Here is a 57,671-nt window from a genome sequence, read left to right as displayed (position 1 = left end):
TTTTTTAATTATATGCCAAAGCAAAATAAAAACAATTTTTTCTTTTTAGTATATTTAGCTGGGTTGAGTATTATTGGTTTCTTAGCTACAGACATGTACTTACCAGCCTTTGAAACAATGCGCGTTGATCTACAGACAACTAAAAGCAGTATTAGTTCTACCTTAAGTTTATTTTTAGCGGGTTATGCTATTGCTCAATTGATGTGGGGACCTATTTCGGATAAAATAGGCAAACCCAAAACAATTATCATTGGTCTGATGCTATTCACCCTATCTTCTTTGGTTATTTACTTTACGGAAAGCGTAACGGTATTTTTGATCTTGCGTTTAATTCAAGCCATCGGTGTTTGTGCTGCAGCAGTTAGCTGGCAAGCCTTAGTGATTGAGCGCTATCCCAAAGAGGAAACCAACCGCGTATTTGCTACGATTATGCCTTTAGTGGCGCTATCTCCTGCTCTAGCCCCTCTATTAGGCGTGTATTTACTAAATCATTTCGGATGGCGTTCGATCTTCATCACTTTAGCGATCATTGCGGTATTGTTAATCCTATACACCTTTACGCTTGGAGATAAAAAAACGGAAAAGAACGCGCAAACAGCAGCAACAACGCCCACACAATCTCTTTCGTATTGGACGATATTACAATCAAAAGTCTATGTAGGCAATGTGATGATTTACGCCTTTTGTTCGGCCGCTTTCTTTGCTTGGTTAACGGGATCACCCTTCTTTTTAAAAGAAATGGGATACAGTGAAGCAGAAATTGGATTTAGCTTCGTACCACAGACCATTGCCTTTCTCATCGGTGGTTTTGGCTATCGAACACTATCTTCCAAAATAGACGGTACCAAACTGACGGCTTACTTTGTGGTTTTATTTGCGGTAGCCATTCTAGCGACTGCTGCTTTAGCCATTTTTACCACACCTACCCTAACGAGTTTGCTAATTCCGTTTTGCTTTATGGCCTTAGCCAATGGAGCCTGTTACCCTATTGTTGTAGCGGAAGCGTTGAAGCTATTTCCAGAAAACTCTGGAAAAGCAGCAGCACTACAAAATACCATTCAGCTAGGCATGTGTTTTATTGCTAGCGCTATTGTGTCTTTATTTTCAAAAGACGCTTTGTTTTCAACAGCTTTGGTCATGGTTGCTACGATTCCATTTGCTTTTTGGGCGTTGACTTGGACCAAGAAAAAGATAGAGTAAGCAACAAAATTCACTTCTAACGACAAAAAAAGGACAAGGTTTGTAACCTTGTCCTTTTCTTATTTTATTCTTTGTGTCCAAATTGAGCTTGGAGCATCTAATTCTGTTATTCAATCAAAAATCGAATATCCTTATTAAACTTTTTGTCGACAACAACAACCGCATAGGGATATACAGCCTGTGCTAATTCTTGTTCTTCTTCTTCTACGCAATAGGTTAATTCAATAAAATCATCCTTTTCTTTCAAACTATTGATTGAAAAAGAGGTTTCTAGTTTACTTGGAAGTCCCACCAAAGCCAACACAAACGACTTTGAAAAGTCAACTTCTTCTCCTACTTGCTGTTTGTCTTTCTGATCAAATACACGATCAAAATGTGCTTTACTTGTAATCTTCACATGTTGAACGCCGTGATTTTGTTCGCTACTTTTTAATACGTAATTCTTATTGACAACAAAGGGTACATTCGTCACCTTGTATAATTTGATATGCTCCGTTTGTTCTACTGTATCTGTTTTGACGACTTCCTTCTTCTCTCCTGTACATTGTACAAGTAAGAAACTCAAGCCTAAAATCCAGCTGTAATTTTTCCTTTTCATCCCTTTCTTTTTAGCTATAACGCCCTAATGCAAATAAAACGTATATGCATTCCGTCTTTTTTAATTTTAATTAAATTTTAATCAAAACTGTTAACAAATATAAGGATAATTATTTTTAAATCACATTTCAACCATATCTTTTATCTAAATACATGATATATTGTTTAAAATATATTAAAATAATTTAAAAATAACAGGAATATAAAAAAAATCACTCTATTTTATATAGAAAAAAGAGATTTGATTGTTTTTGTATCTTTGACTCAGACTAAAAAAAGAAGCTATGTGTAGATATGGAATGACCACTTACAAACCCCATTATGTTTGTTTTGATTGTCAAAAAACGTTTAAAAGGCGTTTATGGCATGATATTAAGGGCGGCGCTAATGTGGAGTCGGATGCCAAATGCCCCCAATGTGGTAGTCTAATGGCCAATATGGGAAAAGATTTTGAAGCGCCCAAGAAAGGAAACAACAAAGCTTGGCAGCACATTAAAGATTTATATGAAGTGGGGATTACGTGGCATTCTTGCGGTTGTACCGGTCCAGGGTATATTCCGAAAGACAAAACAGCCCTACTCCTCTATTTTCAAGAAATCATTCAACAGTACGAAAAAGAGCTTACATTTTGGCGCTCTCGTATCGAACCCGAAACAAAACAAGACATTCACAAAGATGAACAGCGCAATTGGCAGAAGCTATCCGTCGTTAAATCCAATCGAAAAAAAGAAGTAATCACGAACCAAGAGGGAATTGATTATTGGATTGGAAAGATTAAGGAGATAGAATTACTGCTTAGAAAGATGGAGTAAGGGGATTCAAAAACGCTCAAACAATTTCCGTTTTAAAATAAAAAAAACTCGAAACTAAAAGTTTCGAGTTTTTATTTCTTTATGCATTGGATACATCTACTGTAGTTTCAGCAGCAATACGCTTGTACGTTCCATTTTCTAACTTTTCGCGAATTGCTTCATAAGCCGCTAAAGTTTCTTGGATATCTTCCATCGTATGTGTAGCTGTAGGAATCATTCTCAATAAGATAATTCCCTTAGGGATAACAGGATATACTACGATCGACAAGAAAATATTGTAGTTCTCACGTAAATCGTTCACCATCACCATCGCTTCTGGAATACTTCCTTCTAGGTAAACAGGTGTAACACAAGTATTGGTATCTCCAATGTTAAATCCTCTCTCTTTTAATCCGTTTTGAAGTGCATCTACATTCTCCCATAATTTTGCTTTTAAAGAAGGCTGTGTACGCAATAATTCTAAACGCTTTAATGCTCCTAGTGTGAAAATCATTGGCAATGATTTAGCAAACATTTGAGAGCGTAAATTGTATTTTAAATAATCAATAATATCTTTATCTGCAGCAACGAATGCTCCGATACTAGCCATTGACTTAGCAAAAGTAGAGAAATACACGTCAATTCCATCTTGACATCCTTGCTCTTCTCCAGCTCCAGCTCCAGTTGCACCTAACGTTCCAAAACCATGTGCATCGTCAACTAGCAATCTAAAGTTATATTTTTCTTTTAAAGCAACGATTTCTTTTAACTTTCCTTGTTGTCCACGCATTCCGAAGACTCCTTCTGTGATCACTAAAATACCTCCACCTGTTGTTTCAGCCATTTTAGTTGCACGTTCTAAGTTCTTTTCGAAACTTTCGATATCATTGTGCTTGTAGGTAAAGCGTTTTCCCATATGCAAGCGAACTCCATCAATAATACATGCATGTGAATCAACATCGTAAACAATGACGTCATTCTTTGTTACTAATGCATCAATAATAGACACCATCCCTTGGTAACCGAAGTTTAATAAATAAGCAGCTTCTTTTTGTACAAAAGCAGCTAACTCATCTTGAAGCTGTTCATGCACTGAAGTATGCCCAGACATCATACGAGCTCCCATTGGGTAAGCCGCACCATATGCTTCAGCTGCTTCAGCATCTACTTTTCTTACTTCTGGATGATTTGACAACCCTAAGTAATCATTGATACTCCAATTGATTACTTCTTTTCCATGAAACATCATACGATTTGATAAAGGTCCCTCAAGTTTAGGAAAAACATAATATCCTTCAGCTTGTGACGCCCATTTTCCTAATGGTCCTTTATTCTTCTGTATTCTGTCAAATAAATCATTTACCATAATATAACTATGTTTAAAAAAACAAATGCAAAATTACTCATATTTTGTATGCTTTCATAATAAATTAGAGAGAATTTCTCCATTTATGGATTATTTTCTACTCCTCTTTTTTCAAAAACAACTATAATCTAATAATATACAAATTAAAAAAATAGTTTCAACACACACAATTTATCAGATAAAATTATCAAATAAATAAAAACCCCTCATAATGAGAGGTTTTTACACTATTATTAATACAGTTTAGGAAATTTTACAGGATTTACTTCATGCATAATATCATAAACTTTTTCGTATACATCTTCTGTTGATGGTTTACTAAAGTAATCCCCATCTGTACTGTAGGCTGGTCTATGCTCTTTGGATGTTAAGGTTTGTGGATCGCTATCTAAATGACGGTATCCTTTTTGTACCTCAATAATTTGTTGCAACAGGTATGCAGACGCTCCTCCTGGTACATCTTCATCCACCACCAACAAGCGATTGGTCTTAGCCAAACTCTTCACCACATCGTGGTTTAAATCGAATGGCAATAGGGATTGCGCATCGATAATTTCAACGTCAATGCCAATTTCCATCAATTCTTTTGCCGCTTGTTCGATAATGCGCAACGTTGATCCATAAGACACAATCGTTAAGTCACTTCCTTCTTTGATTGTTTCTACTACTCCAATTGGCGTTTTGAACGCACCAATATTGTTTGGCCTCTTCTCTTTCAAGCGATAGCCGTTCAAACACTCAATTAACAAGGCTGGCTCATCACTTTCTAATAGCGTATTGTAGAACCCAGCTGCTTTTGTCATATCACGTGGTACTAACACATGCATGCCTCGAATCGCGTTGATGATCATCCCCATGGGCGAACCTGAATGCCAGATCCCCTCCAAACGGTGGCCACGGGTACGAACGATTAAAGGTGCTTTTTGGCGCCCTACCGTACGATACTGCAACGTAGCTAAATCATCACTCATGATTTGAATAGCGTACAATAAATAATCTAAATATTGAATTTCAGCAATCGGACGTAATCCACGCATCGCCATACCGATTCCTTGACCTAAGATCGTTGCCTCGCGAATCCCTGTATCTGTCACACGCGCTTCACCGTGTTTCTCTTGTAATCCTTCTAATCCTTGGTTTACGTCTCCGATATTACCTGAATCTTCTCCAAAAACTGTTACATTTTTGTGGTTCGCTAAGATATAATCGAAGTTATCGCGTAGGATCACACGTGCATCCACTTCTTCTGCATCAGCATCATAGGTTGGCGCTACTGCCTCAACATATTGGGCTTTATCTTTGGAAGTTGAATATAAGTGTGAGCTATATTTCGGTTGTACGTTTTCGTAGTATTTCTCAATGAATTGCACCACTAACGCTTTGCTGCTTTCTTGAATAAGCAAACGCAATACTTTGCGAGCAGCCACCAGTACATCACGGCGAATAGGTTCTTTTAACCCTTGTAAATCAGCGATATGTTTTTCAACAAATACTTTATTCGGACTTTGAGCAGCCACCTGTTGTAAAACAGCAACCAACTCGTCTCTTTCTGCAATAATGGGATCAAGGTATTTTTTCCAAGCCTCTTTTTTACCGTCAAGGACTTGTTTTTTCAAGTCTTTATCTAACGCATCTAGCTCTTCTGCAGTAGCGATATTGGCTTCAATCATCCAATTTCTCATTTGCAAGATACAATCTTGTTCTGCTTCCCAAGCTAAGCGCTCTTTACTCTTATAGCGTTCGTGAGATCCCGACGTTGAGTGCCCTTGGGGCTGTGTCAATTCTTGTACGTGAATTAAAACAGGTACATGCTCTTCTCTAGCGATTTGAGCTGCTTTTGCATACGCTTCAACTAAAGCAGGATAATCCCATCCTTTTACGCGTAAAATTTCATAGCCATTTCCGTGCTCATCGCGTTGAAACCCTTTTAATATTTCAGAGATATTTTCTTTTGTTGTTTGGTATTTGGCGTGTACCGAGATTCCATATTGATCATCCCAAACACTCATAACCATTGGCACTTGTAGTACACCTGCCGCATTAATTGTTTCAAAAAACAATCCTTCTGAAGTAGAAGCATTTCCAATTGTTCCCCAAGCTACCTCATTTCCACTGATCGAAAATTGTTGGTCTTTATCTGCTTCAGGGATCGCTCTATAGTATTTTGACGCTTGCGCAAGCCCAAGTAAACGAGGCATTTGCCCTGCCGTTGGAGAGATATCTCCACTTGAATTTTTTTGTTCAGTTAATTTCTTCCAGTTTCCATTTTCGTCCAAACTATGGGTAGCAAAATGCCCACCCATCTGACGTCCACCAGACATCGGATCATTTTCAATATTTGCATCACCGAATAAACCAGCGAAAAATTGCTGGATATTTAACTGACCAATTGCCATCATGAACGTTTGATCGCGGTAATACCCTGATCTAAAGTCTCCATTTTGAAAAGCCTTAGCCATCGCTAATTGTGGTACTTCCTTTCCATCTCCAAATATCCCAAATTTAGCTTTTCCTGTTAACACTTCACGACGACCTAGTAAACTACATTCTCTACTGATCTTTGCAATTGTGTAATCTTGAATAACTTCTTTCTTAAAATCTTCAAAAGAAAGTGCTGTATTTTTTTTATTTTGACTCATCGCGTAACCTAATATTTTACAGGATACGAATATAAAATAATCCAAACAAAAAAGCTAATTTAAACTGCAGGAATATTGTGAATTAGCACACTATTATTTTGTTTTTTCCATACAAAAAGAGAAAAAAAAGTACGAATTTAAAAATCATATCTTAAAAAAAAGCTTTTGATTAATAAATCCTCAATACAACAAAAGTAAAAAAGCCTTTGTTTATTCAAACAAAGGCTTTTTTTAATTTATTCTATAACAGTTAACATTGAGGCTAACGGGAATCTCACTTTTTTCATCGGCATAAGCCAATCATTTTCGTGATCTCTTTCTCCTAGTGCCAAAATGGTCACACTTTTTAATCCTTTTTTGTCTAGTCCTAAAAAGGCATCCAATTGATCATTGTAAAAACCCTCCATAGGAGAAGCGTCAATTTTCAATTCTGCTGCAGCAGCAATAGCCATTCCAAAAGCAATATACGCTTGTCTGGCTGCATGTTGAAATTGTTGCTCTGACGTTTGATTGGCAAAATTAGCTTTAATGCTATTTTTAAAATCATTCATCTCGCCTTTTGGCAAGGCTCTAACCGCTTCCATATTGTCGAATACCGCATCCAAACGTTGATCTGTGTATTCATCCCAAGCTGCAAATACCAAAACATGCGAGCATTCTTTGATTTGCATTTGGTTCATGACAAGGGGAAACAATTGTTCTTTTACCTCTTGATTTTTGATTAAAATCATCTCAAAAGGTTGTAATCCTGAAGATGTAGGTGCTAAACGAGCTGCCTCGACAATTTGCATTACCTTTTCATCTTCTAGCTTTACAGCGCTATTATAGCGCTTTGTAGCATAACGCCACTTTAAATTATCTAATAACATCATGTGAATTCACTTTTTAAATAGTAGCTAAAAAAGCCAATACATTTGTTTCTATTCGCTGGTTTATATCTTGGACATCCGCTTTTACGAAAGGTTCGCCTAAGATATGTTCGTACAACTCAATATAACGCGCTGAAATCGTTTGAATATACTCGTCTGACATTTCGGGTACTTGTTGTCCCTCTTTGCCTTGAAAGCCGTTGCCAATTAGCCATTGACGCACAAATTCTTTTGACAGTTGCTTTTGGGCTTCCCCTTTTGCTTGACGTGCTGCATACCCTTCGGCATAAAAGTAACGCGAAGAATCTGGCGTGTGAATTTCGTCAATTAAGACGATCTTCCCCTCTTTGGTTTTTCCAAACTCGTATTTGGTATCCACCAAGATCAAGCCTCGTTGTGCAGCAATCTCACTTCCTCTTTGATACAAAGCTCTTGTGTATTGCTCTAGAACAAGGTAATCCGCTTCTGACACAATGCCTCGAGCTAAGATATCCTCTCTCGAGATATCCTCATCGTGCAACCCGAGCGCTTCTTTTGTAGAAGGCGTAATAATCGGTTGTGGCAAGGCGTCGTTTTCATTCAACCCTTCAGGCAAGGTAACACCACACAATACTCGTTTTCCCGCTTTGTATTCTCTAGCAGCATGTCCAGCTAAATACCCGCGAATCACCATCTCCACTTTGAATGGCTCACAAATGTGCCCTACGGCAACATTGGGATCAGGACTCGCAATTAACCAGTTGGGAACAATATCTTCCGTCATCTGCATGAAACGCGTAGCAATTTGATTCAGTATTTGTCCTTTATACGGAATCCCCTTAGGCATAATCACGTCAAAAGCAGATAAGCGATCCGTTGCAACCATAACTAAAACCTGATCGGCAATGGTGTAAACTTCTCTCACTTTTCCGTGATACACGCTTTTTTGGTTTGGAAATTTAAAATTAGTCTGTGTGATTGTGTTACTCATATATTTCTGTTGTGTAGTTCTTTCTATTTAGTACGCTAATAGATCTAAAAGCGCGGCCTCAAATCTACCTTTTGGTAAATATTGATCCTCTAAAGCTTTCACAAATGGGATAGCTGTTTCAATACTCGCTACTCGTTTTACGGGAGCATCTAAGTATTCGAAGCAGTTTTCCATAATCATCGCTGATATATCACTTGCAATACCTCCAAACATGGTGTCTTCTTGCAAAATTATAACTTTATTTGTTTTCTTCACCGATTTGAAGATAGTTTCTTCATCTAAAGGTTGCAACGTACGCAAGTCAATTAAATCCGCTTGAATCTCCGGGTGTTTTTCTAACGTTTCCATTGCCCAATGTACTCCTGCACCAAAAGAGATAACCGTTACATCTGCTCCTTCTTTGATCAAAGCTGCTTGACCAAAAGGAATGGTGTAGTAGTTGCTTGGCACCTCTTGGTAAATACTGCGGTACAACTGTTTGTGTTCAAAGAAAATAACTGGGTTTGGATCGTTAATAGCGGTATTCATCAATCCTTTAGCATCCACTGGGAACGCTGGATAAACTACTTTTAATCCTGGTGTTTTTGTAAACCAAGCTTCATTGGTTTGCGAGTGGAACGGTCCTGCTTGTGTACCCCCACCACATGGCATACGCACCACTACATCCGCTTTTTCATTCCAACGGTAGTGTACTTTAGCCAAATAGTTGACAATCGGGTTAAATCCTGTTGATACGAAATCAGCAAACTGCATTTCCATAATTGCTTTTCCACCATTGATCGAATATCCCATGGCAGCAGAAACGATTGAACTCTCACAAATTGGTGTATTGCGGATGCGCCCTTTACCAAATTGTTCAACGAAACCATCCGTTACTTTAAAAGCACCTCCGTATTCTGCAATATCTTGTCCCATAATGATTAGCTCTGGGTGTTTTTCAAAGGATTGCTTCAACCCTTCTGATATGGCGTCAATTAAGCGTATATTTTTTGTTTCTGTTCCTTGTTCTACGTGTTCGTAGGTAAAAGGAGCATACATATCGTTTAGCTCTGTTTCGTAGCTAGCTTCAATTACTTCCTCTTCTTGTGTGCGCTTCCAATCCGTGTCAATTTCCTTTTTGAATGCCGCTCTGATTTCTTCGTCTATTGCATCTGTAAGCACACCGATTTCTTTCAGGTAAGCGCGGTAATTTTCAACTGGATCTTTTTTCTCCCACTCATCCATTAATTCTTGTGGAACGTATTTTGTACCACTCGCCTCTTCGTGTCCTCGTCTTCTAAAAGTCAAGAACTCAACAAGAATTGGACGTGGGTTTTCACGCATCGATTTCGCTAATGCATCGATTTTCGTATACACCTCCAAGATGTCATTTCCGTCGATAATATGGCTTTCCATTCCATATCCAATGCCGCGATCCGCTAAATTCTTACAACGGTATTGCTCATTCGTTGGTGTAGATAAACCATAGCCGTTATTCTCGATCACGAATAACACAGGAAGTTCCCATACAGAAGCTACGTTTAATGCTTCGTGGAAATCTCCTTCTGAAGTAGCTCCTTCTCCAGTAAATACAGCCGTGATTTTCTTTTGCTCGCGTAATTTATGTGCTAAAGCGATTCCGTCTGCCACACCTAATTGTGGACCTAAATGCGAAATCATCCCTACAATATTAAACTCTTGTGTCCCGAAGTGGAAAGAGCGATCTCTACCTTTTGTAAAACCATTTCCCTTACCTTGCCACTGAGAGAACAAACGGTACAACGGAATATCTCTAGACGTGAAAACACTTAAATTACGGTGCATAGGCAACACATATTCATCGCGATCTAAAGCAGCTACAATACCCACCGATATTGCTTCTTGCCCAATTCCAGAAAACCATTTCGACACTTTTCCTTGACGGATTAAAATAAGCATCTTCTCTTCAATCATTCTTGGTTTCAATAGCCTTTTATACAAATCAAGTAACGTTTGATCTGATAGGTCTTTTCGGTTATAATCTATATGTTTCATAATTGGTTTTAAAGGGCACTAAAATAAGGCTTAAATAGCAACTCTACAAACTAATTTACACAACATTTACACAGGAGAAAGAATTGCGTTTTTACAGCTGATGCTTTTACCTCAACTAGAGCGAAATCCCCCTGTGACCTCTTCTTTTCTCAACCGCTAAAAGAGCTGATTCTTACAATTTTATCTGCAAAAAATTTATTCTTAGCGTTAATATTCGTATCTTGGGAAATCGAATGTTAAACTTTAATTTTTTATTATGGGAAAAGGAGATTTAAAAACAAGAAGAGGTAAAATAGTAAATAAATCATATGGTCGCCGAAGACCTAGAAAGGCTAACAAACCCTCTTCGCCTAAAGCATAAGTATTACATACAATCAAGCGGATATTTTTTAAAAAATATCCGCTTGATTTTTTTTTAGTCTTTCTTATTTTGTTTGAAAAAAAGCATGGTGCTGTCTACACTTATTCCGATGGAGCGGCAATCCGTTCCGATGGCGCGGATTTGCAATCCGTGCCTTCATCTTTCCCATAAACAACACCTCAACTTCGATCTCATACGCTAAACCTGCATAATTACGAGCCGAACTGAAATAATAATCTTCTGCATTTGAAACAATTTTTTCTTTTATCGGATTTTGATGAATATAATTTACATCTAACGCACGGATTGCCGCGCGATCGGATACACTACAAACCTACATCAGTCGAAATAAACCTGCAATACCCCCTTTCCATATATAGCAAAAGAAAGCTCAAATGGCTTTATTTGTCTCCCTATAAAAAAGACAAACAACTGTTATTCAGCTGTTTATTTTATTTAGTTTTAGTTTTGTTTGGGGTTTCTTCGGTAAACATGCGTATTTACGAGGGATTACCCCCCATTTACCGAACAAAACCCAAACAAAACCCGAACAAAACCCAAGCCTTTTCCGTTTTACTGCAAGAAACCAAAGACTTCTTTTTTGTCTAAATTCATGTAAAAACAAAGCGCGTTGTCCGATGGTGCGGATGGCAAATTCACGCCATCGGGTTATGCCATACGCACGCAAAAAACTCGAATAGTGTCCCTACTTTAGTGCATAAAAAAAGCTGATTTTTTTAAAATCAGCTTTTGTTCTATTCTATCGCTACTTCTTTGTCTTCCAACACGAGTTTGGACCACAATTGAAAGCTCAAATTCTCTATCAGTTGTACGACCTCGTCTTCTGAACTATTGGTCAGCACAATTATCCCTTCTTTTCGCTCTGGGCTAAAGCTGACAAAATTGGAATAAGCCACATCCATTCCCCTGTGAAAATAAAGGGATGCATTGGCGCCAAAAAAGTTTAAACGCCATCCCAAGCTAATCCAATCGTCTTGGGTGATCATACCTGTTGGTTTTTGCATCAGGGCCAATTCGGGGTGGTTGGGTGTAAAGTACAGCTGTACATAGTGGGCCAAATCTTCTACTGTGGAGTACCCTTGGGTTGAGGGCAAAAATATATCAAAGTAGTTGGCTTTCTTGTCCAAGCCCAAATCAACCTTACCAATGGATTCGATTACACTCAATCGCTTGGGTTTGATTAAATAGGTCGAGGTTAAGTTGTACTTGTCTACGATCTGCGTTTGAAATAAAGAAGCATAGGGCTTCTCATACACCCGAGCTAAAGCATCGCCTAACACGCTAATGCCAAAAATAGAAAAACGCCCACGTGTATTGAGGGTATCCAAAACAAGTTCTTCTGCTAAATAGTTGGCAATAGACGCATTACCAATGGCCATTGCTTGATCTTTCTTGCTTTTCTTTTGTGTCCCCATATCCTCGGGAACAAGGGTGATTTTTGGAAAGAAAGGCAATAATGCACTTCCATTAGCCAAAGAAGTAAAAGAGAAAGACAAGGTATCTTTAAAAGGCTTTGGGTAATAGGCATTAATATCCTCCCATAATTTCAGCTTTTTGTCTACCGCAGCTTGGGCTAAAAGAGTGTTCGTAAAAATAGAGGTGAATGTCCCTAAAGCAAATACGCTTTTTTTATTCTCTACCTCCATTAGGTTTTTCCCTCGCTTTTTAATGCCATAGTAGAAAACTTGGTCGTTCTTGATAATCGCCACAGCTATTTGTCCTTCCACCGGTAAAAATGCCGCATTTTCTCGAATAATATCTTCTCGTGATTTGCCGATTAACTCTTCGCGTAAATCTTCCTGATTGACGTAGTCCAAGATGCGAAATCCTACAATATTGGCTTCCTCATCAAAAGCAAAATTGACAATGGCAGTATCCTTTTCAAACTGTGTTTTAAACAAAGGGGTCTGATCGTCGTTCACACCATAGTATTCAATCTTGACAATTGATCCTAAGTTTTGCTTCATTTCATCAAAAAAGGCTTCTACTGCATTAAAGGGCACTTTACTTTGGAGTGACTCTGAAAAACGATGGTAGAAATTGTCGTAATTACTCGTATTGTAATCTTCTTTAAAACCTTCTATCATCTGTCCCAAAGGATTTTGTGCTTGCACAGCAAGCGACCCCATGAACAAACAAAAAAACAAAAGCAATCGCTTTAGCATCATATCTTTTTACTTTATAAAAATTAAAGGTACTCATTTCGAAATAATTCCGTGATACATTTAACAAAACGAAAGTATTTTTCGCGCTAATTTGCCCTAAATCCCATAAGCTTTCTTAACAAACTTCTGCTATCTTATCTTTTTTAGCTCGTCTTTTTTAACTTATCTACGCCAAAACTGTTTAGGCTGTCCATTGACTTTTTCTAAACTGCTCCGGAGTTTGGGTGGTGGCTTTTTTGAACATGGTAACGAAATAGGAGGCGTGTTCAAACCCCAACTCATCCGCTATTTCACCAATGGAATTGGTGGTATAGCTCAACAAGCGCTTCGCTTCGAGAATAATGTGACGCTTAATTAGATTGCCCGAGGTATGCCCCAAGATGGTTCGGCAAATCTTGTTCAAATAATTCGTGCTGATGTTCAACATTTCAGCATAATCAGAGGGCATCTTATGGGTTTTAAAATGTTGTTCAATCAAGGTTTGATAGCGCTGTATTTTGTCGTTGACCGCATTGTGTACTTTAACGGTGTGTTGTGGCACATAGAGCCGATCAAATTCAATCAGCAGAATATTCAAATACGAGCGCAAAATTTTCTGGGAGGCTTTCTTCTTACTCTGAAATTCCTCCATCATCTGCCACAACAAAAAGGACAACTTCTTTCCCTTTTCTTCAGACAGCGAGAATACTGCGTGATTCACTTCTGTAAAATACGAAAATTGGTGTAATACATTGGTATTGTAACGCAAGGAGAAGAAATCAGCAGTAAACGCAATAACGGTTCCGCTCGCTTCTTCATTTAGCGCAATGGTATTGATGCAATTTGGTTTAATCAGCAGTACTTGACCTGGGCGAATACGCATGCGATCTTGATCAATCACAAGTGTGCCCTCCCCTTTTTCGATACACAGAATCAGGTAGAACGCATTGCTATGCGGCAAGGCTAGTGTTGGGTACTTTTTGAGCAATCCTTCCATAGATCCCATCCAGAGATCGTTTAAAGCATTGAATAAACCAATCGTGCAAACGGGTACTTTATTCGCTTGCATAGTTTTAGAATTAAATGGTTCAACTTCCTTGAATTAGTCTAGCGTTAGACAGTCCGATACGGCTATTTTACAAGCGTAAAATCACAGCGCAAAAGACTCGACTAACAACAATGACAGCTGTTTAGGTATTATACCCATTCAGGAGGTTGAAACACGGCGCAAATAAAATGAGGAGGAATAAAAGTCTCGACTTCTGTCGAATACTGCTCTACATCCACAGGAATAAGGTGAGCCTCATAGGGATTGTAAATCAGCGCTTGCGCAAATAACGGTTGTATTTCCTTGGTTTTTAAAAGGGGAAGTTCCATCTTTTTATCCGAATCTTCCGACAACTCACTTTGAAGGTAACAACTTCCATAACACATGGGAATCAAATCAAAGCGGTTGATACATATATTTTCAACAATGAATTTTTGATTGAGGTAAAACGAAGCGAGAATCCAAAAACTCGAGGTGTTTTGGTAGATAAAAGAAAGCAGTAAGAGTAGTAAAATACGCTTTTTCATTTATTTTATCTTTTCATTTAACAAAAGGGGAATTTCTTCCATCAGGCGATTGACGTCTGCTGTACTTGTTCCATCATATACCCCGCGAATGTGTTGGTCTGCATCAATCAACAGAAAACCACCACTATGTGCATAACCACCTGGTGCAGCAGACTCTTGATAGGCTTGCATAAAGTAGCCTTGGGCCAACTGGTGTATGTCGCTTTCATCTCCATATAAGAAATGCCATTTTGCCGCATCCACACCCAAAGATTCGCTATACGCTTTTAGTACGGGAATGGAATCATGCTTGGGATCAATCGTATGGGAAACAAATACGACATTTTCATTCTCGTGAAAGGCATCGTATACTCTTTTCATCTCGACATTCATCTTGGGACAAATCGTCGGACATTGTAAGAAGATGAAATCCGCAATGTAAATCTTCCCCGCTAAGGTTTTGTTGTTAACCACAAGACTATCCTGATTGAGCAAAGCAAAATCGGGAATCTCATAGGGTCTTTCTATCGTTTCTCCCGAGGCTAACGTTTCTGCTGTAGGATGACCTAAATACGGCAATTGTTTGGCCTCTTGGGAACAAGCCAATAAAAAAGAAACAAAAAAGAAAGGAAGAATTCGTTTCATGTGAACAAAAGTACAAAAAAATACAGGAATACGGACAAAAATGAGGACAAAATCCCCATTAAACTGCCAAGATATAAGGGATAGCTTATCGTTTACTACAGCTATTCAGCAACAACCTCCTCTTATAGGGCAAAAAAAAAGACTCCCCCTTGTAGGGAAGTCTTTTCTCTTATTCACTGAGGGTATACTGCATCCAAACATTGGGCTCTACGTATACGCCTTTATTATTGTCAAGGTCTATTTCGATAGGATTTAAAGCAAAGTCAATGACATAGCGTCCCGAAGTTTGAAAGGATCGATTGGTCCATTGCTCCCATTCCCCTACACTGCCTTCAACATACATGGCTTTGGAACACACCTTAATGATCTTCGCTCCATTTTTTTCATGGGTGCGAATCCAAGGATCAAAAGCCTGTCCCTTCTCATTTTTCCAGGTGATATATTCCTCCATAGTTTGAAGGGGATAACGGTGCTTTACCGTCGGGCGAATCGGCAGTATAAAATCGCCCATCTGCTGTTCCTTGGCTAATGCCTTCATAAAACGCACCAACAAAGGACTTACCCCCTGTCCTTGATAGGCAGGATTCACTCCAATTTGCAAGGCACATAACGTATTGGGCTTTTTACCCGCTTTTTTATCGAGAAAAGCGCGTTCTAAGGCCCAATCCCAACCTTCATCAGGCAATTGGGCTAATTCTTCTGGTGTTAGGCTCAATGGAACGCAATTGCCATTTCCCACCACTTCTTGTCCGTCCATCATGAAAAACTGATACAAGGGAAACTCTACATACAGCTCTTCCCAATAGGTCAGGTTGACCTGATCCTGTACAATAAACTCCGGCCAAATACTATAAGCATAAACTTTTTCTAATAGTACATCGTATTGGGGTAAATACGTTTTTGATGTGCGTATAAAAGAAAATTGATTTGGATTCATGCTAAAAAAATTATAATTTATTTGTTCTACAACTTGATCAAAACTGAGTGTTCAAAGATACTCTTTATAACGCCAATCCCTTTCTTTTTCAAATTTTTTATCCCCACTTTTCAACAAATGAGGAGGCTTTTAGGTAGCTGTTGTAAAATTTTCATAGGCTACCGAAAGCGTTACTTAAAAATAATTCGCTAACTTAGAGGGAGTTAACCTTGATCTAACCGCTAATGCGCAAGGAAAACCGTTGCTTTAAATAACTTTTTTCATCAAATAGTATGCGTGCATATGATTTTTTACTATATTTGAGTTTAACCAACTTGAAATGAAGGACAAAACAATTGACTATACTTTAAGAGCGACTTGGCAAGCTGTAGCAAGAATGTACAATGAGGAAGCGGCAAAATACGATGCTACTATGTCATTGGCTTTTGCGCTTTTGAGTATTGATAAACAAGGTACCCCTTCTACTCTATTAGGTCCTAGTATGGGGATGGAAGCGACGAGTTTGACTCGCACGCTCAAAAAAATGGAGGAAAAAGGATTAATCACCAGAGAAAAGAATCCTCATGATGGTCGAGGGGTGATTATTAAGCTTACGCCCTTAGGTTTTGAAAAAAGGGAACTTTCTAAGGAAAAAGTCAAGCGCTTCAATGAAACGATACGCAAATACCTAACGGAAGAGCAAATCGACAATTTTATTACGGTTACAGAAACCATCAATCAACTTATTGCCGACAAGGCTATTTTTGATTCTAAGAAGTAATCGGTACCAACAACTAAAAACAAGTATTAACCATAGGAATTATATAAACATATGAAAAGAAGAATTAAAAAAGTGGCTGTAATTGGTTCAGGCGTTATGGGATCAGCTATTGCATGTCATTTTGCCAATATTGGTGTTGAGGTATTGTTAATGGATATTGTTCCCAATGCTTTAACTCCAGAGGAAGAGAAAAAAGGCTTGACCTTAGATGATCGTGCGATTCGCAATAAAATTGCACAGACCCATTTAACAAACGCACTAAAATCAAAACCTGCTCCTATTTATACGCCGCGCTTTGCCAGCCGTATAACAGTAGGAAACCTCGAGGATGATTTAGCGAAGATCAAGGATGTGGATTGGATTATCGAAGTTGTCATTGAACGATTAGACATCAAGAAATCCGTTTTTGAAAACATCGAAAAACACAGAAAACCTGGCACTTTAATTACTTCCAATACATCTGGAATTCCCATGAAATTACTTGTAGAAGGACGTTCGGAAGATTTCCAACAACACTTCTGCGGGACCCACTTCTTTAATCCACCGCGTTACTTACCTTTATTTGAAATTATTCCTGGTCCACAAACGGCTCCAGAAGTACTTTCCTTTTTCCAAGACTATGCCCGTTTGTACTTAGGTAAAACCCCTGTTTTATGTAAGGATACTCCTGGTTTTATTGGAAATAGAATTGGCGTGTATTCCATGGCGATGGTGATGCAATTAGCGCAGGAAATTGGTCTAACAATTGAAGAAGCCGATACGCTAACGGGATCTTTCTTAGGTCGTCCAAAAACGGGAACCTTCAAACTAGGAGATTTAGTTGGATTGGATACCGCTGTTAACGTAACAATGGGACTAAAACAAAACTGTCCTGCTGATGCGATGATTCAGGGCATTAAAGACAACAGCGCTTTAAATTTCTTACTAGAGAATAAATTCTTAGGCGATAAAACACGCAAAGGATTCTACTACAAAGAAGTGGATAAAGAAGGTAAAACCAACCGTTTTGCCCTAGATTTAAACACATTAACTTATCGACCATTAGAACGCGCTAAAATTGAAGCGATCGAAACAGCCAATCAAGCAGGTGGAACAAAAGCTAAATGGTCGGTACTACTTGCCGATCAAGGAAAAGCAGGGGCTTTAATTCGCAAGCATTTTGCTTCTTTATTTGCGTATGTTTCTCAACGTGTGCCCGAAATTACGGATACTCTATTCTCTATAGACGATGCCATGCGTACGGGTTATGCTTGGAAATACGGTCCATTTGAAACTTGGGATGTATTGGGCATCCAAAAGGGAATTGACTTAGTTGAAAAAGAAGGGTATGAAGTAGCACCTTGGGTCAAAGACCTTGCTGCTACAGGTGCAACGAGTTTCTATAAAATAGAACATGGCAAAAAGCTGTTCTTTAACCAAGAAACTAAAGCATTTGAACCTATTCCAGGACAAGATGCCTTTATTATCTTAAACAATATTCGCACAACAAATAAAGTATGGGGCAATAGCGAGGCTACCCTACTCGATTTAGGCGATGGAATTGTAAACTTAGAATTCCATTCAAAAATGAATACCATCGGTGGAGGGGTTTTAGCTGGGCTAAATAAAGCAGTTGAAATTGCAGAACAAGACTTTGAAGGATTAGTTGTAGGAAATCAAGGATCTAACTTCTCTGTTGGAGCCAACTTGATGATGATTTTTATGATGGCCGCAGAACAAGATTGGGACGAATTGAATATTGCAATTAAGATGTTCCAAGATACCATGATGAAAATGCGCTATTCGGCTATTCCTGTCGTAGCAGCTCCACACGGTATGACTTTTGGCGGTGGATGTGAGTTGAGCTTGCACGCAGATAAGGTTGTAGCAGCAGCAGAAACCTATATTGGTTTAGTAGAATTTGGTGTAGGATTAATCCCTGGCGGAGGTGGTTCGAAAGAAATGACCGTTAGAGCGGCTGATTTATACCGCAAAAACGACGTAGAACTCAATACCCTACAAGAACATTTCTTGACTATTGGAATGGCAAAAGTAGCTACTTCAGCAGAAGAAGCCTTTGATTTAAATATTCTTCAACGCGGAAAAGACGTAGTAGTTGTCAACAAGGATTTACAACTGGCACAAGCAAAACGCGAAGCTTTAGTCCTAGCACAAGCAGGGTATACACAACCTGTTAAACGCAAAGACATCAAAGTGTTAGGTCGTCAAGCTTTGGGAATGTTCTACGTTGGAACAGACAGTATGATGGCTGGAAAGTACATCTCGGAACACGATCACAAAATTGCCAATAAACTGGCGTATGTGATGGCGGGTGGAGATCTGTCTGAAGCTACACTAGTATCAGAACAATACCTACTTGATCTAGAACGAGAAGCTTTCTTATCCCTATGTGGAGAACGCAAAACCTTAGAGCGTATTCAATATATGCTAAAAACAGGTAAACCTTTGAGAAACTAACTAACCCACAAATTACAAAAACATGAAAACTGCCTATATAGTAAAAGGATACAGAACAGCTGTTGGAAAAGCTCCTCGCGGTGTCTTTCGCTTTAAAAGACCCGATGAGCTCGCAGCAGAGACGATCGAATATTTAATGCAAGCACTTCCCGAATTCGACAAAACGCGCATTGACGATGTCATGGTAGGAAATGCAATGCCCGAAGCCGAACAAGGCTTAAACATGGGGCGCTTAATCTCCCTCATGGGATTAAAAGTGGACGACGTTCCCGGGGTAACAGTTAATCGCTATTGTGCTTCTGGAATTGAAACCATCGGAATGGCGGTGGCTAAGATTCAAGCCGGTATGGCGGATTGCATCATCGCTGGTGGTGCGGAAAGCATGAGTTATATTCCCATGGGCGGATATAAACCTACTCCCGATTACGGCGTTGCCAAAGCAGGACACGAAGATTATTACTGGGGCATGGGACTGACTGCAGAGGCTGTTGCCAATCAGTACAACGTTTCTCGTGCGGATCAAGATGAATTTGCCTATCATTCCCATATGAAAGCGTTAAAAGCGATCGAAGAGGGCAAATTTGCCGATCAAATTGTACCCATCACCGTAGATGAAGTATTTGTCAATGAGAAAGGCAAAAGAGAAAGCAAATCCTATACAGTAACCCAAGATGAAGGACCCCGTAAGGGAACTTCCATTGAGGCACTGGCCAAATTGAGACCTGTATTTGCCGCTGATGGATCCGTAACAGCTGGAAACTCATCCCAAATGAGTGATGGGGCTGCTTTTGTGATGGTGATGTCAGAAGAAATGGTCAAAGAATTAAATATTGAACCTATTGCGCGTATGGTTAACTATGCCGCTGCAGGCGTTGAGCCTCGCATTATGGGAATTGGGCCGATTAAAGCAATTCCTAAAGCACTGAAACAAGCGGGATTACAATTAAAAGATATCGACTTGATTGAACTAAACGAAGCTTTTGCTTCTCAATCGTTGGCTGTAATTAGAGAATTAGGTATTAATCCTGAGATCGTTAACGTCAATGGAGGTGCAATTGCCTTGGGGCACCCACTGGGTTGTACAGGAGCGAAATTATCCGTTCAATTATTTGACGAAATGAAACGCAGAGGCTCTAAATACGGTATGGTAACCATGTGTGTGGGAACTGGTCAAGGAGCTGCTGGAATTTACGAATTGCTATAACCAACAATAACCTTAAAAAAAAATAAATTATGAATACAGCTATAACAAGAGGAGGTCAATATTTAATAAAAGAAACCAAAAGTGAAACAATCTTTACTCCGGAAGATTTTTCAGAAGAGCAACTGATGATGCGTGACTCGGTAAAGGAATTTATCGACAAGGAAGTATGGCCACACAAAAATCGCTTTGAAAAGAAAGACTACGCGTTCACCAAAGAATGCATGCAAAAAGCAGGTGAACTGGGTCTTTTGGGTGTTGCTGTTCCAGAAGCCTATGGCGGATTGGAAATGGGGTTTGTTTCAACCATGCTGGTTTGTGACTACATCTCAGGAGCAACAGGATCTTTCTCTACAGCTTTTGGTGCACATACTGGAATTGGAACTATGCCCATTACCTTATACGGAAATGAAGAACAAAAACAAAAATACGTTCCCAAATTGGCAAGTGGTGAGTGGTTTGGCGCTTACTGTTTAACAGAGCCAGACGCGGGATCAGATGCTAATTCAGGAAAAACAAAAGCCGTTTTATCAGAAGATGGCAAATACTACAACATCACGGGACAAAAAATGTGGATTTCCAACGCGGGATTCTGTAATGTATTTATTGTTTTTGCACGTATTGAAGACGATAAAAACATCACTGGATTTATCGTAGAAAACGATCCTTCAAACGGAATCTCTTTAGGAGAAGAAGAACACAAGTTGGGAATTAGAGCCTCTTCTACCCGTCAAGTGTTTTTTAACAATACCAAAGTACCGGTAGAAAATATGCTTTCTGAGCGTGGCAATGGATTTAAAATCGCCATGAATGCGTTAAACGTGGGGCGTATTAAACTAGCTGCGGCATGTTTGGACTCTCAACGTCGTTTGATTACCGAAGCAGTAAAATATGCCAATGAACGCATTCAGTTTAAAGTGCCTATCTCTTCTTTTGGTGCCATCCGTACCAAAATTGCAGAAATGGTAACCAATGCCTATGTTGGAGAATCTGCTTCGTATCGCGCAGCAGGAAGCATTGAAAAGAGAATCCAACAGCGTATTGCTGAAGGAAATACACACCAAGAAGCAGAACTAAAAGGCGTTGAAGAATTTGCTATTGAATGTTCTATCCTTAAAGTAGCGGTTTCAGAAGATGTACAAACCTGTACAGATGAGGGAATCCAAATCTTTGGTGGAATGGGATTCTCAGAAGACACCCCTATGGAAAGTGCTTGGAGAGATGCTCGTATTTCGCGTATTTACGAAGGAACTAACGAGATCAACCGCATGTTAGCTGTGGGTATGTTAATCAAAAAAGCAATGAAAGGACACGTTGATTTATTGACTCCTGCTATGCAAGTAGCGGATGAATTAATGAGCATCCCAAGTTTTGATACTCCTGATTATTCCGAACTCTTCGCTGAAGAAAAAGAGATGATCGAAAAGTTGAAAAAAGCCTTCTTAATGGTCGCTGGAAGTGCAGTACAAAAATTTGGACCTGATTTGGAGAAACACCAAGCGCTGATGATGGCTGCTGCTGATATGATGATCGAAATTTACATGGCTGAAAGTGCTATTTTGAGAACGGAAAAATTAGCCAAAACCAAAGGAGAAGAAAAGATACAAGAAGAAATTGCCATGGCTCAACTCTACTTATACCATGCCGTAGACATTGTTGCACAAAAAGGAAAAGAGGGAATCGCCTCTTTTACAGAAGGAGACGAACAACGCATCATGTTAATGGGGCTACGTAGATTTACCAAATATGTCAACCTACCGAATGTAAATGCATTGCGCGAATCTATTGCTAAAAAAGTAATAGACGCTAACGAATATGTTTTCTAACGAAAACAAACGATTGGTTTAGTTTGTTAAAAAAAAGACCGCTTCTTTCCTGCGTGGAAAGAGCGGTCTTTTTGATTTATGTAATAAACAAATAAAACTTCATATCTCATACAATAAACAAATAATTTATTTGATAAAAAACAACACATTATGCATGATATTTATAAAATAATACTAAAATAATCAATAAATAACCTTATTTAAAGCAATAAATCTATCTTTAACCTACTAAATAAAATAGATGAAATGTACAATGGGGTTTTAAACAAACAAGGATTATTTACGAGCAAAGGAGAAAGAAAAGATTTTATCATTAAAAGGCTACATCACACCTTACAGCATTTGAATAACTATTCAACCAAAATGCATAAAAATGATTTTTTCCAAATTATTTATATCACGGCAGGAACGGGTATCCAATACATCGATTTACAAGCATATGAAGTAAAACAAGGAGATATTATATTTTTAAACACTTGGCAACAACACAGCTGGACCTATAACACCGCAACACAGGGGTATGTGCTGAGTTTTACACCTAGTTTTATCACGCAATTTGTATCGGATCATCTCTTTGTTCACGATTTACCTTTTTTTAGGCGTTTTACTGCGCATCATTTACTTCCCTTAGAAGGCGAACTCAGTACTCGGGTTCAAATCACGATGGACCGCATGCTGAATGAATACGAAACAGAGCATGGTGAATACATGAATCTTGTGCGTACCTATCTGCTAGAAGTGCTCTTACTTTGTAAAAAAGAAATAGACAAAATTACACAGGGATCAACCAACAACATTAAATCGAATGAACTGGTCAAATCATTTGAATCCCTGATTGACAAACACTTTTACGAATACCGATTTCCAAAGGAATACGCGAAAGTACTACTGGTAACCCCTAATTACCTCAATGCCCTTTGTCAGAAAATAAAAAAGAAATCTGCAGGTGATATGATTCGAGATCGCATTCTTATCGAATGCAAACGACTGTTAATCCACACCAATTTATCTGCTAGTGAAATTGCCTACCAATTGAATTTCAAAGACAATTCCTACTTTTCAAGATTCTTTAAAAAGCATATTGGCGTGGCTCCCGATGAGTTTAGAAGGAGATGAATTTAGTGAATGGTGAATGGTGAATGGTGGAGAAGGGAAATGGGAAATGGGAAATGGGAGAAGAGTAGAATGTACTGGTGAACAAATCACGCAATTAAAAGAACATCTTCTTTGTATTGAAAATTTCACTCATTACCCTTTTCCCATCACCACTTTCCACTCACCACTTTCCACTCACCAATTCAGGATTATACCACAGCTGTCCTTGTTTAACTTCCAGTGGAGAATCAAAATTATTGGTATAGAGTGCTCCTGTGCCCAATCCTTGCGGCATCGGGTTATGGAGCGTAAATGTCCATTGAGCGATGGCATTCAATCCGATATTGCTTTCCAGTGCGGAGGTAATCCACCATTTAATTTGCAGTTTTTCAGCAATCTCGATCCATTCTTGACTTCCTTTAAAACCGCCGATTAAACTGGGTTTTAAAATAATATACTGTGGGCGTATTGCCTCTAAGAGAGCTACTTTATCGTTATAAGCTGTCACTCCAATTAATTCTTCATCTAAGGCGATGGGTAGCGGTGTTGTTTGGCATAAAGCTGCCATTTGAGGCACCTGTTGTTGTTTAATGGGCTGTTCAATGCTATGCAAATCTAATTGGGCTAATTGAGCCAATTTATTGGGGGCATCTGCAACTGTAAATCCACCATTCGCATCGACGCGAAGTTCAATTTGATCAGCCGTAAAGTGTTTTCGGATATCGTGTAAAAGGCTAATTTCTGCATCAAAATCTATAGCGCCTATTTTTAATTTGACACAGGTAAACCCCTGTGCAATTTTCTCATCAATCTGCTCTTTCATGAAAGTTTCCTCCCCCATCCAAACCAGGCCATTAATCGGGATTGCTGCTGTACCTTCCACAAAGGCAGAGGGAAAAAGAACAAAAGGATGAGCACTAGCCAAAGACAAAAAGGCTTGTTCTACCCCAAATTGAATAGAAGGCCAATCGCGGAGTTCTTCCCATAGCGCCTCTTTTCCCAGGTGAATGTGATCGACTACCCACTGTAGTTTTGCTTCATAGTTGGGACGATCATCAAAACTAAGCGTGCGCAGTATTCCGCACTCTCCTATTCCTATTTTGCCTTTTTCCTCTATTTTAAGCAACCAAGTCTCCTTTTCTGTCATTACACCCCTAGACGTAGCTGAAGGTCTCTTAAAACGTAAAATATACTTGCTATACGTCGCTTTCATCTTTCATTTATAACGTTAAACTCTCTCCAATGGACAAAAGCATTAAATCTTTTCCTTTTTCAAAGAAAACGCGTTTGGCCTCCTCATGGTCAATTTCGATATAGCCAAACGTATCAAAGTGATACCCGAGTACTTTATCGCATTGAACAAAATCGGACGCCACAACAGCTTCCTCTACCCCCATGGTAAAATTGCTTCCTATGGGAAACACAGCTAAGTCCAACGAAGTAAAAAACGGAATCAGTTTCATGTCCATCGTCAACGAAGTATCTCCCGCGATGTAGATATTTTTGTTTTTACTCTCGATAACAAAGCCCCCAGGTTGTCCGCCATAGCTTCCATCAGGAAAAGAACTCGAATGGATCGCTGGTGTGTATTTTACTTTACCAAAGTCAAACTGCCAACTACCACCGTGATTCATCGGATGAGCATTGAATCCCTTTGCTTCATAATGGCCTGCAATTTCTGCATTGGACACAATAATCGCCTCGGGGTTATTTTTTACAATTAGCTCTACATCGGCAATGTGATCCCCATGTGCATGGGTCAATAAAATATAATCTGCTTTTATTTCTTCTACGTTGATTTCTTTTGCTTGAGGCAAAGGATTCCCCGTGATAAAAGGATCGACGATTAAGTGAATATCTTCGATTTGGATGCCTAAACAAGCATGTCCGTAATACGTTATTTTCATAATTTTTATTTTATAAGATTAAAGCTAAGGAAAAAAGTACAGAAACCAAAAACGTACTTAGAGCAACGATTTTCATTTGACTATCCAAGGCTTTGGGATCTGTGTTGTTTTTTACAAAAATGAGGTGTTTCAACAAGGGAATATACCCCAAGACAAACGCAAAATTCCACAGGGCTTTTTGGCTGTGTACGGCATAGACTACAAAAGCAAGTAACGCAAATATAACGATGCAGTAATGATAGCGTTTAGCCTGTTGTCTTCCCAATTTAACCGCCAGCGTATTTTTACCGACTAGCTTATCCGCATCTAGGTCGCGCATATTATTAATATTCAAAACAGCAATACTCAAATTACCTACAGCTACTGCTGGTAGGATTACCCATGGATCTAGTTGCTGACCATACAGGTAAAAACTTCCAATCACGCTGACGAGTCCAAAAAAGATAAACACAAACAAATCACCTAACCCTCTGTATCCATAAGCAGATTGTCCGACGGTATATTTAATTGCCGCAGCAACACAACCTATACCCAAGACAAAGAAAAACAAGGAAGTAAAAAAGTGATCTTTTCCAAAGGAGAGATAAATCAAAACTAAAGCCGAAATAAGGGATAATCCTGCCGTATAAATAATACCTTTTTTCAACTCTTCTTTTGTCAGTAATCCGCTTTGTAACGCCCGCTGAGGGCCCAATCTATTTTCGTTGTCTGTTCCCTTGACTCCATCGCCATAATCATTGGCAAAATTGGATAGGATCTGAAACAACAATGTTGTCAAAATAGCAAAGGCAAAAATGAGATAAAAATGCGGGTGATTCCCAAAGTAAGGAAATGCACAAGCAGATCCCACAATGATTCCCGAAATAGACAGAGGTAAGGTGCGCAATCTTGCGGCAGAAATCCAAGTTTTCGTTTTAGACATACATGCAAACTTTCAAAAAAATAAAACAGTCCCTATGGGCTATTTGTGCAAAATTAAGGATAAAAAAATTGTAAACACGAAGGAGATCTAACTTTTACTTCACGCAAAACAGCAGCAGTAAAGTCGAGGAAAAAGCGACAACTAGCTTCAAATTAAGAATAGTACTATTTAGACCTAAATACAGATCACTTTTAATCTCAAAGCCTTAAAGCTAAGCTTTAACACAAAGCACTTAACCTATATTAAATCGCATTACAACACAAGTTGCACAAAAAAACAAGGAAGGAATAATGCACTTAAAGCGATTTAATTCAACTTCTATTTTTACTTTAAAACAAACTATACAATAACTTAGAAATCAATCAAATAATATAGTATATTTTAACCCATAACCTTATGTTATGATACATTTTAGCTCTTTATTGAGGTTAAAATGATGTATCTTGCTAACAAAAAAAGCATCTAAAACAAAAAGTTACGAAAAAACATTAACAATAAAAACAAAACGAATAGCTGATTATTTTTTGTCCTAATCACGCATACAAAACTCACCTATTTTACTTCTTTCACTTCCTACATTATCGTTTTCAAAAGACCAATACCACACTTTTTACCTACAAAAAACCGGTTGTATTCCCTACTACTCCCTTTGCGAAACCATCAAAAAGAATGTAAATCAACGGCAACACTCACGCTGAACATGTGGCAAAAGTAGCCATTCAGCCTACTCCTTTTTAACCTACTAGCCCTTAGTAAAAGAGCGATAAGCGTAAAAAATGGTTCAGCCAAAAAGCAAAAACAAAGGCGACTTGGGGTAAAAATCGAGACGCCTATACAGCAATAAAACTGTTTTTTGACCTGAGGTAAACGCAAAAAAAGGAAGGTAAAAGAGAACAAAACAACTGCAGCCAAGCAGTTATTTTTATTGAAAACAAGGGATTTATGATCAAGAAAAGTTTAAAGAAAGATAAGAGTAAAAGGCGCAAAACAATCCAAAAAGATAAGTTAGACTGTCGAAAATAGCCTGGTTTTTCAACCAAAAAACGCCTAAAAAAACGGTTATACGGACAAAAAAAAGCGCCTAATACAAGCTAAATGAAACCCAAAAGAGAAAGAGATAAAAGAAGTTCAAACACGATATAAAACTTGCTTTTTGTAGCTAAAAAACCAGAAAAGGAACAGGGTATACAAGTCGAATCAGCGGGTAAAAGCACAGATAAGAAATGGCAAAAAGACTAGAAAAAAACCTTACTTTGACTCGTTGAATTTGTGAAATTACCCAAAAAAAAAGAGCAAAAACACTTTCGTTTTTGCTCTTTTTCATTTTTAAAATCTTGTGCTTATTTCTTTTTTAGGCGGTACATTTCTGCCAAAGATCCTGTAATTTCGTTGCCTTCTTTATCCAAAAGTAATACACTTCCTTCGTGTACAGCTACATAACTTACTTCTCCTTCTTTTGAAGTTAACGTCAGTTTATCACCTGCAGCATCCCACTCATATTTACCTTCTTCAGTGAATGTCTCACCTTTTCCAACACCTTGATACTTACTTGTTTCTTTATAGGTACCATCTGCTTTGATTTCAAGTGTTTGCTCGATTCCTTCACAGTCAGCACATGGAATAGTTCCTGCATAAGTTCCAGCCCAATCTAATGCTGTTTTGGCGTTGTCTTTTAAATCTTCTTTCACCACTTCTTCTGTTTTCACAGTTGCATCCGTAGTTCCAGCACCTTGTTTGTCTGTCTTTTTACAACTTACTAAAGTTGAAGCACTTAAAGCCATAACTGCTAAGGCTAGTACATATTTTCTTTTCATAGCTTTTATTTTTTAATTATTATTATAATTCAAAATTACATTTTTTTTTCAATACTTAAACTTATTTTTCAATTTTTTAAAACGATAAAATTCAAATATTAACAAAATACAGTTAATTATGTATTTTTTTAAATTTTAAGTATACCACTTGATCTTTGGAATGCAAAAGCAGTGTATCTCCTTCGATCTTATATTCTTTTGCCTCTCCCAATGCTTGCATATACACTGTTGGTTTAACTCCTGAACAGTACTTCAAGGTTGAAGCGACTCTTTTGTCGAGAACTAATTCACGCTCATCTACACGCTTGATTGGGCCGCGATACACATTACAACCATTATTGCCATAGATCATCATTTCTTTGACATCGACAATCAAGAAAGGGGTTTTTAATGGAAATAGATCCGCTAGTGTTTCATCGGTCATATAACGAGTCTTAATCTCGATTAACTCCCATTCTCCTTCTACTTCATATGGCTTTGTTTGTGTTGTCATCTCGTTTGGTTTGGTTTCACTTTGAATTGCTTGACTCTTACATCCTATGGCAATTAAAGCTACTGCTACTGCAATTCCTACTCCTATTTTTTTCATTTCTTCTGTTATTCGATTAATTTTAATTCTTCATCATACAAGCCGATTAACACGCTATTTCCCTTTGGATCTATGCGTAAACCGCCGTATTTAGCTTGTTCAAAGAGGCTGTCTTTTCCTTCTTGAAAAAAATAACTCTCAGCTCCAACAGCCAGGGTAAACCCATCCCAATTGAAGTATTTCACTGCTAGGAGTGAATCCCCTTCGAGCATTGGTCTCGCTGTGCTAATGCCTTGAAAGCTTCCTCTCTGCTGTTGATCGACATGGATAATAACATAGCCACGTTTGTGTATTGTTGAGCGGTCTTCTACTGCTGTACGCAGCTGCTCATTGATGGCGTAATTCAATTGCATATAATCTCCTTGTATCAATGATCTAGGATCAACAGGAGCCAAAGCAAACAAAACTAGTTTACCTTCTTTGATTGTACTCTCTTTCTGCTGTATAGCGCGCAAGAAAAAACCGCCAAATAACACAAGGGTTAGCACAATTACAATATTTCTCCTATTTCTCACGATTCAATTGATTATTAATTACAAATAGACCCAAAAACAATCCCCCACACCCCATGAGTATTAGTGCTTTGACAAGCAAGCTTACTTGCAAATAATAGTAGTAGCAAACTAAGGATGATAAAAGCATGACAATTGCAACGATCACTCCTTTTTGAAAGCGAAATTGATAAGACCATACTAATAGGAAAATACTAATAACCAAGGATATACCGAATCCTTGAATAAAAAATGTAAGTCCCAAGATAAACACAGCGCTCAATCCAACAAGTAGATGGAAGGAGTTGAATGCTAGGCTATTCCTAATTTGTTTCACCGTAAAATACGTTAACCCCAAAAGGACGAGTCCTACAAATACAAAATAAAGACGATGTTCAAGCGCGTCAAATTCGACATATCTCGCGTAATTAATCCAGCTTGAGGGCTTGATGAGCGACAGGTTGTCCTGCATCACTTCAAAAAAGAGAATACAAAACAAGCCATGGGTCAGTGCCTTGTATTTGTGTGTCCAAAAATTACCTTTAGTTCGCAACGCTATTTCTTTAACAAAAAGCACAAACAAGCCAACGAGGACGAGCCAAAACAAAGCGAGTGAAATATACCCTAAATTATTGTATTTCAACAAATAAACCAATCCATAATACAAGCCTAGCACCGATAAAAATTGAATTATTTTACTTTTAAACACAACCAATCCTATTCCACTGAGTAAAAGAACAACCAAAAAATTGACAGTTTCACTATCTTTCAAGTCAATGAAAGCCGTTATAATACAAACGAATGCACTACTATACGTTGCAACAAAAACACCATCTCTCAAGGCGGGTTCTTTCTTTTTATTCCCTAACAAGCTAACGCCATATAAGAGAACGCCAAAACTGGCAAAAGCAGTAAATCCCAAACTGTTTCCCATAGTCACAAAGAGAAATCCGAAGAAAAATCCCATGGCCAATAGGCTTCCCAAAATTGCTACAACTTTGAGAAAAGTATATTTAATGGATTGCTCCTCTTCTATTCGGGCAGTCAATTGTTCATCAACGACAACCCCTTGTTCTTCTACTTGACGAATCAAGTCTTTCCACGAATTAGTTTCCATGCTTCCACGCTTTTGATTTGGATGACACCCATTTAATAATGAAGAATATACCACCGATGACGTATAGCATATAAACGAATAATCCTTCTGAGCTATCTTTAAATATTTTCATCCAGATCATTAATCCACAGCTAATTACCGAAATTAAGGCATAAGAAAACAGGTAAATACGTTTTTGTTTCCACGCTAGGGCCAAGCCACCTGCAATGATTGCAAGGGAAAGGAGTAGCGTCCAAAAGGATCCTTGTAATTCTTCCTCTCTATAGCTAGCATTATTGGCAAATAACCAACAACCAAAACCCAGTGTTGCCAAAACGTAAATAGCTACGGTTTGAATTTGCGTATAGCCATTTCCGATTTGGAAATTACGGTGTATAAGCTTCCAAGCAGGAACAAGCAATAGCACTACATTGGCCAGTAAAACAAGCATAATACCGACAAAGACAGATTCTACTTGTAAGCGTTGAACACAAGCTAAAATAAGCGTTGTATTAGCCAAAACGCTAAAAAACAACCATTGATAGGTTGATTGGCTCACTACTGTTAAGGGAGTTACGACCAGTAACCACGTCAAAAACAAATCATAAGCATTAGCACCCGTTTGGTAGGTCTGTCCAAAGACAGCGAGTAAAACGCCAAGTAAGACGGAGGTTGCTACCAAACTGATCTTGTTAACTGGCTCTTTTACGCGGGGCGTTACCGCCATATATCCGCTCAATGCAATTCCCAAGCCAACTAGTGAAAACTTGATAGGTACGGGCATAGCATCCCAGTTAAAGGCAAAGAAAAACACCATACCACTAACTAAAAACCCCACACCACACACGAGTAAAGCCCAATAGACAAAGTCTTTCCATTGTTTTTCTGACGCTAGTCCATGGGTTTGATACAGCTCCTCAAAGTATTGATCGGCTATGGACGTGTGTTCTTTCAGTAAGAACAACTCGCGTTTGCTTATTTTCTTTTCTTTCATATACAATTTTATAACAATCAAAAAAGAGCGTTCGTATCGCTCTTTTTTCTAAGATTCCAGGATTTGAGCCGCGTGATCTTTGGTTTTCACTTTTTCAATTAGCTGGGTGATTACCCCTTCTTCATTGATAACAAAGGTCATACGGTGAATTCCATCATAGGTTCTCCCCATGAATTTCTTAGGTCCCCAAACGCCAAAAGCATGAAGAACTTCCTTATTTTCATCTGCCAATAAAGGAAAAGGCAAGGTATTTTTATCGATAAACTTTTGTTGTCTTTCGGCTGAATCCGCGCTAACACCCAATAGTTCAAATCCTTTTTCCTTTAAAATCTGATAGTTATCTCTCAAATTACACACTTCAGCTGTACAACCTGGTGTACTTGCTTTCGGATAAAAAAAGAGCACTAATTTCTTGCCTTTATAATCACTTAATTGATGTTTTACTCCGGCTTGATCTATACCAACAAAATTTGGCGCTTGATCACCAACTTTTAAATGTGTCATTTTCTTCTGTTTTTGTGATTAGTAAAATTACTTTTTTTTTAGATAGTCCCATCATTTTATCGATTTCTTATCCTTTATATTTTTTAGTAACGCTGTTTATACCAGTAAATAACTGAAAAACAGCAGAATTTAATCGATTATTCCCTAAAAATCAACACCTTATAAAAAAACATAAAAATTACTTAAAACCATTCTAAATAACTCTATATTTGCGAATCAATCAATCTATTTTTAATAAATCTAAATAACAATACTGTTATTTTAAGCTAAAAAACCACCCTATTATAAATTATGAATCGCATCTATATTTTATTGCTTAGCTGTTGTAGTTTACCGTTAGCTGCGCAAACAGAGGCACAATTGGACAGTATTTACCAGGCGATGAGTACTGATCTTGGCGAAGTTGTAATCCGCGTAAATCGACCTGTTTTTCAACAAAAAGCAGATAAAATGGTCTTCAGTGTTGAGAACAGTACCCTATCGGAAGGGAGTACTGTTTTGGAGGTATTGAGTCGTGCACCTGGTGTTGTGGTCTCTCAAGAAGGAGAGTTATCACTTCGAGGTAAGAAAGGGGTAAGTGTGATGATCAATGGGAAGTTGAGCTCTTTATCCTCTAAAGAATTGGCCAATTTGCTTCGTTCTACCAATTCGGCTGTAGTAAAAAACATCGAGATTATTGCCAATCCCTCAGCCAAATACGATGCTGCTGGTAATGCGGGAATCATCAATATTGTACTCAAAACCAATATTTTAGAAGGGTTAAATGGCAGCGTATATGCTAGCGGAGGTCGTGGACGTAAAAACCGAATGAATACGGGCTTTACTATTAATTATGCCCATCAAGCTTGGCGTGTATTTGGAGATTATAGCCATACGTTTAGAGGAGAAGAAGAACGCAAGACATTTGATCAGGATTTTTTTGATCCCATTCGTCCCACTACACTACTTCGACACAGCCATCAGCACTACAAGACCAGCGAGCCACTGACTTCCAACAACTTCAAATTCGGTACAGATTACCAGCTCTCATCCAACACTTCTATTGGCTTCCTTCTCGATGCTAAGCTTGGTCGCTATGAAAATAATTCGGCTGGAATTAGTCAGCTCTACACTCCTGATGCTAGTTTGTATTCCTCTATCGGAACAGATAATTACAACCTTGAGCATTGGTATGATTATACCTATAGCGTACATGGAACCCATAAATTTTCAGAACAAGGCACGCTTTTAGACCTTGATTTGGAGTATGAGCGATCTAAATTTAATTCCTCTCAAACCCAACTACAGCATCCGCTAATAGACATAACCGAAGTATATGCTGATCGCAAGGGTAAAATTCCTTCAACTTTGCGTGTATTCAATGGAAAACTCGATTTTACGCTACCGTTAACGGAACAACACACCCTAGAAATAGGATGGAAATCAACGGTAAAATCCAATGACAATCCATCTGTATATGAGCTAGAGGAAGGTGGTCAGTGGGTTATTGATCCAGAAACGACCAATCACTATTCGTACAAGGAGCAGATTCACGCGGCTTACCTCAACTATAAACTAGCTTTAGATCACTGGCAAATCCAAGTGGGACTGCGCAACGAGTACACAGATCGCAACATCCATCAAAAAACCACAGCTGAAAAGCATCAGACGGACTACAACAAACTATTTCCTAGTGCGTCCATTAAGTACGAAACGGATCAGGCCCATAGTTACTATGCCTCTTACAGCAAGCGCATTAATCGACCGAGTCACTTCGACCTAAATCCCTTTCGCTTTTACAATGATCCCTTTAATTATTGGCAGGGGAATGTTCAACTGAAACCCGAAATAACGCATGCAACCGAAATAGGTTACCTCTGGAGTAAATACCTGATCGCCACGATTTACTTTAGTCAAACGCAAGATGTAATGACGCAAGTCTATTCCTATGAACAAGAGCAAACGATCTTGGTTAAAACACTAGAAAACTTGAGTAAATCCTATCACTACGGGACAACACTCACTGCAACTGTGACTCCCACTGATTTTTGGACGATGAGTACTATGTTTAATTTGTTCAATAATCAATACAAGGGAGAATACCAAGACACAACAATTGACAGCAAGCAAGTAGCTTTTACGCTCAATGCACAAAATAGCTTTTCATTACCCAAGGGGATTAAAGCAGAGGTCAATGCACAATACTTTTCGAAATCAAATATTGGTTTATACAAAAGAGAGGGCTATTTTGACTTGTCGATTGGCGCGTCTAAAACTATTTTACGCGAAAAAGGCAGCCTCAAGTTGGCACTTACCGATGTGTTAAAAACAAATCACTTTACCCTTGTGGGAACCAATTTGGATTCCAAAATCAGACAAAAATACGATTTAGACAGTCGAATTGTCACCTTATCTTTCCATTACAAATTCTAATTGACTCCAACATAGATTTCGTATCTTACTGTTGACTACCAGTGAAAAAGCCAACTCGTGGAGTTGGCTTTTTTTCCATAAAATCTAGACGGGCTACTTGTCTAATTTGATTTTGTACGATTGTTGTTTGCTTATTTTTGAGATCCCTTTAAAGAATTCTTCTATCTAGAAGGTACTTTTTCGAAGTGGGGACCTCTTATCATAATTTGGTTTACAAAGTAGTTCAAATAAATTGAATGTCAAAACATTAAAAAGTTTTTACAAAATTATCTAAATAAATTGACTAAAATCAGAATACGATGCTAACTTTAACAAAAAGAAAAATTTATCCTACTAAAATAATGCTATAACAAACAATCTAGTAAGGCTTAAGTAGTAGAAATTCTTCTAACAAATGAATAAAAACACCATTTTCCGTTTGATAGCGTTTTTCTAGCTGCTCCCATACGCTTTTTTTTAGTTCTATACTAGTTTCATTGCTATCGGTATACGTTCGATCTCCTTCAAAATTTTGCTTTACTGTTGCGGATTGTCGTTTGAATTGATAGACTAGATCTCCATTATATTCTTTTTGAATTTTTGATTCGATATCGCTCGCTTTTTTTTCAATTCGGATGTTGCCCAAACTATCTTCTTTGGACGTAATACTTTTCCCTTGGTTGTCTGTAATGGTTAACGTCCCAAAAATATCAACTTTATAAGAGGCCTCATATCCCCTGATTTGCATATAATCCAGTACTAAATCCTGAAAAAACATTGATTTAGTATCCGTTTCCTTGTAATTGACTCCCATTTTCTTTTCCAAATACGCCTTATTGAATTCGATTGTATTCTTATTTGAATCGGTAAACGTGAGGTCATCAAAAATATTTTTCTTCAGTTTGGCTTCATAGCGATCAGACGTAAACACTAAATCATCAAAAACATCCTTTTGAATCCGTTGACCATAGGTAAACAAGGAGCAGAAAAAGAGCAGGGATAGGGTGCATTTTTTCATCCATTTGCTGTTATTTTTTTTCATTTTTATCCTTTTTTTGGTTGAGTTACTTGCTTGGCCTTCTCCCAGTAAACATCCATTTGCTCTACATTCATTTGAGGCAATTCTTTTTGGTCGGCTTGGATCAGTTCTTCCATGATTTGGAATCGCGATAAAAACTTCTGATTGGTTTGCGCTAAGGCGTGTTCGGGATCAATACCCACGAAGCGTGCGTAATTGACTAAAGAAAAGAGGATATCGCCGAATTCCTTTTCCATCAAGGCTTTATTTCCGGCTTGTTCTTCTACTTTAAATTCTTGTATTTCTTCTTCTACTTTTGCCCAAACGTCTGTTTTATCGCTCCAATCAAACCCAATACCACTTGCTTTTTCCTGCATGCGCAGGGCTTTTATAATGGCAGGTAAACTCGTTGGTACACCTTCAAGAACGGATTTTCGCCCTGCTTTTAGCTTGAGCTGCTCCCAGTTTTGCAAGACTTCTTGTTCATTGGCTACTTCTACATCTCCATAAATATGAGGATGTCTGTAAATCAGCTTGTCGCAAATGCCATCCGCAATAGTTTTGACGTCAAAGAGTCCTTGTTCACTTCCAATTTTGGCATAAAAGACAATATGCATCAATAAATCACCTAATTCGCCTTGCATTTCTTGGGCATCTCCCTTAGAAATGCCATCGGCTAATTCATACACTTCTTCAATCGTCAAAGCACGCAGGGATTCGAATGTTTGCTTTTTATCCCAAGGGCATTGTACTCTTAATTCATCCATTATCGTTAGCAATCGTCCGATGGCTGCTAGTTTTTCTTCTTGTGTATGCATGTGGTGTTTATTTATTGTCCTATAAAACTAAAAAAAGCTCGTTATATAACGAGCTTTTTTATCTATTCTTTTTTCTTATTTGTTTTCTTCAACTGCTTCTTGGAAAGCTTCTTGAATTAATCCTCTTTTTTGTACGATATTATACCAGTTAATTACTTTTTTAATATCTGAATTGTATACGCGCTCTGCATCGTAGTTTGGCAATACTTCTTGGAAGTACGCTACTAACTCTGGATCAGAAACTCGGTGTGAAATTGCTTCTCCGTTGTTTTCTTTTGTCGCGATATTTTTAAATACGTCAAAAAGTTTTACTTCTCCTTCGTGCGTGTATATTGATATTTCAGATAATAAACTAACGTTGTTTTTCAATCCTACTGTACTTCTCTTCCCGTCAACTAATGATTCTGCGATAAATCCTGTGCGTGTTTGAACAATTAACTCAAATAATCCTGGTTTACCAGAAATAGCTAATACTTTTTCTAAACTCATTTTCTAAAATTTTTCTTTTGTAACAAATATCTTAATTAGTTCTTAATTTCCAATTTTTTATCTACCTTTTTTAGTAGCAAATTTCATTTTATAGTCCGTAAACACTTTACCTTCCATAATATTCTTTAATCGCTTAGCAATTAATTTCTTTTTTAAACTTGACAACTTGTCTGTGAACAAGATTCCTTCAATGTGATCGTATTCGTGTTGAATCACACGAGCGGCTAACCCATTGATCGTTTCGGTATAGGTAGTGAAATTTTCATCGCAATATTCGATGGTAATTTGCTCTTTACGCACCACAAGTTCGTGTACATCGGGAATACTTAAACATCCTTCATTAAACGCCCATTCTTCACCTTCTTCACTTAAGATTTTTGCATTGATAAACGTTCTTTTATAGGTACTTAAAAACTCTTTTTCTTCTGGTGTATTATCCTCCATTTCGGCGAATGGCGCGCAATCAACTACAAATAAACGAATGGGTAATCCCACTTGAGGCGCTGCTAATCCAACTCCACTAGCTGAATACATCGTATCGTACATATTAGCAATTAATGCGTCTAGGTTTGGATAATCTTTTGTGATGTCTTCTCCTACTTTGCGTAAAACCGGATCTCCATATCCAACAATTGATAGTATCATAGTTGTTATTTTGTCTCTTTATTGTATTAAAATGATTGCAAAATTAATCAAATTTATAGTATTCTATAAGACTACAAAACTTTTTTCCGTTTAACTTTTACTCTTCTTGACTATTCGCTAGCCGATCTCCTACGCATTTTCCTGTTCCAGCTGCTTCGTTCTCGCTTACTAGCTACCATTAATACATTGATTAAGACAAGATTAAGCTAATACAGCTTTTTTATCACCCTAGTAGATAGCTGATTTTGGAGGGAATAAAAAAAATGTTCTTTTTTACTTTGGCGTTGATTCGACTAGCGTTTATATCCTTAGTCTTCTTTATGCTTTAAAAATGCTACGAGCTGAGCCACGGCTTTTCCTCTGTGGCTGACTGCATTTTTTTCTTCGAGGGTCAATTCGGCAAATGATTTGGTCATGCCTTCGGCTTGAAATAAAGGATCATACCCAAAACCGCCTGTTCCTTGTTCTTTTTGCAAGATCTCCCCCTCTATTATTCCTGTAAACAAGTGTTGTTCTCCATTGTAATGCAGGGCAATTACGGTTTTAAAATTAGCTTTTCGATTGGGTTGATCCGCTAATTCACGTAACAGCTTGTCGTTATTGGCTTGATCGTTTTTTTCCTCTCCAGCGTATCGCGCGGAATATACGCCAGGTGCTCCAGCTAAGGCCTCTACTTCAAGACCAGAATCATCAGCAAAACAATTGAATCCGTAGTGTCTTTTGATGTAATCGGCTTTGATTAACGCATTTCCCTCTATGGTAGTTGCAGTTTCTGGGATATCCACCATACATCCAATGTCTTCCAAACTCAAAATTTCAATGGAATCTGGTAGTTGATTTTTAATCTCTTTGATTTTATTCTTGTTGTTTGAAGCAAATATTAGTTTCATTTTGTTGTTATTTCTACTGCTTTTTGGTGATAGTATGGATACTATTTTTTACTTTTAAATAGCATAATGCCCCCCCTAAACCATATAGTATTATTAAAATTATTTTATTACAATGTATCTTATTTTCGAGCCGCAACTAAAGTAGTTGGTTTAACACGTACGATCTTATTATCTTTAATAATTACTATTTCACTGTTTTTTTCTTTTTTAAACTGAACCATCTTTTTGTAGGCTAATTCTAATCCAGACAAAATCTTAGCTTTTCTACTATCTCTTTCTTCTGTTTTCATACCTATCTTTTTAATTCATTAAACCTTTTATGTTCATGTACTCTTACTTCTTGTCCAAAAATCTTTTCAGCTATTAAAATTGGAGTACCTTCAGAATTATCAAAAATGAGCGCTTCATCAACAATGTCTAAATAAATTTCATACAAGTTTTTTATACCATTCACATATCTTCGCTCAATGACATCTTCGGCAATAAAATGTCCCCCTTCAAGTACTCTTGTTCTTACCCGTTCTTTAGCCAATTCTATTCTAATTAACCAAAAAAATAATAGTGTTGAATTATATCCTGATTTTCTCGCATCCATTATTTTACTTTTATAAATTTTTGTAGCTAACGTTGTTTCAAAAGCAAAATTTATCTGATCATGGAATAAATCATTTATTCTATTTAACATAATTCGACCTGCTTCAATTGCAACTTTTTCAGGTTGAAAAGGAGATAACCCTTTTGCTATTTCGTCTGCATTCACAAACTCCTTACAATCTAAAATTTCGGGTAATAAGGTAAATGAAGCAGTTGTTTTCCTGCACCATTACAACCAGCAATTATATACAAATTTTTGTCACTCATCTAACAAAGGTATGATATATTTCATGTCCCTCCTCATTTTTTTAGGCTATATATTAGACAAAACGAATCCCCGTTTTTTGAAATTTGATTCCTTTTTTCTCCTCATCTCTTTCTCACCCCTGGCTAAAAACAGAAGAATTTCCCTAAGAATACTTCGATCTTTATCCGAACTTTCTTCAACCCTTCTTCAATCCTTCTTCAACCCTTCTTCAACCTTTCTTCGACAAAAAGGTACATTTTCCTAGTATTCTCGAAGCATTGTCGAAGAAGTGTCGAACAAAACTACAACAAACCTCTCTCCTCTCCCATTTCACAGGGCGAACAAAGTCAGATCAATTGAGGTTCCCATTTTCACGTTTGGGTTCGCTCTTTTTTGCGTTTGAGTCCTTTTTTTTCGTTTACCTTCTTATTTAGCTCTACTATTGTAGTAGGTTAAAACTTGTGAGAAGAAAAAGCAGCATTTTATCTTGCCCTATGGGATTCTTTTTTGATATAAAATGGTTGAGTTAAAGTTTTATTAGAATCGTATAGGTGATCCAATGCTAAATTTCTTTTTCTAGGTTAGTAATTGATAAGGTGAATGAGAAGAACAAACTTGTAATGAGTTTGTTCTTTTTTTATTCCGTTTTGGGAACAAAAAAAGGTTTGATCTAGTGAAGATCAAACCTTTTTTTTGTGTAATTTGTGTGATTTGCACTTTGCACTTTATCTCACTTAGTTTATATTTTATTTTGGTGTTCAATGAATCTACGCTACGCTACGATTTGCACTTTGTGATTTGCACTTTATCTCACTTAGTTTATATTTTATTTTGGTGTTCAATGAATCTACGCTACGCTACGATTTGTGATTTGTGATTGCCATTCACCACTCACCATTCACCACTCACCACTCACCATTCACCACTCACTATTTCTTATATTCTTTCACTACTTGATTAATGCGTCCAAAGATGCTTTTTCCTTCTTTATCCATCATTTCGATTTCGATGCGATCTCCAAATTGCATAAATGGTGTTGAAGGTTTTCCATCTTTGATTGTTTCCAAGCAACGAACCTCAGCTAAACAGCTTGATCCTGTAGGGCTCCCTTGGTTTGCCACTGTACCTGATCCGATTACGGTTCCTGCCATTAATGAACGTGTTTTTGCTGCGTGAGCAACCAATTGTCCGAAGTTAAACGTCATATCCACACCTGCGTTTGGAGAACCTACTAATGTTCCATTTAAGGTTGAATGTAGGGGCAAGTGCAATTTTCCTTCTTTCCAATCTCCTGCTAATTCATCGGGTGTAACCACTACTGGAGCGAAAGCTGTCCAAGGTTTTGATTGATAAAATCCGAATTGTTTTCCCAATTCTGCTGGAATTAAATTTCTCAACGACACATCATTCAAGATCGTGATTAATTTAATGTGTTTCAATGCTTCCGCTGCGCTTACGCCTGGTGGCACATCATCTGTAATCACGGCTACTTCTGACTCAAAGTCAATTCCCCATGCTGCATCTTCTATTTCGATATCATCTGTAGCCCCGATAAAAGCGTCAGAGGCTCCCATATACATTAATGGATCGGTCCAGAAAGATGCTGGTAATTCTGCATTTCTCGCTTTGCGCACTAATTCCACATGTGTTACATACGCACTTCCATCAGCCCAATGATAAGCTCTAGGAATTGGTGCCATTACTTTAGCGGTGGTAAAATCAATGGTATTCGATAGTTTTCCTGCATTCAGCTTTTCATATACTTCTTTTAGAAGTGCTTCTTTCGTTTCCCATTGATCTAGTGCCTCTTGCATGGTAATCGCAATTTCGCTCACTGCAACTGCTTTTGTCAAATCTTTTGTTACAACGACTAATTGACCATCTCTTGTGCCATTATTGATACTAGCTAATTTCATGAATCTATGTTTTTTTAGTTTTTATTGTTTGGTTTATTGTGTGTTTTTCTTCTGTTCACTGGTGTAAAAAAGAAAAGCCGAAGGTATAAAAAAAATAGGGAATAGTATAATTTCCGCTTGAAACACACTAGATCTCCCTGTTTTTACCTCTTATCTTCCTGAGTGACGATGGATTGGATCGTTTGAGCGACTCCACTTTGATCATTGGATGGTATCACGTGTTGTGCTTGTGCTAAAATAGCAGGATGTGCATTGCTAACGGCGTAGGTATTAGCGGGTAAAGCCAGCATCCCCAGATCGTTTAGGTTATCGCCAAATAGGTGTACTTGTTCAGGCTTCATGGCATATTCTTGCATGAGATATGCAATTCCATGCTCTTTTGTTGCGGTTGCACTGGAAATTTCCAATACGAATTGATCGGGAATATACTGATCTTGAAGCAGTAAGCACTTTACTTGATTTCCTGCATGTTCTTGCAAATACAACTTTAGGGGAACTAAGGTTTCATAGTCGTCAATAAACATCACAACTAAGCCTTGGGTATCCCATGTTTCTGCTACTTGATGCAGGTGATTCACTTCGATAAAGCGAGGATCACGTGGGCGCATGGCCATAAAATACTGTAGTCCTTTGCTTGGTCTTTCTTGGTAGTAGATTCCTTCTTCAAAATGTTCGTTTAAGGTAAAGATCAAGGGCGAAATACCGTGTTCCCTGCCTAATGCTATTATCGTTTGTACAACGTCTTGTTCTATTCCATTAATTTTCAAAATCTTTTCCTTTTGCCAATCGTAGATAACGGCGCCGTTATTTAGCAATACGGGAAAATTCCACTGAATTTGTTGAATGACTTGCTGGGCGCTAGTCAGTCCTCTAGCCGTAGCAAAGCCAATTTTGTGTTTTGTTGTTGCCAGTTGGTTGAGCACTTCTTCGCTTTCCATGCTCAAGAAACCGTTACTTTGGAGTAAGGTTCCGTCTAAATCGGTAATAAATAGGTGTTCCATTGTATTTTTACTCTTCTAGCATTGAAATTAGTACATCTAACATGAGTTCATCTGTTGTCCAAGACGTGATCAGACGAACGGCTGCATATTCAGCATTGATGGGTTTCCACACATAAAAATCAAAGCGTTCTTGGAGGCGTTGAATTAACGGGAGTGGTAAAATAGGAAAAATCTGATTGCTTCTAGGTTCCACTAAAAAGGTGTACCCTTGTTGTTTAAAGGCTTGTGCTAATTTCATCGCCATATCATTGGCTTCTTGCGCTAATTTGAAATACAAATCGTCTTGAAAAAGTGCGGAGAATTGGATGCCCAATACTCTACCTTTAGCCAAGAGCGCTCCTCTTTGTTTGAGGTTATAGTCAAAATCAGTCACACAATCCGGGTTCGAAAATACGATTGCTTCGCCAAACAAGGCGCCATTTTTAGTTGCTCCAATATAGAATACATCTACTAGATTGGCAATTTTCTCTAGGGTTAAATCGTTCTCTACTGCGGTTAGGGCGTGTCCCAAACGCGCGCCGTCCATAAAGAGTGTTAATCCATTGGCTTTACAACAGGCAGAAATTTCTGCTAATTCACTTGCTGTGTAAATGGTTCCAAACTCGGTTGTATTGGAAATATAAACCACTTTGGGTTTTACCACATGGGGACGCAGTTGAAACAGGGCTATTGTTTGTTCAATTTGGGCTGGTGTAATTTTACCATCCTTGCTTTCAATGGGAATCACCTTGTGACCTGTCGCCTCGATGGCACCAGTTTCATTGGCATAAATATGTCCTGTATTGGCGCTAATTACGGCTTCATGTGGACGCAACAAAGCGGAGATCACCAAGAGATTGGCTTGTGTTCCACCAGATACAAAGTAAATTTCAGCAGCTGGTTTATTCATTTTACTGCGTAAAATAGCTTGGGCTTGAAGGGTATAATCATCTGCACCATACCCGTTTTGTTGTATAAAATTTGTTTCAAGTAATTTATCGAGAATAGCGGGATGTGCTCCCTCTGCATAGTCTATTTTGAGATTGTACATAGTCTTAGTCTTTACATCAAGTAAAAATAGGACTTTCTCTTGCATTTTACCGATACGCTAGACACAAAATATCAAAAAAAACGAAGGTAGATAGCTCATATGTAGGATAAAAATTGTATTTTTAAATAAAATAGTTAGAATATGGAGCACAAAAAATTATATGCCGGTAGTGAAATCATGGTTTTAGCCGTTCGAAACTTATTAGAACAGAACAATATAGCGTACATCATTCGCGATGATATTGAAGCTGGGCGAAGTGCTGGCTATGGTACATTAGGTAAAGCAGTTCACGTACTTGTGGAAGAAAAGGACCTTGATCAAGCAAAAAAACTAATACAAGAAAATAATATCGAAGAATAATTTAAACAGTAAGCATCTCAATTTGTTTAATACAAAAGAATTAGGTTAGAAAGAAAAAGAGGAAAAATAATTATTTTTCCTCTTTTTTGTTTATTCCATATAAGGTTCATTCTCATTTTTAGTTCTAATCTGTGGATTGACTACGGCTCCACATTGTATACCTGTGATTCGAATTGCAGCGGGTTGAGATTTTGTGCCGTCGCTTGCCTCCACGACATACTTAATTTCAGCTACCTCATCGGGTTCAAAATAAGCGTTGCTTAGCGTTAGGGTTACTTCTTCTCTACTTGAAGAATAGCTCCATTCTCCAACATTGGATTGAGTATAGGAAGTACCTACTTCATTGCCATTTGCATCGACAAACTGAAAAGAGCTTGGCTGTACAGCGAAGTCAAGATCCTCAAAAACAGGGACTGTAATTGCTGCATTTCGGCTTTCTCCTGTATCACTCACGCACATTTCTTCTTGAATATCCTCTAGGATCAGTGCATTGGGAATAGCGATTTTTACATTTCGAATAATGGTTTTCTGTTGGGTAAAATTCCCTGTAGAAGCCGTAAAACCTACTTTTACACGGTCTGGAATTGGGGCTTTAACATCATAGAGATCATTCATTTTATCGTAGGTTTTAAATGAAGTTTCATATTTAAAATCTTCGATAAGGACAATCTCTCTACTACCTTCTTTGGCTTTCACTGTAATGTACATCCCCTCACCGTTACTAGCTGGTTCAAGTTCAACAACGATCTTTTGAAAATTTAGATTGGTATGTGTTCCACCATTTCCCACATCAAAATTTGCTGCATCTGTATTGCGATCAAACGCGTATTCTCCCGTATGGTAGTTCAACGTTGCCATGGAAATTTCACCAGCACTAACAGACGTTCCGCCAAAGTATTTGGTGAGTAAAACGGGATTTCCATTATATCCATAGGCCATATAGTAAGAAGCATGTGCCCCTCTTAAGGTAATGTGATTTCGTTGGTATCGCCCAAAGTCATTTTGATAATACCCTGCTTGTTCAAATCGAGCTGGAGAAATCCCTTCACGTCGATGTTCATTGGTGCTAAAAAAATTCTTAAACCCACCACCAACATCAAAGGCTACAGCTAGATATGCTCCTTTTAGACTGGGTTTTCGACCACTAATACCGTTGGCTTCGTTAAAGGCATAGCCCAAAGCTTCAAATCCATACCCTAAATCCAGTCTTTCATTTGCGTCATAAAGGAATAGTGCTAGTCCTTCTCCTTTTCCAAAAGCAGGTTGTCCCAAGGCAGCCATTGCATATTCAAACTCGATCACAACACCTTCTCTTAGGTCAATTTCTAGGTTATCAATAGCAAAAGCGCTATGCGCTACCCTTTTATCGGTTAATACTAAACCTTCTGAGGTATAGCGATCATATCCAGAAGGCGAGTTTCCGCCACTATCAGATTGTTCTACAATTCCGGGCGGTGGGGATCCATTGCCTTCGGTTAAAGGCAAATGATAGGATCCACTTCTTGTTTGCTGTGCTTGTATAGTCAGTACGCTAAAGCAAGCCAGTATCATAAACGCACACTTTTTCATTTTTTGCTTATTAAACGCACAAAGAAGATTCCCTCTCCTTGTGCGTTGTGAATACTTACTTTACTTCTAATACGATATTAAAAAACGTTCTACCTGTAGGTCTGACACCGCTTCTCATTTTATAGGTCATTACGCCGTCATTACTCATACGCACATCATAAAAGATAGCCGTATCATAGTAAGTAACGTGATAGTTTAGTTCATTTCTTCCAACTACGGGTAAAGAAGGATAAGACCCCGCGCTATCATTGGATACCATAGGGCTTCCAAATTGTTCTCTGTATTCGTCATATACTTTTAAAGTACCTGATCCACCTGAAACAATTTCTACGTACATCGCAGGTAAATAGAAGAACTTCGGCATTCCATTTGAACCACTTCCCCCTTCTTGCGCTTCTTGAAAGGATGCACCACCCGATCCATCTGCGGTTAGTACATAACCTGAACGCGCATTACCTGAATCGATTTTATCTTCCTCTACTCCTTTGTTTCGGATCACACTTCCATAAACCGCACTTGAATCTAACTCATTATGTCCCACTGCATTGCTAGCAATTTTATCCGTAGTAATGGCACTATTTCTAATCACAGCCCCATAAACGGCATCGCGATCTAATTCATCATACCCAACGGCTTTACTAGCGATTTTATCTGTTGTAATGGCTTGATCTTTAATTACAGATCCATAAACGGCATCGCGTTTTAATTGTGTATACCCCACGGCATCATTTGTTATATACTCCGTATCAATTGATTTTTCTTTAATTTCTAGGGTTACATTTTTCAATACGGCATTGTTACCATTGGATACTTTGATTGGTCCTTCACCATATAGTTCACCTGATCCCGTATTTCCTGTTGCGGCTGCTTTAAATTCAGCACCACCAGAACCATCTGCAGTTAACACATAACCCGAACGTGCATCACCTGAATCAATTTTATCTTCATTAACCCCTTGATCTTTCAAAATAGCCCCATACACTGCGTTACTTCTTAATTCATTATAGCCAACAGCATTGTTCGCTAGTTTAGCTTGTGTAACGGCCTTACCCTCTAATTGAGCTGTTCCCACTGCTTCGGTATCAATGTGGATTGTTTTCACTGCTTTACCGCCTATTTTTGCACTTGTTACTGCAAAATTTTTCAATTCCGATGTCCCAATAGCCTCATCAGCAATGTGTTTGGTTTTAATTCCACCACTGCTAATATCTAAGGTTACATCTTTCAATACGGCTAAATTTCCGTTTTGAATATCAAATAATCCACTTTCTTTACTCGTTAAATTACCTTTGCTTATTTCACTAGAAGCAACAGGTTTAAAGGCTACTCTTCCTGAGGACTCTACGGTTAAAACATGTCCTACAGAAGCTCTTTCGGGATCTATTTTTTCAATCGTTACGGCTTTATCGGCTAAAGCTCTTGTACTAACTGCCTCATTATCTAGATGTCGTTCTTCAATATTTTGAACATAAATGTGATTTTTTCTAATCGCAGCATCGACAATTTTAGTATAGGTGATTGTATTTTCTGCTATTTTTTCTCCAGTGACAGCCCCTGTATCTAATTTTGCTGTTCCGACGGCTTTACTTGCAATTGTTCGGGCATTTACGGCATTATCGGCTAGTTTAGCATTGTCTATTCCTTTATTGGCTACACTAATAGTTACATCCTGTAAAGCGGCTCTTTCACCACCAACGATGGTTATTCCAGCTCCTTCTGCTATAGTTTTACCTGAACCCGCAATGGCATCATGGATACTTTTAAACTTAGCGGCTCCTTGTCCATCAGCCGTTAAAACCAAACCACTGCTAATTCCCGAAGTTCCTATTTTATCCTCTGTAATTTCTCTTGTATCAATATGTTTATTTTTAATTCCTTTTTCAGCGACTTTAATTGTCAAGTTTTGCAACACAGCCTTATTATTTGCCGTTACTTCTAACGAGCTGTCCGAGGTAACTGCTTTTCCTTGTGTTGTGGCTAAATCAGTCAAAGTTTTAAAACTTGTGTTTCCGCTGCCATCAGCTGCTAATACTGCGCCATTGGCTGCATTTGTATTTCCCTCTTTCGAGCTAATTTTATCCTTCGTTACTGCTAAAGCATCCAAGTGTTTGTTTTTCACTCCTGCATGGGCAATGGCAATACTTGTTTCAGAGAGTAGGGCTTTATTGTTTGCCGTTACGTCAATAGAAGTATCAGCAATTAAATTCGCTCCTTTTCCTGCAAAAGCAGACTCATTTAAGGCTTGATAGGCAACCGTTCCACCTCCTATTGCTGTGAGCACGCTGTTTACAGCTGCATTTTCAGCAGAAATTTTTGCTGTGGTCACTGCGCCATTAGCTAATTTTGAGGTCTGAACTCCACCATCTTTTACATCGATTGTAGTCAAGGCCAATACGGCATTTTTACCTGTTGTACCATCAGCAAATGCTAAAGCATCCCCCAAAGTAAGATCAACACCTCCTGCTTGTGCAGCTTCTTGCAATACGTAGTTAAAGCCCCCTTGACCATCTGTTACCAAAATATGGTTCACGTCTACATTGGTATTGCCGTCTTTTGAACTTAACTTATCTTTTGTAATGCTGTTATTTGCAATACTTAAGTTTACGTCTTTTAATAGGGTATTTACGCCATTACCTCCTGTCATTTGGATAATGTTGTCTGTGGTCAAATTTCCTGCAGTATCTGTTACAATATCGCCTAATTCACCCCAAACCACTTCATTGTTTTCTCCACTTATCAGGACACTTTTTGCTGTAACACCTTGAGAAGATAGCTTATTAGCCGTAACAGCTAAGTTGTCAATTTGCTCATTTTTTACTGCTTGATCAGCTAATTGAGTCGTTGTGATTCCCTTGGCTTTAATACCCAGTGTAATATCCTTTAACACACTAGCGCTACCATCATCTGTTACCGTAATAATACCATCCGTTGCTAGTGTTCCTTTATTGACAATATGATCCGTTGTAAGAGGTACATAATTAACCGAAACGCCATTTGCTCCCACGGTAGCTACAGCTCCTGCTGGGGCATTTCCTCCATTTAGCTTGTCAGCGGTTATGGAAGTAGGAGCAATTCCCAATTCTACATCGGCTAACACTTTATCCACACCATTGTCTACTGTGACAATACCATCCGTTTTAATTTGTCCTTTGCTGGTGAGTATTTGGGTAGAAATCGGTTGATAGGTTACTGTACCTGTGGCATCGGCTAAAGCTACGCGATTTTCTGTTCCATTACCTGCGGTCAATTTAGACGCTGCTATTGTTTTTACCTTGATATTATTATTCTCAATGGTTTCACTGGCAATATGGGTTCCTGTAACTCCTCCTACATTAATTTTCACATTTACTTGCTTGTTAGCATCGCCAAACAATACGTTTTCTCCGTCTTCGATAACGAGGGAGTTATCACTAACTAAATCCCCCTGCATCGCTGGTGTTACTACATTTTTAATGGGGAAAAACTGAGTGTTTCCAGATCCATCAGCGGTTAATACCTCACCTTTGGTTGCTTCTAAGGACGCAATTTTATTTGCTGTTACAGCCAAATCTTGAAGATGTGTATTGGCAATTCCCTCTGCTTTTACTTGCAGTCCAATGTTTTCCAATACCGCTTTTGAAGCGTTTCCTGTCACCTCTAAGGAAGAGTCAACCGTTAGGGGTTGTCCTGTAACAGCAACGGTCATTGGTTGATATTTTACAGAACCATCTTGTTGTACAATTGGCACATAATTGGCTTTATCTGCACCTGCAAATAATTTATCTTCTGTTATCGCTTTAGCGGCTACTTTTTCTGTGGTTACGCCACTGTCTTTTAACGAAATTGACAGAGCAGCCAAGGCTGCTTTTTCTCCTCCTATGACTTCAATAGCATCGCCTGCTGTTACTGTTTTTCCTTGGGCAGCAATAACATTGAATAGCTCTTGTTTAACCGAAATATCATTTAATAGTTCCGTAATATTTTCAATGATTGTACCTTGAATATCAATAACTGTTAAAGGGTCTGTGCTCGATTTGTCATAGAATTCATATACACCTTTTCCACGATCTATGATCGATAAGGTATTCGCATCAAAAGCTACTCCTGTACCAATAATATTTCCATCACGGTCTACATCGCTCTCATTGTAATACACGAATGTTCCATTGTCCTGTACCGCTAAGAGGGTTACTTTTTCGTGGGCCTGTACGATCTCTTTGATGATGTCATGGTCCCCATTGACCCATTGCGCTTTATTTGAATCATTGGTAATCAGCAATTGCTTTGCTCTTCCTCCTTTGATTTTGGCTGTTGTAACTGCTTCATCGGCAATACTCAAGGTTACTTCTTTCAAAACAGCGTCTGTTTCACTAGTCAAACCATTGATTAAAATTCCATCTCCTGATAAAGCCGCTTTTTCTAGCTCAAGACGCTCTAACTGTTCAATTTTAGCTGATAAGCTGATAATTGCTTCCTCTACATTGTTGTATACTAGGGTTGAATCATCGCTAAAAACAATGGATTTTGCACGGGTATCAATCGTGGCTAAAACGGCTTGACCTGTTATATCCGACTGATCTTTAAACACATAAACAAAAGGTTCGGCTTGCGTAATAGACAGGGTATTAGCATCGAATAAAACTCCGGATGCATTGGGTTTGATATTTCCTGAGCTATCGACCTGATTTTCGTTATAATACGTGAATGTTCCATCACCATTGTCGATTAGACGCGTTACCGATTCATTCGATTCAACAATAATTTTGATTAATTCATCATTGCTATCTAACCACTTTACTACCCCGTTTTTATCGGTCCCTAAGATTCTATTTGCTCCATCGGGTGCTATTTTTTGTGTGGTTACCGCTTTTTCTCTTAGTTTAGAAGTAGAAACAGCCTCATCTGCTAATTTAGCCTCTGTAATTCCGCGATTCGTTACATCTAGGGTTACATCTTGTAGGGCTGCATGCTCTCCACCAACTACTGAAATAGAAGCACCACCCGTAATTTGCTTTCCACCGTCTCCTAAAACATCACCCAGTGTTTTAAACTCAGCACCTCCTTGGCTATTGGATGTCAATACTAATCCCTGTCCCACATCCAAAGAACCAATTTTATCGGCAGTTACCGCTTGGTTATCCAGGTGCTTGGTTTTAATTCCGCTTTCAGCTATATCAATACTCAAATCTTGTAAAAGCGCTTTGTTGGCTGTAATTTTCAACGTTTGTTCTGCAGAAGTCATAACCTTCCCTTGTTCAATGGCAATATCCTCCAGCGTTTTAAAGCTTGCATTTCCTTCGCCATCCGAAGCTAAAAGGGTACTTTCCGCAGCTGCTTCAGCATTGATTTTAGTAGCAGTTATTGTGTTATCTTTCAGGTGTTTATTTTCTACTCCTTGATTGGCAATGCCAATGATCGTTTCGTGTAAAACAGCACCATTATTTTCAGGTATTTGCAAGGAGCCATCTGACTTTAGATCCGCTGCTGCTCCCTCAAAAGCGGCATCGTTTAACTTTTTATACGCAACATGTCCTTGTCCATCTGCGGTTAATACGGTGTTTTCTGCTGCCCCTACGGCTGATATTTTAACGGCTGATACAGCGCCATCTGCCAATTTTTCTGTTGTAATTCCCTGATCGCTAATTCCAATCTTCGTATCAGCTAGTACAGCCGAAATTCCATTCGTTCCCTCGAGAAACTCCAATTCACTGCTCAGGGTTAAATCTTCACCTGCCTGTACAATGCTCTCGCGATCAACATAGGTAAAACCGCCATTGGCGTTTGTAACCATCACCATTCCAGCTGTAGAACCTTCACTGCTAAGTTTGTTTATTTGAATCGTTTGATCGGCAATTTGTTGATTGGTAATACTGTTGTCTTTAATTCCCAGTTCTACATCATTAAATAGCGAATTAATGCCATCTCCTGCTTTCAATTCCACAATGCCATCTGTTGTTAAATTACCTGCTGCATCGGTTACAATATCATCTAATTCGCCCCATTTTACTACCCCTACTTCATCAATAACCATGACGCGTTTTGGCGGTTCATTACCTGCAGATAGTTTGTCTACCGTTATGGTAGTAGGAGCAATTTGCTCATTTGTAATCGTATGATTGGCAATTTTATCAGCCGTAATAGACTGATCAACAATACTCAAGGTAGCTTCTTTTAAGAGAGCGTCCTCTAGTTGATTAGCCTGATTTACTGCAATAATTCCATCTGTTTTTAAAGGAGCTTTATCGGCAATATTTTCCCCTTTTAGCGCTTGATACGTTACCGTACCATCGGCATTTGCTGTGGCTACACTACCTGCTTGTGCCCCTTCGGCGCTCAATTTCAAAGCGGTTACAGCCGTATCATTCAGTCCTAAATGCACATCACTTAGCACCTTTCCTGTGCCATTATCCGAGACAGAAACGATACCATCTGTGGTAATATTCCCTTTGCCAGAAATAGCAGCGGCTTCAACTGGCAAATAACTGACTGTCCCGTTTGCATTTACAGTAGCTACCGCTCCTACTTGTTCCCCTGTGGCGTTTAATTTTACTGCTTGAATCGTTTGAGTGGCGATATTTTCGTTGGTAATCGTTCTATTGCCAATATGCTCACCTCTTACTCCACCTTTATTGATGGCGATGGTAACTTTTTTATTTTGATCACCGAAAAGGACATTTTCACCTCCACCAACAATGTTAATTACCCCAGCTTCACCAGCTAAATCACCTTGCATAGCGGGTCTTACTGCCTCATCTGCTGGTTGGAAGAAAGCTTGACCTAATCCATTAGCGGATAAAATTGTCGATTTAGCTGCCTGTTCTGCATCTATTTTATCAACAGTAACAGCACCATCAGCTAAGTGTTGGTTTTTTATTCCCGATTCTTTGACATTAATCGTAACTCCTGTTAGCACTGCTTTTTCACCACCAGTAATCGCTATGGATTCATCTGTACTTTCCAGCTGTTTTCCTTGATCAGCTATCGTTGTATACAGGGCATTTTGAACCGTTGTATCATTTACTATCTTATCGATATTGGCAATAACGCTGGCTGTTACGTCAATTGTTGCTATAGGAGCATCACTGGATTTGTCGTAAAAATTAAAGGTACCCGTTCCTTGATCGTTGGCATCTAAAACTTCTACTACACGCAGTGTATTGGCATCAAAGTTTACTCCATTTTCAGGTCGAACTAAATTTCCTTCTTTATCAAAACAAGACTCATTGTAATAAGTAAAACTTCCTTTTCCAGAATCTACAATATAGGTTATGGCTTGATTACCATTTAAGATCTCTTTGATAATCGCATCAGAAGCATCAATCCATTGCACCTCTCCTATTTCATTTGTCACTAGCAATTGTCCTCTTTTAGGTCCTGGTGCAATTTTATCTGTTGTCACTGCTTGAGGCGCTAGGGTTGGTGTTGTCACCCCTTCCTCAGCAATGCTAAGTTGAACAGCTTCTAAGACGCTTTTGGCACCACCTTCAATAGCAATCGATTGATTGGGAGATTGAAGTGATTTACCTTGAGCAGCGACAGTCTCAAAAATCTGTTCGCGAACTTCTTCTTTGTTTAAGATTTCGGTTATATTTTCGATAATTGTTTCTACAATATCAATTTCAGCTAGAGCATCTCCTGTTCGAGTATGTCCATCGCGGAATACATATTGACCTTGTCCATTCGTGGAGATAGTCATCGTGTTGGCATCAAAGGCCATACCTCCACCAATTATCTGACCATCCTTATCTACACTTTCTTCATTGTAGTACACAAATGTACCTTGATTTTGATTTACTGTTAAAAGCGTTATTCTTTCATTAAAAGCAACAATATCTTTGATTACTTCATCCGAAGCAGGAACCCATTCTGCCTGTCCATTTTTTGTCACTAAGATAAACTTATCTCCACCCGGTGCAATTTTATCCGTTGTAATTCCCTGTGGTGCAACCGAAATCTTGGTATGAACTAAAACAGCCTTTTCTCCACCTTCCACAACAATAGAAGCATCTGCTTCGGTTAAGTTTTTCGCTTGACCTGTAATTGTATCGTAGATTTGCTGTACTACTGTTTCTTCATTTAAGATGTCTGTAATATTTTCAATTACTGTTCCTACAATATCAATTTCAGCTAAAGGCGTACCAGTTTGCGTTTTTCCATCACGAAAGATGTATTTTCCCTTTCCGTTATTGGTAATCGTCAATGTATTGGCGTCAAAAGGAGTACCAGGTCCAATTAAAGTTCCCTTGTGATCGAAATCACTTTCACTGTAGTACGTAAAAGTTCCATCAGCAGCACTTGTATCTAAAACGGTAATTGTTTCATTTTTGATCACTACTTCTTTCATAATTTCATCCGTAGCTGGGATCCACTGTACCGCTCCATTTTTGGTTACTAAGATATACTTATCTGTACCAGGTGCAATTTTAGCTGTTGTTACTGCCGCGTCATTTAGTTTATAGGTAGTCACTGCATAATCAGCTAGTTTTTGTTCTGAAATAGCACCATCTGCAATGGTTAACAGCATCTCTTTCAATACAGCCCCCTCTAATCGAGTCGTTCCATTGATTAAAATTCCCCCCCCTTCTACTGCTTCTGGTGTACCTTGTGCAATTTCAATTTTATTGATAATATTTTCAATTACACTTTGCAAGTTATCACCTTCAATCACCGTACTGTTATTGTTGTAATAAATCGCATTGGCACGTGTGCTAATGGTCATCAGTGGCTGCTGAAGCGAAGTCATTCCATCATAAAAGTCATAAATACCACGCTGTTCATTTCCTTCTCTTTCTTTAATTCTCAAGGTATTGGCATCAAATACGACTCCTCTATCGCGAATAGGTGATCCTGTTTGACTGTCAATGGCATTTTCATTGTAATAGGTAAATGTACCATTGTGGTTATCTTCTAGAATTGTCACACGTTCATTGGCACGTACCGCCTCTTGGATAACTTCATCTGTCACCGCTACCCACTTTACCTCTCCTGTGGCATCGGTAACTAACAGCTGTTTAGTACTTCCTGGTTTGATTTTGGTTGTTGTAATACTACGGTCTTTCACCTGAAGCGTTGTTGGATGTAAAACCGCTTGTTCACCTCCAATTACCTCAATAATTTCATCTCCACTTATTGCTTTTCCATGTGCACTAATTAATTGAACAATTTCATTTTTCACTGCATTATCCTCCAAAATAGTGGTAATATTTTCAATCACATCCGCAGGAATATCAAGTACCGTTTGCGTTTGGTCCTCAGACGTATAGGTATACTTTCCGTTTCTATTTGATTCAAGTGTGGTTAAAATATTTACATCGGCCAAAGGCACTGATACCGTATGATTTTTAGAATCGCGCAAGAATAGTGTTTCCTCCACGGGATTAACAGCTAGCTCTTCATTTTTTGCCACCTCTTTTAAGAAATCGTCCGTTGAGGTGATTAGACGCACCCAACGATTGGCAAACCAATAGTAGTACCCTGGTTTTAAGTCTGCGTTATCCGTTGTATTAAATACCAACAAACTGTTGGGCGTTTTACCACCATTTAGATTCGAACTATCCGAAATTGAAAGTAAGGGAATTCGCGGAATAAGAACTCCTTTGTAAGATCCTGTTTTTGCCTCAACATCTAAAAGTGCAGCTGGATTTGGATTAGCTGTACCAATCCCTACCTGTGCAAAGGTGATTCCCGACACCATGAGCAACGCAACTGAAAGTACATTTTTTTTCATAAACTACTATTTATTTCAACTATGTATTTTTTAAATCGAAGAAAAAGTACAAAAAACTAAATTTTCCTCATTATTATTACAATAATCAAATACTATACCAAATGAGATTTTTTTGTATTTTATGTTATTTTTATTAAAAAAGATATTTTAATCTTTTTTTGTAAAAGCTTAAAAATCAATAATTTTCATTTTAAAACCGATGAATTCACTTTTTTTAAAAAATGTTGAAAAAAGAAGCGAATACCCCCTATTCTTTTTCATTGAATGCTTCATTTAGGGTTTGCTTGCTTTGCGTTTACGTCATCCTCGATCTACTTTCATTATTCCTTGTTTTTTTAAAAAAAGACTTCTTTATCCAACGATTAAAACTCAAAAAACACGAATAAATAGATATGAAATAAAGCAACAAACGCACACATATCAACATAAAAAAACTAATAAATAAGTTATTCTTAATTTATTAGGATAAATAAAAAAACACAAAAACATTTTTACATAAAATAACCTAATAAACTGTTTTATTTATCTCTATAAGAATAAAATAGTTTTAACAGATCACTTCATTTTAACCCCTTATCGCTTAGGCTATCTGTTTACTCTTCTCTTTTTGTCCATGTCACTGGATTTGAATTCACTCTTTGTTCAGCTTCTTCTATTCCCTAACGAAATAAAAAAAGCTTACCACTGCGGATTCAGTGGTAAGCTTGGAAATTAAATGTATAAAATAATTATTTTGCTTTGATTCTACTCAAGGTTTCCTGTGAAACACCTAAGTAGGAAGCGACAATTTTATTGGGTAATCGCTGTACGATCTTTGGATTTTGTGCGAGTAATTGTTGGTAACGCATAGTAGCATCCATCGTTACAAGGGCAAAAAAACGACTGGTATTGTTGATGTATGCAAATTCTAAATATTTGCGATAGAATTTTTCCCATTGGGGAACACGGTCAAGTAATTCATAGAAATGCGTATGCGAAATGACATAGACATCTGAAGCTTCTAATGCTTGCATATATTCTTCTTCGCTCTGTCCTTGAATAAAGCTAACTAAGGTGGTGGCGAATTGATTTTCAAAGGCAAAGAAGCGCGTGGTATCTTGTCCTGCTTCATTAATGTAAAAGATACGCAAACACCCTTTGCAAACGAAATACATTTTTTGCGTTTGATTTACTCCTGTATTTAGCTGCTCTCCTTTTTTCACCTTTTCATAGGTAAAATAAGAGAGAATCACATCGAGTTCTTCATCTTTTACGTCAATACGCGCTTGAATATAATCAATCAGCTGCTTCATACTCCTTAGTTTTCACTAACAAAAGTACGATAATACACAATATCCGCAATTGTTAGTACAGTCATTTTATGCGCAACAGCGAATTCAATAGCTTCGGGTAAACGAGCCATTGTACCATCGTCATTCATCAATTCACACAACACCGCTTCGGAAGGTAATCCTGCTAGTTTCATCAAATCTACACTGCCTTCTGTATGTCCATTGCGCTCCAATACTCCTCCTCTTTTTGCACGCAAGGGAAAAATATGCCCTGGTCTAGCTAAATCATACGCTGTTGCATTTTTATCACTTGCCGCGCGAACTGTTGTTAAGCGATCCGCAGCAGATAAACCTGTAGTCACCCCTTTTGCCGCTTCAATCGTTACTGTAAAAGGCGTTTGGAATTGACTCGTATTTTCTGTCACCATATAAGGTAAAGCCAACGTATCTGCTTTTTCATTGCTTAAACACAAACAAATAACCCCGCTGCAGTAACGGATCAATAAAGCCATGTCCTGTTCCGACATTAAATGAGCGGAAAAAATAACATCGGCCTCATTTTCTCTGTCTTTATCATCCAATAACAACACGCCTTTGCCTACTTTTAAAAAACTCAACGCGCGTTCTACGCGTTCTTGACTACTTTTTCCAAATTCTTGTAGCTTGTCTTCCATCTTATCCTATTTATTCTTTAATTAATTTTTCTGCATATCTTCTCGCTCGAGGAATAATCAAAAAAGCAGAGGCATACGCCACAGGAAGCATAACACTCCACGCTTTTAAGAATAAAAAGAACCAGCCTTCTTGAAACCCATAATTGCGGAGTATCCCAACAAAAGCCATAATCAACGTCATGGGAATTACCACAAATAAAGTATTGACATACTTGTAATATCTACTATTCATCTTTTATATTTTTTTACTGCTACAAAGATGAATCGATGGAAGAAGAAAGACATTGACTTAGGTCAATAAATGGTGAGTGGAAATGGGAAATGAGAAATGGGAGATGAGAGATGAGAGATGAGAAATGGGAAATGGGTGATGAGAAATGAGAGATGAGAAATGAGAGATGAGAAATGAGAGATGAGAGATGAGAGATGAGAGATGAGAGATGAGAGATGAGAGATGAGAGATGAGAGATGAGAAATGAGAAATGAGAGATGAGAAATGAGAGATGAGAGATGAGAAATGGGTGATGAGAAATGAGAGATGAGAGATGAGAGATGAGAGATGAGAAATGGGAAATGGGTGATGAGAAATGAGAGATGAGAGATGAGAGATGAGAGATGGGTGATGAGAAATGAGAAATGAGAAATGAGAAATGAGAGATGGGAAATGGGTGATGAGAAATGAGAGATGGGAAATGAGAGATGGGAAATGGGTGATGAGAAATGAGAGATGAGAAATGAGAGATGAGAAATGAGAGATGAGAGATGAGAAATGGGTGATGAGAAATGAGAAATGAGAGATGAGAGATGAGAGATGAGAGATGAGAAATGGGTGATGAGAAATGAGAAATGGGTGATGAGAAATGAGAGATGAGAGATGAGAGATGAGAGATGAGAAATGAGAGATGAGAAATGAGAAATGGGTGATGAGAAATGAGAGATGGGAAATGGGTGATGAGAAATGAGAGATGAGAAATGAGAAATGAGAGATGAGAGATGAGAGATGAGAGATGAGAGATGAGAGATGAGAGATGAGAAATGGGTGATGAGAAATGAGAGATGGGAAATGAGAGATGGGAAATGGGTGATGAGAAATGAGAGATGAGAGATGAGAAAGAGATGCAAACCGCACAACGAGCAAAGAACAAAGCACAAAGCAAAAAAAAGGATTCCTACAATAGAAATCCTTTTTATGCTAAGAAAATTTTCACTCACCCTGTACGTCCCTGACATAGGTTGACCATAAAAATTCAATTTTCCTATGAAAGTCAACGTTCAACAAATTAAAAAAA

Annotated in this window: 45 protein-coding genes and 1 pseudogene; 11 read left to right on the top strand and 35 right to left on the bottom strand. The window is 38.2% G+C overall.

The features are described from left to right. Window positions 1–12 precede the first annotated feature (12 nt). Complete coding sequence (punC, locus tag ACPDHL_RS11260) at window positions 13–1,200, top strand: purine nucleoside transporter PunC (RefSeq protein WP_430532855.1); 1,188 nt, start codon at window positions 13–15, stop codon at window positions 1,198–1,200. A 106-nt stretch (window positions 1,201–1,306) separates the two neighbouring features. Here the strand turns inward: punC and ACPDHL_RS11255 are convergent, their stop codons facing one another. Next, window positions 1,307–1,798, bottom strand: a complete 492-nt coding sequence (locus ACPDHL_RS11255; protein WP_430532854.1) for a hypothetical protein — start codon at window positions 1,796–1,798, stop codon at window positions 1,307–1,309. Between the two features lie 283 nt (window positions 1,799–2,081). Between ACPDHL_RS11255 and ACPDHL_RS11250 the strand changes: the two genes are divergently transcribed. Then, window positions 2,082–2,609 carry a hypothetical protein gene (locus tag ACPDHL_RS11250; protein WP_430532853.1) on the top strand — a complete coding sequence of 176 codons (528 nt, stop codon included), beginning with the start codon at window positions 2,082–2,084 and terminating at the stop codon, window positions 2,607–2,609. Between the two features lie 79 nt (window positions 2,610–2,688). Here ACPDHL_RS11250 and ACPDHL_RS11245 read toward each other — a convergent pair whose 3' ends face one another. From ACPDHL_RS11245 to ACPDHL_RS11225, 5 genes are all read right to left on the bottom strand, one after another. Beyond that, entirely contained in the window at window positions 2,689–3,954 is a 1,266-nt protein-coding gene (locus tag ACPDHL_RS11245) for an aminotransferase class I/II-fold pyridoxal phosphate-dependent enzyme (RefSeq protein WP_430532852.1), read from the bottom strand. A gap of 233 nt (window positions 3,955–4,187) precedes the next feature. After that, the gene (locus tag ACPDHL_RS11240; RefSeq protein WP_430532851.1) at window positions 4,188–6,593 is read right to left on the bottom strand and encodes an alpha-ketoacid dehydrogenase subunit alpha/beta; all 2,406 of its coding nucleotides are present in this window, start codon (window positions 6,591–6,593) and stop codon (window positions 4,188–4,190) included. A 236-nt stretch (window positions 6,594–6,829) separates the two neighbouring features. Continuing rightward, window positions 6,830–7,465, bottom strand: a complete 636-nt coding sequence (locus ACPDHL_RS11235; RefSeq protein ID WP_430532850.1) for a nitroreductase family protein — start codon at window positions 7,463–7,465, stop codon at window positions 6,830–6,832. 13 nt (window positions 7,466–7,478) lie between these two features. Then, the gene (locus ACPDHL_RS11230) at window positions 7,479–8,432 is read right to left on the bottom strand and encodes a phosphoribosylaminoimidazolesuccinocarboxamide synthase (protein ID WP_430532849.1); all 954 of its coding nucleotides are present in this window, start codon (window positions 8,430–8,432) and stop codon (window positions 7,479–7,481) included. A gap of 27 nt (window positions 8,433–8,459) precedes the next feature. Beyond that, window positions 8,460–10,445, bottom strand: coding sequence for an alpha-ketoacid dehydrogenase subunit alpha/beta (locus tag ACPDHL_RS11225; protein WP_430532848.1), 1,986 nt, complete (start codon window positions 10,443–10,445; stop codon window positions 8,460–8,462). Window positions 10,446–10,701: 256 nt separating this feature from the next. On the opposite strand from ACPDHL_RS11225, the gene ACPDHL_RS11220 reads away from it, so the two are divergent. Next, the gene (locus ACPDHL_RS11220) at window positions 10,702–10,806 is read left to right on the top strand and encodes a 30S ribosomal protein THX (protein ID WP_182628767.1); all 105 of its coding nucleotides are present in this window, start codon (window positions 10,702–10,704) and stop codon (window positions 10,804–10,806) included. 246 nt (window positions 10,807–11,052) lie between these two features. Next, a complete protein-coding gene (locus ACPDHL_RS11215; protein ID WP_430532847.1) occupies window positions 11,053–11,415 on the top strand; it encodes a hypothetical protein in 363 nt (120 codons plus the stop codon). A gap of 146 nt (window positions 11,416–11,561) precedes the next feature. Here ACPDHL_RS11215 and ACPDHL_RS11210 read toward each other — a convergent pair whose 3' ends face one another. The 5 genes from ACPDHL_RS11210 to ACPDHL_RS11190 form a co-directional block, all read right to left on the bottom strand. After that, window positions 11,562–12,995 carry a serine hydrolase gene (locus ACPDHL_RS11210; protein WP_430532846.1) on the bottom strand — a complete coding sequence of 478 codons (1,434 nt, stop codon included), beginning with the start codon at window positions 12,993–12,995 and terminating at the stop codon, window positions 11,562–11,564. 178 nt (window positions 12,996–13,173) lie between these two features. Beyond that, window positions 13,174–14,040, bottom strand: coding sequence for an AraC family transcriptional regulator (locus tag ACPDHL_RS11205; protein WP_430532845.1), 867 nt, complete (start codon window positions 14,038–14,040; stop codon window positions 13,174–13,176). Window positions 14,041–14,168: 128 nt separating this feature from the next. Then, a complete protein-coding gene (locus tag ACPDHL_RS11200) occupies window positions 14,169–14,546 on the bottom strand; it encodes a hypothetical protein (protein WP_430532844.1) in 378 nt (125 codons plus the stop codon). Beyond that, window positions 14,547–15,170: an SCO family protein gene (locus tag ACPDHL_RS11195; protein WP_430532843.1), complete on the bottom strand. Its 624-nt coding sequence runs from the start codon at window positions 15,168–15,170 to the stop codon at window positions 14,547–14,549. 169 nt (window positions 15,171–15,339) lie between these two features. Further along, window positions 15,340–16,107 carry an N-acetyltransferase gene (locus ACPDHL_RS11190; protein WP_430532842.1) on the bottom strand — a complete coding sequence of 256 codons (768 nt, stop codon included), beginning with the start codon at window positions 16,105–16,107 and terminating at the stop codon, window positions 15,340–15,342. 319 nt (window positions 16,108–16,426) lie between these two features. On the opposite strand from ACPDHL_RS11190, the gene ACPDHL_RS11185 reads away from it, so the two are divergent. From ACPDHL_RS11185 to ACPDHL_RS11165, 5 genes are all read left to right on the top strand, one after another. Next, window positions 16,427–16,867, top strand: coding sequence for a MarR family winged helix-turn-helix transcriptional regulator (locus ACPDHL_RS11185; RefSeq protein ID WP_430532841.1), 441 nt, complete (start codon window positions 16,427–16,429; stop codon window positions 16,865–16,867). Window positions 16,868–16,918: 51 nt separating this feature from the next. Further along, window positions 16,919–19,324, top strand: a complete 2,406-nt coding sequence (locus ACPDHL_RS11180; RefSeq protein WP_430532840.1) for a 3-hydroxyacyl-CoA dehydrogenase/enoyl-CoA hydratase family protein — start codon at window positions 16,919–16,921, stop codon at window positions 19,322–19,324. A gap of 22 nt (window positions 19,325–19,346) precedes the next feature. Beyond that, on the top strand, window positions 19,347–20,528 hold the full coding sequence (locus ACPDHL_RS11175) for an acetyl-CoA C-acyltransferase (protein ID WP_430532839.1): 1,182 nt from the start codon (window positions 19,347–19,349) through the stop codon (window positions 20,526–20,528). A 29-nt stretch (window positions 20,529–20,557) separates the two neighbouring features. After that, complete coding sequence (locus ACPDHL_RS11170) at window positions 20,558–22,351, top strand: acyl-CoA dehydrogenase family protein (protein ID WP_430532838.1); 1,794 nt, start codon at window positions 20,558–20,560, stop codon at window positions 22,349–22,351. 246 nt (window positions 22,352–22,597) lie between these two features. Further along, window positions 22,598–23,467, top strand: a complete 870-nt coding sequence (locus tag ACPDHL_RS11165) for a helix-turn-helix domain-containing protein (RefSeq protein WP_430532837.1) — start codon at window positions 22,598–22,600, stop codon at window positions 23,465–23,467. Between the two features lie 160 nt (window positions 23,468–23,627). Here ACPDHL_RS11165 and ACPDHL_RS11160 read toward each other — a convergent pair whose 3' ends face one another. From ACPDHL_RS11160 to bcp, 9 genes are all read right to left on the bottom strand, one after another. Next, window positions 23,628–24,659 (bottom strand): o-succinylbenzoate synthase, encoded by a 1,032-nt coding sequence (locus ACPDHL_RS11160; protein ID WP_430532836.1) that lies wholly within the window; start codon window positions 24,657–24,659, stop codon window positions 23,628–23,630. Between the two features lie 7 nt (window positions 24,660–24,666). Continuing rightward, the gene (locus ACPDHL_RS11155; protein ID WP_430532835.1) at window positions 24,667–25,353 is read right to left on the bottom strand and encodes a metal-dependent hydrolase; all 687 of its coding nucleotides are present in this window, start codon (window positions 25,351–25,353) and stop codon (window positions 24,667–24,669) included. Window positions 25,354–25,363: 10 nt separating this feature from the next. Further along, on the bottom strand, window positions 25,364–26,275 hold the full coding sequence (gene menA / locus ACPDHL_RS11150; protein WP_430532834.1) for a 1,4-dihydroxy-2-naphthoate octaprenyltransferase: 912 nt from the start codon (window positions 26,273–26,275) through the stop codon (window positions 25,364–25,366). A 1,340-nt stretch (window positions 26,276–27,615) separates the two neighbouring features. After that, window positions 27,616–28,089, bottom strand: coding sequence for a copper resistance protein NlpE (locus tag ACPDHL_RS11145; RefSeq protein WP_430532833.1), 474 nt, complete (start codon window positions 28,087–28,089; stop codon window positions 27,616–27,618). A gap of 112 nt (window positions 28,090–28,201) precedes the next feature. Beyond that, window positions 28,202–28,678 (bottom strand): META domain-containing protein, encoded by a 477-nt coding sequence (locus ACPDHL_RS11140; RefSeq protein ID WP_430532832.1) that lies wholly within the window; start codon window positions 28,676–28,678, stop codon window positions 28,202–28,204. A gap of 8 nt (window positions 28,679–28,686) precedes the next feature. Then, complete coding sequence (locus ACPDHL_RS11135; protein WP_430532831.1) at window positions 28,687–29,193, bottom strand: GDYXXLXY domain-containing protein; 507 nt, start codon at window positions 29,191–29,193, stop codon at window positions 28,687–28,689. Continuing rightward, window positions 29,183–30,286, bottom strand: coding sequence for a DUF4401 domain-containing protein (locus ACPDHL_RS11130; protein ID WP_430532830.1), 1,104 nt, complete (start codon window positions 30,284–30,286; stop codon window positions 29,183–29,185). Before ACPDHL_RS11130 ends, ACPDHL_RS11135 begins: the two co-directional genes overlap by 11 nt. After that, window positions 30,276–31,259 (bottom strand): DUF2157 domain-containing protein, encoded by a 984-nt coding sequence (locus tag ACPDHL_RS11125; protein ID WP_430532829.1) that lies wholly within the window; start codon window positions 31,257–31,259, stop codon window positions 30,276–30,278. Before ACPDHL_RS11125 ends, ACPDHL_RS11130 begins: the two co-directional genes overlap by 11 nt. A 48-nt stretch (window positions 31,260–31,307) precedes the next feature. Continuing rightward, a complete protein-coding gene (gene bcp / locus ACPDHL_RS11120) occupies window positions 31,308–31,763 on the bottom strand; it encodes a thioredoxin-dependent thiol peroxidase (RefSeq protein WP_430532828.1) in 456 nt (151 codons plus the stop codon). A 291-nt stretch (window positions 31,764–32,054) separates the two neighbouring features. On the opposite strand from bcp, the gene ACPDHL_RS11115 reads away from it, so the two are divergent. Beyond that, on the top strand, window positions 32,055–34,175 hold the full coding sequence (locus ACPDHL_RS11115; protein WP_430532827.1) for a TonB-dependent receptor domain-containing protein: 2,121 nt from the start codon (window positions 32,055–32,057) through the stop codon (window positions 34,173–34,175). A gap of 358 nt (window positions 34,176–34,533) precedes the next feature. On the opposite strand, the gene ACPDHL_RS11110 is transcribed toward ACPDHL_RS11115, so the two are convergent. The 10 genes and pseudogenes from ACPDHL_RS11110 to ACPDHL_RS11065 form a co-directional block, all read right to left on the bottom strand. Continuing rightward, entirely contained in the window at window positions 34,534–35,196 is a 663-nt protein-coding gene (locus ACPDHL_RS11110) for a hypothetical protein (protein WP_430532826.1), read from the bottom strand. Between the two features lie 2 nt (window positions 35,197–35,198). After that, window positions 35,199–35,990: a nucleoside triphosphate pyrophosphohydrolase gene (gene mazG, locus ACPDHL_RS11105; protein WP_430532825.1), complete on the bottom strand. Its 792-nt coding sequence runs from the start codon at window positions 35,988–35,990 to the stop codon at window positions 35,199–35,201. Window positions 35,991–36,065: 75 nt separating this feature from the next. Continuing rightward, window positions 36,066–36,479 carry a DUF5606 domain-containing protein gene (locus tag ACPDHL_RS11100; RefSeq protein WP_430532824.1) on the bottom strand — a complete coding sequence of 138 codons (414 nt, stop codon included), beginning with the start codon at window positions 36,477–36,479 and terminating at the stop codon, window positions 36,066–36,068. 57 nt (window positions 36,480–36,536) lie between these two features. Continuing rightward, the gene (gene def / locus ACPDHL_RS11095) at window positions 36,537–37,124 is read right to left on the bottom strand and encodes a peptide deformylase (RefSeq protein WP_430532823.1); all 588 of its coding nucleotides are present in this window, start codon (window positions 37,122–37,124) and stop codon (window positions 36,537–36,539) included. 308 nt (window positions 37,125–37,432) lie between these two features. Then, complete coding sequence (locus ACPDHL_RS11090; RefSeq protein WP_430532822.1) at window positions 37,433–38,014, bottom strand: non-canonical purine NTP diphosphatase; 582 nt, start codon at window positions 38,012–38,014, stop codon at window positions 37,433–37,435. A 119-nt stretch (window positions 38,015–38,133) separates the two neighbouring features. Beyond that, on the bottom strand, window positions 38,134–38,304 hold the full coding sequence (locus tag ACPDHL_RS11085; RefSeq protein ID WP_430532821.1) for a hypothetical protein: 171 nt from the start codon (window positions 38,302–38,304) through the stop codon (window positions 38,134–38,136). Window positions 38,305–38,306: 2 nt separating this feature from the next. Beyond that, window positions 38,307–38,875: pseudogene (locus ACPDHL_RS11080) on the bottom strand (zeta toxin family protein). A 909-nt stretch (window positions 38,876–39,784) separates the two neighbouring features. After that, window positions 39,785–40,771 carry a fumarylacetoacetate hydrolase family protein gene (locus ACPDHL_RS11075; protein WP_430532820.1) on the bottom strand — a complete coding sequence of 329 codons (987 nt, stop codon included), beginning with the start codon at window positions 40,769–40,771 and terminating at the stop codon, window positions 39,785–39,787. A gap of 143 nt (window positions 40,772–40,914) precedes the next feature. Then, window positions 40,915–41,772, bottom strand: coding sequence for an HAD-IIB family hydrolase (locus ACPDHL_RS11070; RefSeq protein WP_430532819.1), 858 nt, complete (start codon window positions 41,770–41,772; stop codon window positions 40,915–40,917). A 7-nt stretch (window positions 41,773–41,779) separates the two neighbouring features. After that, window positions 41,780–42,802 (bottom strand): threonine aldolase family protein, encoded by a 1,023-nt coding sequence (locus ACPDHL_RS11065; protein ID WP_430532818.1) that lies wholly within the window; start codon window positions 42,800–42,802, stop codon window positions 41,780–41,782. Window positions 42,803–42,943: 141 nt separating this feature from the next. Between ACPDHL_RS11065 and ACPDHL_RS11060 the strand changes: the two genes are divergently transcribed. Next, a complete protein-coding gene (locus ACPDHL_RS11060; protein WP_430532817.1) occupies window positions 42,944–43,162 on the top strand; it encodes a DUF2007 domain-containing protein in 219 nt (72 codons plus the stop codon). Window positions 43,163–43,252: 90 nt separating this feature from the next. Here ACPDHL_RS11060 and ACPDHL_RS11055 read toward each other — a convergent pair whose 3' ends face one another. From ACPDHL_RS11055 to ACPDHL_RS11035, 5 genes are all read right to left on the bottom strand, one after another. Then, window positions 43,253–44,731 (bottom strand): hypothetical protein, encoded by a 1,479-nt coding sequence (locus tag ACPDHL_RS11055; RefSeq protein ID WP_430532816.1) that lies wholly within the window; start codon window positions 44,729–44,731, stop codon window positions 43,253–43,255. Window positions 44,732–44,786: 55 nt separating this feature from the next. Next, window positions 44,787–54,437, bottom strand: coding sequence for a beta strand repeat-containing protein (locus ACPDHL_RS11050; protein ID WP_430532815.1), 9,651 nt, complete (start codon window positions 54,435–54,437; stop codon window positions 44,787–44,789). Between the two features lie 728 nt (window positions 54,438–55,165). Beyond that, window positions 55,166–55,729, bottom strand: coding sequence for a Crp/Fnr family transcriptional regulator (locus ACPDHL_RS11045; RefSeq protein WP_430532814.1), 564 nt, complete (start codon window positions 55,727–55,729; stop codon window positions 55,166–55,168). Window positions 55,730–55,734: 5 nt separating this feature from the next. Beyond that, window positions 55,735–56,382, bottom strand: a complete 648-nt coding sequence (gene ribB / locus ACPDHL_RS11040) for a 3,4-dihydroxy-2-butanone-4-phosphate synthase (protein ID WP_430532813.1) — start codon at window positions 56,380–56,382, stop codon at window positions 55,735–55,737. A 10-nt stretch (window positions 56,383–56,392) separates the two neighbouring features. Further along, window positions 56,393–56,614, bottom strand: coding sequence for a DUF2798 domain-containing protein (locus tag ACPDHL_RS11035; RefSeq protein ID WP_430532812.1), 222 nt, complete (start codon window positions 56,612–56,614; stop codon window positions 56,393–56,395). Window positions 56,615–57,671 lie beyond the last annotated feature (1,057 nt).

This window comes from Myroides sp. C15-4, from assembly GCF_050522745.1.
Lineage (GTDB): Bacteria > Bacteroidota > Bacteroidia > Flavobacteriales > Flavobacteriaceae > Flavobacterium.
Note: the sequence above shows the minus strand (reverse complement) of the source record. Positions and strands in the feature narration are given on the sequence as shown.

Bases quoted from the DNA above. Each gene is read 5' to 3' on its own strand.
- ACPDHL_RS11065 (WP_430532818.1), bottom strand. From the start codon at position 42,802: ATGTACAATCTCAAAATAGACTATGCAGAGGGAGCACATCCCGCTATT.
- ACPDHL_RS11255 (WP_430532854.1), bottom strand. From the start codon at position 1,798: ATGAAAAGGAAAAATTACAGCTGGATTTTAGGCTTGAGTTTCTTACTT.
- bcp (WP_430532828.1), bottom strand. From the start codon at position 31,763: ATGACACATTTAAAAGTTGGTGATCAAGCGCCAAATTTTGTTGGTATA.
- menA (WP_430532834.1), bottom strand. From the start codon at position 26,275: ATGTCTAAAACGAAAACTTGGATTTCTGCCGCAAGATTGCGCACCTTA.
- ACPDHL_RS11125 (WP_430532829.1), bottom strand. From the start codon at position 31,259: ATGAAAGAAAAGAAAATAAGCAAACGCGAGTTGTTCTTACTGAAAGAA.
- ACPDHL_RS11070 (WP_430532819.1), bottom strand. From the start codon at position 41,772: ATGGAACACCTATTTATTACCGATTTAGACGGAACCTTACTCCAAAGT.
- ACPDHL_RS11195 (WP_430532843.1), bottom strand. From the start codon at position 15,170: ATGAAACGAATTCTTCCTTTCTTTTTTGTTTCTTTTTTATTGGCTTGT.
- ACPDHL_RS11175 (WP_430532839.1), top strand. From the start codon at position 19,347: ATGAAAACTGCCTATATAGTAAAAGGATACAGAACAGCTGTTGGAAAA.
- ACPDHL_RS11050 (WP_430532815.1), bottom strand. From the start codon at position 54,437: ATGAAAAAAAATGTACTTTCAGTTGCGTTGCTCATGGTGTCGGGAATC.
- ACPDHL_RS11100 (WP_430532824.1), bottom strand. From the start codon at position 36,479: ATGAGTTTAGAAAAAGTATTAGCTATTTCTGGTAAACCAGGATTATTT.
- ACPDHL_RS11115 (WP_430532827.1), top strand. From the start codon at position 32,055: ATGAATCGCATCTATATTTTATTGCTTAGCTGTTGTAGTTTACCGTTA.
- ACPDHL_RS11185 (WP_430532841.1), top strand. From the start codon at position 16,427: ATGAAGGACAAAACAATTGACTATACTTTAAGAGCGACTTGGCAAGCT.
- ACPDHL_RS11110 (WP_430532826.1), bottom strand. From the start codon at position 35,196: ATGAAAAAAAATAACAGCAAATGGATGAAAAAATGCACCCTATCCCTG.
- ACPDHL_RS11225 (WP_430532848.1), bottom strand. From the start codon at position 10,445: ATGAAACATATAGATTATAACCGAAAAGACCTATCAGATCAAACGTTA.
- ACPDHL_RS11210 (WP_430532846.1), bottom strand. From the start codon at position 12,995: ATGATGCTAAAGCGATTGCTTTTGTTTTTTTGTTTGTTCATGGGGTCG.
- mazG (WP_430532825.1), bottom strand. From the start codon at position 35,990: ATGCATACACAAGAAGAAAAACTAGCAGCCATCGGACGATTGCTAACG.
- ACPDHL_RS11090 (WP_430532822.1), bottom strand. From the start codon at position 38,014: ATGAAACTAATATTTGCTTCAAACAACAAGAATAAAATCAAAGAGATT.
- ACPDHL_RS11055 (WP_430532816.1), bottom strand. From the start codon at position 44,731: ATGAAAAAGTGTGCGTTTATGATACTGGCTTGCTTTAGCGTACTGACT.
- ACPDHL_RS11250 (WP_430532853.1), top strand. From the start codon at position 2,082: ATGTGTAGATATGGAATGACCACTTACAAACCCCATTATGTTTGTTTT.
- ACPDHL_RS11180 (WP_430532840.1), top strand. From the start codon at position 16,919: ATGAAAAGAAGAATTAAAAAAGTGGCTGTAATTGGTTCAGGCGTTATG.
- ACPDHL_RS11075 (WP_430532820.1), bottom strand. From the start codon at position 40,771: ATGAAATTAGCTAGTATCAATAATGGCACAAGAGATGGTCAATTAGTC.
- ACPDHL_RS11035 (WP_430532812.1), bottom strand. From the start codon at position 56,614: ATGAATAGTAGATATTACAAGTATGTCAATACTTTATTTGTGGTAATT.
- ACPDHL_RS11170 (WP_430532838.1), top strand. From the start codon at position 20,558: ATGAATACAGCTATAACAAGAGGAGGTCAATATTTAATAAAAGAAACC.
- ACPDHL_RS11155 (WP_430532835.1), bottom strand. From the start codon at position 25,353: ATGAAAATAACGTATTACGGACATGCTTGTTTAGGCATCCAAATCGAA.
- ACPDHL_RS11240 (WP_430532851.1), bottom strand. From the start codon at position 6,593: ATGAGTCAAAATAAAAAAAATACAGCACTTTCTTTTGAAGATTTTAAG.
- ACPDHL_RS11165 (WP_430532837.1), top strand. From the start codon at position 22,598: ATGTACAATGGGGTTTTAAACAAACAAGGATTATTTACGAGCAAAGGA.
- ACPDHL_RS11205 (WP_430532845.1), bottom strand. From the start codon at position 14,040: ATGCAAGCGAATAAAGTACCCGTTTGCACGATTGGTTTATTCAATGCT.
- ACPDHL_RS11140 (WP_430532832.1), bottom strand. From the start codon at position 28,678: ATGAAAAAAATAGGAGTAGGAATTGCAGTAGCAGTAGCTTTAATTGCC.
- ACPDHL_RS11060 (WP_430532817.1), top strand. From the start codon at position 42,944: ATGGAGCACAAAAAATTATATGCCGGTAGTGAAATCATGGTTTTAGCC.
- ACPDHL_RS11220 (WP_182628767.1), top strand. From the start codon at position 10,702: ATGGGAAAAGGAGATTTAAAAACAAGAAGAGGTAAAATAGTAAATAAA.
- ACPDHL_RS11085 (WP_430532821.1), bottom strand. From the start codon at position 38,304: ATGAAAACAGAAGAAAGAGATAGTAGAAAAGCTAAGATTTTGTCTGGA.
- ACPDHL_RS11245 (WP_430532852.1), bottom strand. From the start codon at position 3,954: ATGGTAAATGATTTATTTGACAGAATACAGAAGAATAAAGGACCATTA.
- ACPDHL_RS11160 (WP_430532836.1), bottom strand. From the start codon at position 24,659: ATGAAAGCGACGTATAGCAAGTATATTTTACGTTTTAAGAGACCTTCA.
- ACPDHL_RS11130 (WP_430532830.1), bottom strand. From the start codon at position 30,286: ATGGAAACTAATTCGTGGAAAGACTTGATTCGTCAAGTAGAAGAACAA.
- ACPDHL_RS11145 (WP_430532833.1), bottom strand. From the start codon at position 28,089: ATGAAAAGAAAATATGTACTAGCCTTAGCAGTTATGGCTTTAAGTGCT.
- ACPDHL_RS11200 (WP_430532844.1), bottom strand. From the start codon at position 14,546: ATGAAAAAGCGTATTTTACTACTCTTACTGCTTTCTTTTATCTACCAA.
- ACPDHL_RS11190 (WP_430532842.1), bottom strand. From the start codon at position 16,107: ATGAATCCAAATCAATTTTCTTTTATACGCACATCAAAAACGTATTTA.
- ACPDHL_RS11230 (WP_430532849.1), bottom strand. From the start codon at position 8,432: ATGAGTAACACAATCACACAGACTAATTTTAAATTTCCAAACCAAAAA.
- ACPDHL_RS11235 (WP_430532850.1), bottom strand. From the start codon at position 7,465: ATGATGTTATTAGATAATTTAAAGTGGCGTTATGCTACAAAGCGCTAT.
- ribB (WP_430532813.1), bottom strand. From the start codon at position 56,382: ATGGAAGACAAGCTACAAGAATTTGGAAAAAGTAGTCAAGAACGCGTA.
- def (WP_430532823.1), bottom strand. From the start codon at position 37,124: ATGATACTATCAATTGTTGGATATGGAGATCCGGTTTTACGCAAAGTA.
- ACPDHL_RS11045 (WP_430532814.1), bottom strand. From the start codon at position 55,729: ATGAAGCAGCTGATTGATTATATTCAAGCGCGTATTGACGTAAAAGAT.
- punC (WP_430532855.1), top strand. From the start codon at position 13: ATGCCAAAGCAAAATAAAAACAATTTTTTCTTTTTAGTATATTTAGCT.